Origin of the sequence: Steroidobacter sp., assembly GCF_036402275.1 — a bacterium.
Taxonomy (GTDB): domain Bacteria; phylum Pseudomonadota; class Gammaproteobacteria; order Steroidobacterales; family Steroidobacteraceae; genus Steroidobacter.
Window position 1 is genome coordinate 173,015 of record NZ_DASWTF010000053.1, and the last position, 57,671, is coordinate 230,685.

At 62.4% G+C, this 57,671-nt stretch carries 48 protein-coding genes (2 of these 48 running past the window's edge); 9 read left to right on the forward strand and 39 right to left on the reverse strand.

What is annotated here, in order from left to right:
* From VGD45_RS32565 to VGD45_RS32680, 24 genes are all read right to left on the reverse strand, one after another.
* A protein-coding gene (locus VGD45_RS32565) for a UDP-glucose/GDP-mannose dehydrogenase family protein (RefSeq protein WP_331159590.1) crosses the window boundary here: on the reverse strand, positions 1–695 show its 5' portion. The gene continues 640 nt to the left of window position 1, outside the view; the window shows 695 of its 1,335 coding nt (coding positions 1–695); it begins with the start codon at positions 693–695; its stop codon lies beyond the left edge, outside the window.
* Positions 696–1,205: 510 nt separating this feature from the next.
* On the reverse strand, positions 1,206–1,625 hold the full coding sequence (locus tag VGD45_RS32570) for a TA system VapC family ribonuclease toxin (protein ID WP_331159591.1): 420 nt from the start codon (positions 1,623–1,625) through the stop codon (positions 1,206–1,208).
* On the reverse strand, positions 1,600–1,845 hold the full coding sequence (locus tag VGD45_RS32575; protein ID WP_331159592.1) for a hypothetical protein: 246 nt from the start codon (positions 1,843–1,845) through the stop codon (positions 1,600–1,602). Before VGD45_RS32575 ends, VGD45_RS32570 begins: the two co-directional genes overlap by 26 nt.
* A 275-nt stretch (positions 1,846–2,120) precedes the next feature.
* Positions 2,121–4,085 carry a nucleoside-diphosphate sugar epimerase/dehydratase gene (locus tag VGD45_RS32580; protein WP_331159593.1) on the reverse strand — a complete coding sequence of 655 codons (1,965 nt, stop codon included), beginning with the start codon at positions 4,083–4,085 and terminating at the stop codon, positions 2,121–2,123.
* A gap of 132 nt (positions 4,086–4,217) precedes the next feature.
* Positions 4,218–5,336 (reverse strand): MraY family glycosyltransferase, encoded by a 1,119-nt coding sequence (locus VGD45_RS32585; RefSeq protein WP_331159594.1) that lies wholly within the window; start codon positions 5,334–5,336, stop codon positions 4,218–4,220.
* A 202-nt stretch (positions 5,337–5,538) separates the two neighbouring features.
* Complete coding sequence (locus tag VGD45_RS32590) at positions 5,539–6,879, reverse strand: hypothetical protein (protein WP_331159595.1); 1,341 nt, start codon at positions 6,877–6,879, stop codon at positions 5,539–5,541.
* Between the two features lie 238 nt (positions 6,880–7,117).
* Complete coding sequence (locus VGD45_RS32595; RefSeq protein ID WP_331159596.1) at positions 7,118–8,326, reverse strand: glycosyltransferase family 4 protein; 1,209 nt, start codon at positions 8,324–8,326, stop codon at positions 7,118–7,120.
* The gene (locus tag VGD45_RS32600) at positions 8,323–9,495 is read right to left on the reverse strand and encodes a glycosyltransferase (RefSeq protein ID WP_331159597.1); all 1,173 of its coding nucleotides are present in this window, start codon (positions 9,493–9,495) and stop codon (positions 8,323–8,325) included. Before VGD45_RS32600 ends, VGD45_RS32595 begins: the two co-directional genes overlap by 4 nt.
* Positions 9,485–11,467: an asparagine synthase (glutamine-hydrolyzing) gene (gene asnB / locus VGD45_RS32605; RefSeq protein WP_331159598.1), complete on the reverse strand. Its 1,983-nt coding sequence runs from the start codon at positions 11,465–11,467 to the stop codon at positions 9,485–9,487. The genes VGD45_RS32600 and asnB overlap by 11 nt, the downstream gene beginning before the upstream one ends.
* Before the next feature lie 12 nt (positions 11,468–11,479).
* Positions 11,480–12,301 (reverse strand): class I SAM-dependent methyltransferase, encoded by an 822-nt coding sequence (locus VGD45_RS32610; protein ID WP_331159599.1) that lies wholly within the window; start codon positions 12,299–12,301, stop codon positions 11,480–11,482.
* Between the two features lie 121 nt (positions 12,302–12,422).
* On the reverse strand, positions 12,423–13,541 hold the full coding sequence (locus tag VGD45_RS32615) for a glycosyltransferase family 4 protein (protein ID WP_331159600.1): 1,119 nt from the start codon (positions 13,539–13,541) through the stop codon (positions 12,423–12,425).
* Positions 13,542–13,565: 24 nt separating this feature from the next.
* On the reverse strand, positions 13,566–15,053 hold the full coding sequence (murJ, locus tag VGD45_RS32620; protein ID WP_331159601.1) for a murein biosynthesis integral membrane protein MurJ: 1,488 nt from the start codon (positions 15,051–15,053) through the stop codon (positions 13,566–13,568).
* Positions 15,054–15,066: 13 nt separating this feature from the next.
* The gene (locus tag VGD45_RS32625) at positions 15,067–16,155 is read right to left on the reverse strand and encodes a glycosyltransferase family 4 protein (RefSeq protein ID WP_331159602.1); all 1,089 of its coding nucleotides are present in this window, start codon (positions 16,153–16,155) and stop codon (positions 15,067–15,069) included.
* A 9-nt stretch (positions 16,156–16,164) separates the two neighbouring features.
* Positions 16,165–17,238, reverse strand: coding sequence for an EpsG family protein (locus VGD45_RS32630; RefSeq protein ID WP_331159603.1), 1,074 nt, complete (start codon positions 17,236–17,238; stop codon positions 16,165–16,167).
* 15 nt (positions 17,239–17,253) lie between these two features.
* Positions 17,254–18,114 (reverse strand): Wzz/FepE/Etk N-terminal domain-containing protein, encoded by an 861-nt coding sequence (locus VGD45_RS32635; RefSeq protein WP_331159604.1) that lies wholly within the window; start codon positions 18,112–18,114, stop codon positions 17,254–17,256.
* 71 nt (positions 18,115–18,185) lie between these two features.
* Positions 18,186–21,116: an SLBB domain-containing protein gene (locus VGD45_RS32640; RefSeq protein ID WP_331159605.1), complete on the reverse strand. Its 2,931-nt coding sequence runs from the start codon at positions 21,114–21,116 to the stop codon at positions 18,186–18,188.
* A gap of 247 nt (positions 21,117–21,363) precedes the next feature.
* The gene (pgi, locus tag VGD45_RS32645; protein WP_331159606.1) at positions 21,364–23,010 is read right to left on the reverse strand and encodes a glucose-6-phosphate isomerase; all 1,647 of its coding nucleotides are present in this window, start codon (positions 23,008–23,010) and stop codon (positions 21,364–21,366) included.
* 84 nt (positions 23,011–23,094) lie between these two features.
* On the reverse strand, positions 23,095–24,102 hold the full coding sequence (locus VGD45_RS32650) for an NAD-dependent epimerase (RefSeq protein WP_331159607.1): 1,008 nt from the start codon (positions 24,100–24,102) through the stop codon (positions 23,095–23,097).
* Between the two features lie 74 nt (positions 24,103–24,176).
* The gene (gene tviB / locus VGD45_RS32655) at positions 24,177–25,460 is read right to left on the reverse strand and encodes a Vi polysaccharide biosynthesis UDP-N-acetylglucosamine C-6 dehydrogenase TviB (protein WP_331159608.1); all 1,284 of its coding nucleotides are present in this window, start codon (positions 25,458–25,460) and stop codon (positions 24,177–24,179) included.
* 125 nt (positions 25,461–25,585) lie between these two features.
* Positions 25,586–27,085 (reverse strand): sodium/proton antiporter NhaB, encoded by a 1,500-nt coding sequence (nhaB, locus tag VGD45_RS32660; protein WP_331159609.1) that lies wholly within the window; start codon positions 27,083–27,085, stop codon positions 25,586–25,588.
* 12 nt (positions 27,086–27,097) lie between these two features.
* Positions 27,098–27,871, reverse strand: a complete 774-nt coding sequence (dnaQ, locus tag VGD45_RS32665) for a DNA polymerase III subunit epsilon (RefSeq protein WP_331159610.1) — start codon at positions 27,869–27,871, stop codon at positions 27,098–27,100.
* Positions 27,871–28,998, reverse strand: coding sequence for a DegT/DnrJ/EryC1/StrS family aminotransferase (locus VGD45_RS32670; protein ID WP_349263408.1), 1,128 nt, complete (start codon positions 28,996–28,998; stop codon positions 27,871–27,873). The genes dnaQ and VGD45_RS32670 overlap by 1 nt, the downstream gene beginning before the upstream one ends.
* Positions 28,999–29,090: 92 nt before the next feature.
* Positions 29,091–29,543, reverse strand: coding sequence for a ribonuclease HI (rnhA, locus tag VGD45_RS32675; protein WP_331159612.1), 453 nt, complete (start codon positions 29,541–29,543; stop codon positions 29,091–29,093).
* 11 nt (positions 29,544–29,554) lie between these two features.
* On the reverse strand, positions 29,555–30,307 hold the full coding sequence (locus tag VGD45_RS32680) for a class I SAM-dependent methyltransferase (protein ID WP_331159613.1): 753 nt from the start codon (positions 30,305–30,307) through the stop codon (positions 29,555–29,557).
* A gap of 218 nt (positions 30,308–30,525) precedes the next feature.
* Between VGD45_RS32680 and gloB the strand changes: the two genes are divergently transcribed.
* The 4 genes from gloB (at position 30,526) to VGD45_RS32700 (ending at position 34,863) form a co-directional block, all read left to right on the forward strand.
* Positions 30,526–31,302 carry a hydroxyacylglutathione hydrolase gene (gene gloB, locus VGD45_RS32685; RefSeq protein ID WP_331159614.1) on the forward strand — a complete coding sequence of 259 codons (777 nt, stop codon included), beginning with the start codon at positions 30,526–30,528 and terminating at the stop codon, positions 31,300–31,302.
* Between the two features lie 160 nt (positions 31,303–31,462).
* Positions 31,463–33,148, forward strand: a complete 1,686-nt coding sequence (locus tag VGD45_RS32690; protein WP_331159615.1) for a lytic transglycosylase — start codon at positions 31,463–31,465, stop codon at positions 33,146–33,148.
* Positions 33,149–33,326: 178 nt separating this feature from the next.
* Positions 33,327–34,115, forward strand: a complete 789-nt coding sequence (locus VGD45_RS32695) for an enoyl-ACP reductase (protein WP_331159616.1) — start codon at positions 33,327–33,329, stop codon at positions 34,113–34,115.
* Between the two features lie 118 nt (positions 34,116–34,233).
* The gene (locus VGD45_RS32700) at positions 34,234–34,863 is read left to right on the forward strand and encodes a hypothetical protein (RefSeq protein WP_331159617.1); all 630 of its coding nucleotides are present in this window, start codon (positions 34,234–34,236) and stop codon (positions 34,861–34,863) included.
* A gap of 3 nt (positions 34,864–34,866) precedes the next feature.
* On the opposite strand, the gene VGD45_RS32705 is transcribed toward VGD45_RS32700, so the two are convergent.
* The 7 genes from VGD45_RS32705 to VGD45_RS32735 all read right to left on the reverse strand — a co-directional run bounded on the left by VGD45_RS32705 (position 34,867) and on the right by VGD45_RS32735 (position 45,096).
* The gene (locus VGD45_RS32705) at positions 34,867–36,762 is read right to left on the reverse strand and encodes a SurA N-terminal domain-containing protein (RefSeq protein WP_331159618.1); all 1,896 of its coding nucleotides are present in this window, start codon (positions 36,760–36,762) and stop codon (positions 34,867–34,869) included.
* A gap of 120 nt (positions 36,763–36,882) precedes the next feature.
* Complete coding sequence (locus VGD45_RS32710; RefSeq protein ID WP_331159619.1) at positions 36,883–37,689, reverse strand: DNA-formamidopyrimidine glycosylase family protein; 807 nt, start codon at positions 37,687–37,689, stop codon at positions 36,883–36,885.
* A gap of 54 nt (positions 37,690–37,743) precedes the next feature.
* Positions 37,744–39,369: a glycoside hydrolase family 43 protein gene (locus VGD45_RS32715; protein WP_414717622.1), complete on the reverse strand. Its 1,626-nt coding sequence runs from the start codon at positions 39,367–39,369 to the stop codon at positions 37,744–37,746.
* Between the two features lie 222 nt (positions 39,370–39,591).
* On the reverse strand, positions 39,592–42,477 hold the full coding sequence (locus VGD45_RS32720) for a TonB-dependent receptor (protein ID WP_331159621.1): 2,886 nt from the start codon (positions 42,475–42,477) through the stop codon (positions 39,592–39,594).
* A gap of 101 nt (positions 42,478–42,578) precedes the next feature.
* Positions 42,579–44,207 carry a DUF5597 domain-containing protein gene (locus VGD45_RS32725; RefSeq protein WP_331159622.1) on the reverse strand — a complete coding sequence of 543 codons (1,629 nt, stop codon included), beginning with the start codon at positions 44,205–44,207 and terminating at the stop codon, positions 42,579–42,581.
* A 236-nt stretch (positions 44,208–44,443) separates the two neighbouring features.
* The gene (locus VGD45_RS32730; protein WP_331159623.1) at positions 44,444–44,719 is read right to left on the reverse strand and encodes a DUF2277 domain-containing protein; all 276 of its coding nucleotides are present in this window, start codon (positions 44,717–44,719) and stop codon (positions 44,444–44,446) included.
* Between the two features lie 23 nt (positions 44,720–44,742).
* Positions 44,743–45,096: a DUF1428 domain-containing protein gene (locus tag VGD45_RS32735; RefSeq protein ID WP_331159624.1), complete on the reverse strand. Its 354-nt coding sequence runs from the start codon at positions 45,094–45,096 to the stop codon at positions 44,743–44,745.
* 172 nt (positions 45,097–45,268) lie between these two features.
* On the opposite strand from VGD45_RS32735, the gene VGD45_RS32740 reads away from it, so the two are divergent.
* The 4 genes from VGD45_RS32740 (at position 45,269) to VGD45_RS32755 (ending at position 49,546) form a co-directional block, all read left to right on the forward strand.
* Positions 45,269–46,240 (forward strand): DUF3617 domain-containing protein, encoded by a 972-nt coding sequence (locus VGD45_RS32740; RefSeq protein WP_331159625.1) that lies wholly within the window; start codon positions 45,269–45,271, stop codon positions 46,238–46,240.
* Positions 46,241–46,298: 58 nt separating this feature from the next.
* Complete coding sequence (locus VGD45_RS32745; RefSeq protein WP_331159626.1) at positions 46,299–47,069, forward strand: hypothetical protein; 771 nt, start codon at positions 46,299–46,301, stop codon at positions 47,067–47,069.
* On the forward strand, positions 47,041–48,462 hold the full coding sequence (locus VGD45_RS32750; protein WP_331159627.1) for a tetratricopeptide repeat protein: 1,422 nt from the start codon (positions 47,041–47,043) through the stop codon (positions 48,460–48,462). The genes VGD45_RS32745 and VGD45_RS32750 overlap by 29 nt, the downstream gene beginning before the upstream one ends.
* Positions 48,463–48,535: 73 nt before the next feature.
* Positions 48,536–49,546 (forward strand): YihY/virulence factor BrkB family protein, encoded by a 1,011-nt coding sequence (locus tag VGD45_RS32755; protein WP_331159628.1) that lies wholly within the window; start codon positions 48,536–48,538, stop codon positions 49,544–49,546.
* On the opposite strand, the gene VGD45_RS32760 is transcribed toward VGD45_RS32755, so the two are convergent.
* From VGD45_RS32760 to VGD45_RS32780, 5 genes are read right to left on the reverse strand one after another with little or no spacing between them, the layout of a single operon-like run.
* Positions 49,533–49,883: a hypothetical protein gene (locus VGD45_RS32760; RefSeq protein WP_331159629.1), complete on the reverse strand. Its 351-nt coding sequence runs from the start codon at positions 49,881–49,883 to the stop codon at positions 49,533–49,535. The two genes, VGD45_RS32755 and VGD45_RS32760, sit on opposite strands and share 14 nt — an antisense overlap.
* An 8-nt stretch (positions 49,884–49,891) precedes the next feature.
* Entirely contained in the window at positions 49,892–52,414 is a 2,523-nt protein-coding gene (locus tag VGD45_RS32765) for a cbb3-type cytochrome c oxidase subunit I (RefSeq protein WP_331159630.1), read from the reverse strand.
* Positions 52,411–53,409 (reverse strand): cytochrome c oxidase subunit II, encoded by a 999-nt coding sequence (locus VGD45_RS32770; protein WP_331159631.1) that lies wholly within the window; start codon positions 53,407–53,409, stop codon positions 52,411–52,413. Before VGD45_RS32770 ends, VGD45_RS32765 begins: the two co-directional genes overlap by 4 nt.
* A 2-nt stretch (positions 53,410–53,411) precedes the next feature.
* Positions 53,412–53,801, reverse strand: coding sequence for a c-type cytochrome (locus VGD45_RS32775; RefSeq protein WP_331159632.1), 390 nt, complete (start codon positions 53,799–53,801; stop codon positions 53,412–53,414).
* The gene (locus VGD45_RS32780; RefSeq protein WP_331159633.1) at positions 53,794–54,609 is read right to left on the reverse strand and encodes a cytochrome c; all 816 of its coding nucleotides are present in this window, start codon (positions 54,607–54,609) and stop codon (positions 53,794–53,796) included. Before VGD45_RS32780 ends, VGD45_RS32775 begins: the two co-directional genes overlap by 8 nt.
* A gap of 117 nt (positions 54,610–54,726) precedes the next feature.
* Here VGD45_RS32780 and VGD45_RS32785 point away from each other — a divergent pair, with 117 nt between their 5' ends.
* Positions 54,727–55,713, forward strand: a complete 987-nt coding sequence (locus tag VGD45_RS32785) for an aldo/keto reductase (RefSeq protein ID WP_331159634.1) — start codon at positions 54,727–54,729, stop codon at positions 55,711–55,713.
* Between the two features lie 13 nt (positions 55,714–55,726).
* On the opposite strand, the gene gfa is transcribed toward VGD45_RS32785, so the two are convergent.
* The 3 genes in view from gfa to VGD45_RS32800 are tightly spaced (at most 32 nt apart) and all read right to left on the reverse strand, a layout consistent with a single transcriptional unit that may run on beyond the window.
* On the reverse strand, positions 55,727–56,302 hold the full coding sequence (gfa, locus tag VGD45_RS32790) for an S-(hydroxymethyl)glutathione synthase (RefSeq protein ID WP_331159635.1): 576 nt from the start codon (positions 56,300–56,302) through the stop codon (positions 55,727–55,729).
* Between the two features lie 32 nt (positions 56,303–56,334).
* On the reverse strand, positions 56,335–57,444 hold the full coding sequence (locus VGD45_RS32795; protein WP_331159636.1) for an S-(hydroxymethyl)glutathione dehydrogenase/class III alcohol dehydrogenase: 1,110 nt from the start codon (positions 57,442–57,444) through the stop codon (positions 56,335–56,337).
* Positions 57,441–57,671, reverse strand: partial view of a quinoprotein dehydrogenase-associated putative ABC transporter substrate-binding protein gene (locus VGD45_RS32800; protein ID WP_331159637.1) — the 3' end only. It continues 651 nt past the right edge of the window; only the last 231 of its 882 coding nucleotides appear in the window; its start codon lies beyond the right edge, outside the window; it ends in the stop codon at positions 57,441–57,443. Before VGD45_RS32800 ends, VGD45_RS32795 begins: the two co-directional genes overlap by 4 nt.

Consider the following 57,671-nt stretch of genomic DNA (forward strand, 5'->3'; position numbering starts at 1 on the left):
TCGGCGAGGTTCGCGAGCTCGTTCATGAAGCTGATCTTGGTCGCAAGCATGGCGTTGGCAGCGTACTTGGTCAGCTCCGAGGAGCGCACGTCCATCACGATCATGCGCTCGCGGTTGCGGGTGAAGGGATCGTATAGCGCCTTGAGCAACTCGGCGGTGCGCGGATTGTCGGTGCCCACCACGATGCGATCGGGCTTCATGAAGTCGTTGATCGCCGCGCCTTCCTTGAGGAATTCGGGATTGGACACCACGTCGAACTCGGCCTGCGCGCCGCGCGCCTGCAGGGTCGCGGCGATCTTGGCCTTGACCTTGTCGGCGGTGCCTACCGGCACCGTGGACTTGGTGACTACCACGCGATACTCGCCTATGTTTTTGCCGATGGTCTCGGCCACCGCCAGCACGTACTTCAGGTCGGCCGAGCCGTCCTCGTCGGGCGGCGTGCCCACCGCGATGAACTGGAACAGACCGTGTTTGACGCCTTCGACCGCGTCGGTGGTGAAATTCAGGCGGCCGGCGGCCAGATTCTTGCGTAACAGCTCGTCGAGGCCCGGCTCGTAGATGGGCGACTCGCCGCGTTTGAGCATCTCGACCTTGCGTTCATCCACATCCACACAGAGCACGTTGTTGCCGACCTCGGCCAGACAGGCCCCGGTGACGAGGCCCACATAACCGGAGCCGAAAATGGTCAAACGCATGGCGATAACTCGCTGGACTTAAAGGGAAAATGGCCCGCGAGCTTAGCGGACCCGGTGGGTAGGGTAAAGCAGTCGGCAACCAACTACAGCCCGCCCGCGATATTGCATAACTTGAAAATATTTCAGCAAATCTGCCTCGCTTGCGAGGGAGAAATGTGATGGTTGTCGCTTTATCTAGTAGGAACAGCAGCTTCGCCACGGACGACGAGGCTGTCCAAAGGAAGCGCGAGCCGTGCATGGAGCGCACGGGACGGCCGGGAACCGACAGGAAGTCGGGGATCGGCTCGCCTTTGCTACGGAACGAGCAGGCTCGCTACTCTTCCTGATGTCGCCCTCGCGCTGCTCCCACGGCACGAGACGACTCTCATAAGGAAGTGAGCACCAAGAACAGGATGAGGTCCGCGTGCGCACGGCGCCCTTGTGCCAGGGAGGTCAGGCCGGCGTGCAAAACGCATCACCCCACTCAGTCCGCCGCGGGGCGTGAATAACGACCCGCGGCGACTTCCATTCTCAGACCAGCACTGCGCTGTCGTATACGCGCGGTAGTTGCGTGTCCAACGTCGCCAGCCGCCCGCCATGGATCAGCGCGAGGGTGGCCAGATATCCGTCCGTCACCGAAAGATGCGTCGAGGTGTTCGGCATCGTGCGCCCGAACGCCTGATGGGCGTAGCCGTAGGTCGGCTCCGCCCAGAAGGAATGATCCGGCAGCGACGTGATCTCGCTCAGATAGCGTTGCGCCACCGACGGCGACACGTGATAGGGAAACGTGGCGTTCGAGGACACGCGGATAAAAGTCAACTGCGTGACTAGGCACGTCGCCCAGCCCTTCGCCCGCTCCTTCGCGAACCATTCCTGCACGCGCTCGTGCTCGGTGTGATTCGGCCAGGCCAGGGCGATCAGCACGTTAACGTCGAGCAAATAGCCCTTCATCGTGGACGATGGCCTCGACACGCTCGATGGTCAGCGCCTCGGCATGGGCGGGCACATCGAATACCGGGAAAGGGCTGGAGGGGTGACGCAGGTGCCGGTGGCCTTCCATGCCCTTGCGCGCCAGCTCCGAAATCACCAGCCCCGTGGTCTGCCCACGCGCGCGGGCAATCTCCTTCGCGGCGGCCAGCACCGCATCGTCGATGTCCAGCGTGGTTCGCATCGCCGTGCATGGTAGCGGTAGCCGGCGCCTGAAATCTCCGCGGCGGCGTCGGTAGTTTCCGAGTAAAGAAAGCCACGGGGCACATCCTGTGCCCCGTGGGTGAGCTCAGGGCGGAGTCGTTCCCTGAGGATCGTCCGGTGGGGAGGTGGGGAGGACCGGACTGCGGGCAATCCCTTGCCCTGGCAGACATCATGCCGCCGCTGCGAGGCCGCGAATCGCGGTTAACTGTGAGTTTCAGCCAGAAATCGGCTGATTCTGCGCGCGCGGCGCATGTTTCACTGGCCGGTTGGCGAATGCGGCAGCTTGGTTACGCGGGGCCGGCGATTTTCCAACGATGTGATGTTCGCCACTGCGCCGCGACCCAACGCTGCTCGACGACCCCAGATGCGATCATGAATCTCGCCGGTCGGCCGATACTCTGCGACGGTCTGCACCAGCAGTGCATGCGCCTGCTCGCAATCGAAACGGCCCAATGCCGAGGACAGATCGTCGAGCACCTGCTCCAGTTGCTGCCAGGGCACGCTGTGCTCCATGGCTCGCATGATCATCGAATGCTCGGTGCCGGTGACGTTACTGCCGATCAACAACTCTTCGAACAGCTTTTCGGCTGGGCGCAGGCCGATGTACTCGATGGCGATCTCGCCGTGCGGATTCTCCTCGTCGCGCACGGTGAAGCCCATCAGCTTGATCAAGCGCCTGGCGAGATCGGCGATTCGAACCGGCTTGCCCATGTCGAGCACGAAGACATCGCCGCCCTTCCCCATCGAGCCCGCCTGTAACACCAGCTGCGCCGCTTCCGGAATGGTCATGAAGTAGCGCATGACGTCGGGATGTGTGACTGTTACCGGCCCGCCGCGCGCGATCTGCTCGCGAAACAGCGGCACGACCGATCCCGAAGAGCCCAGCACGTTGCCAAAGCGAACCACGCAAAAGCGGGTATGTGGAGCGCGCGTCTGCAATCCTTGCAACACCAACTCGGCGAATCGTTTGGTCGCGCCCATCACGCTGGTGGGATTCACCGCCTTGTCGGTGGAGATCAGCACGAACGTTTCCACTCCCGTGTCCAGCGCCGCGGCAGCTGCATTCCAGGTGCCGAAAATGTTGTTATGAATGCCTTCGAGCACATTCTGCTGAACGATGGGCACGTGTTTGTAGGCGGCCGCGTGATAAATCGTGTGAACCGAATAGAGCTCCAGCACGTCTTTGAAGCGCTCGCGCTGATGCACGTTGCCCAGCAGGCCGACGAAGGAAGCGCTCAGATTTTCCACCGCAAGCTGGGCCTTCAGCTCGCGCTCGATGTTGTACAGCGCCAGCTCGGAGATTTCGAACAACAGCAGTTGCGCAGGCTCCAGACGCAGGATCTGCCGACACAACTCGGCGCCGATGGAGCCGCCCGCCCCCGTGACCATCACCACTTTGCCGCGAATACAGGCGTCCAGCAGTTGGTGATTGGGTGGCACCGGGTCACGTCCGAGCAGATCGCCCGGATGCACGTCGCGCACGTCGTCGATCATCGCGGTGCCCGAGACGATGTCGCTATGGTCCGGCACCGTCTGCACCATCAGACACAGCGGCTCGATGGCCTTGATGATTTCCTGGCGACGTTGCCGCGTCAACGAAGGTAACGCGAGCAGCACTGCGTTCACCCCTTCATTGTTGACCAGTTTGGGTAATACGGCGCGTGCGAACACTTCCAGACCGTGCACGATGCTCCCGTGCAACGCTGCGTTGTCGTCGATGAATCCGATCGGCTGATAGCGCCCGCTTTGAGACAAAGCGGCCGCAAGCAGTTGCCCTGCTTCACCGGCTCCGTAGATGACAACCCGTGGCGCGCCGGAATGCGCGCGACGATTAAGCAAGCTGCGCGCCACGTATCGAGTGCCCCCCACGTACAACAAGGCGAACGCCCAATAGATCGGCAACGCAGTGAGCGGCACGCTCAACCGCGGCGAGACGAGAGTGAGCATTGCCAGTAAGGCGACCGAAACGGTCACGCCGGTCAGCACCGCAAGCACGGCTTTGTGTCCGAGATAGCGCAGCGCCGCTCGGTACAGGCCCATTCGAAAGAAGATTGGCACGCTGGTCAGCAGCGATGCGAGATAAAGCCACTCGACGCCGCTGAAGGGCGGCTGCAAAGCGCCCGATACTAGGCTCAGCGCAATCCACAGCGCGAGCGGGATTCCCAGCCCATCCGCGGCGAGCATGATCAAACGCTTCTTGCGTCGAGACAGCGATCCCAAGCGCCCCCCTCCGTCGTGTCACACGCATCGGACCAGGTCGATGGTTGACGCCGTGGATTTCGAATCGGGTTCCGCTAGCCGTTTCCCGGCCAGCATGGGGCAGAGAATAAAAGAAACGTCGGACTCGATGTGTCAGCGCCGACGCTGTTTTTCCAATGACCAGTCAGCCGAACCGATCAATGGTTGTTCCTGGCCCGCTTCCAGGGTAGCAGCGCGGCGCCGGCCGGCGAACAGGCTGATGCCGAAGATCGCGTGATAGATCACGCCCGAGGCCAACCAGCCGACCAGCAAAACGCCGTCGGGTATGTGCCATTGATAGCCACCCACGCCGATCGCCGCAGTCACTGCCGAACCGACCAGCACGGTCTGCGCCACCTTGCGCGAGCTCAATCCCTTTCGACGCAGCACGTGATGCAGGTGATCCGAATCGCCGTGGAACGGCGACAGACCGTTGGACATACGCCGCACCATGCTGCTGAACAGGTCGAAGATCGGCAGCGCGAATATCCACAGCGCCACCACCGGGCTGAACACCCGCACCGGTTGCTGAGACAGATCGATCGCCAGCCAGGCGAGCAAAAAACCCAGCATGGTGCTGCCGGCGTCTCCCATGAACGCCCGCACGGTCTTGGTCCGATTCGAAGGCCAATTGAAAACCAGGAACCCGACCAGACAACCGATCACGCTCACGATCAGCGGGATCGGCGCCATATATCCGCTCAGGACGCAGGCGAACCCCATGAAGACCGATCCCATCAGCGCCTGGACGCCGGCGACGCCGTCGCTGCCGTCGAACATGTTGAAGGCGTTGATCGCGGTCAGCACGATGGTGATGGTGAACAGATCCGCGAACCAGCCGAGCTTGACGATGTCGCCGAAGAACACGTTGCCCAGATCGCTCACGACCACGTTCGCTCCGGCCACCATGAACAACGCCGAGCAGGTCTGACCGATGAAGCGCACCGGCGCCGGCAGGTCGAAGCGATCGTCGAGCACGCCGACGAACACCAGCACGGTCAACCCGGCCACCAGATACGAGAAGCCGGGAAACGCCTGATAACTGTACAAACCGCTGACCAGCAAGCCGGAGAACATGGCCAGGCCGCCGATGACTGGAATCTCGCCAATATGCTGTTTCCGGCCACCAGGCCGGTCGATCAAACCCACACTTCGCGCCAGCGGGCGCAGCGCCAGCATGCACAGAATCGTGACGAGCAGCGGCAGCAGCAATCCCACAATTTTCCCAGGCATGGTTCGTGATCCTTCAGCGGCTCGCTGCGCTTCCCATTGTTGTAGTTCGCACGGGAAAGGTTCTGCGGGGTTTAGACGTAACCAGCGAGCCAGCAATCTGGCCGGCATTGTAGCCTAGTCAATGCAAATTGAAATATGCCGCATGACACGCATGTCGCCATTTGGAAACATATGAATGTGAATTTTCAACAGGGAACCGCGCTCAAGCACGTGCGTCTCCACGGTCTGAAGTATCCGAGTTGGGACGCAGTCCGAACGCCTGCAACACGAACTCCGGAATTTCGGCAAGAGCAAAGGTAACGTCCGAGTCCCGAGCGAAGGTTCGCGCCGAATCGACGAAATAGCCGGTCCCGTTGTGCTCGCCGTTTTTCAAGGCGACGAACGCGACATCCTCGCTCGACAGCGCGTGGCGCTCGTCGCCGATGGTGAATGGCAACGTCGTCTGAATCTCTCGCGGATACGTCAGCATAACAAAGAGATCGCGTCCGCGATTGTCGACATCGAACAGGGGCGTCCCGTCCGCTGTTTTTGCCGCCTCGAGCTTGCATTGAGCGATGGCGGCCTGCTCCGGCGAGTCGCAAACGATCAGAAAATCGCGCGACATGCGCGGCTGTACCTCGGCGAAGGGCACGCCTACGCGCTGCAGGAATTCAGCGTGCCGCCGCAAGCGCCAATAATACGTCACTTGGCCGTGCGGCTCCTGGTGCAGTCCGGTCGCGATCATCAGCCGGGCGTCCGGAAACGCCTTCGACACCGCGCCCAGCACCCGGTCGTACGCCTCATACACTTCGCGCACCGGATCTTCGCCCGGTCGCAAATACCACTTCGGATTTCGATGCGGACCGCGGTAGCAATCCGCCGAGAACAGGTAATGATGTTGTATATGCGCCCCGGCGTTCAAAAACAGCGTGGCGAAGTGCGGGCGGGTGCGAGCGACTTCCTTGAGAAACACGTCCGCCAGCAACAGGTCGAGAAAAATAGCTTTGCGCCACGGCCGCGCCGACGCGGTCGAGGCCAATCGGAAATACCACGGATAACGCGCCGGATGGGCGTAGGAGACCAGCCCGAGCACCAGCTGCAGTAACGAACGAAAGGTCACTCGCGATTGCGCGTTGTCGTTGACAGCTTGCACGATCGCCTCGTACAGGCCCTTCAGCCGCGGTCTCGCCGTCACTTGCGTGGGGGTCCAGGGATCGGGAACGAAAAAGGCAGGCGCACGCAGCCGATGTTTGGCATTCATCGGGCTGATCGCGCCGACGCGAAGTCCCGCCTGTTCCAGCAGCTCCCAGATCTGCGGATAGTCGTGATTCACGATGTCGCCGAGACGGAACACCCCGTGCTCGGCTAGCGTGCGACCGGTATGCGCGGTGACCCACTGAATCCAAGGCTCCAGCTGTTCATATTGACTTTCGGAGCGTGTTTTCGCCCAGCCGTTGTGCTCGAGCAGCGCGGTCAGGTTCGGCAGCAGGCCCTGCTTGCAGTAGTACTCGATGCCTTCGAAATTGATCTCATTGAATTCGAGGAATAGCAGCTGTTTCGACATAGCCTCGTTACCAGCCGGAACCGGGTCCCGGAATCGGCAGAGTTTGATTGATGGGCGCAACGATGTCGATGTTCGCTGGACAGTTTCCGGTGCGTCGCTCGCCATGGAGCGAGGCAATCCCATCCGCTGGGAGGGTAGAACAACCAAGCTGGATCGCCGATGAACGGCTGCACAGAATGGCGCTTCGCCCAACAGCAGCGCTCGACGTGCAGGAACAGTTCCCGCGGCCCGGCGCGTTCTAACGCGTCGGCTCGAGGGCCTGCCGGTATAGCTGCAGCGTCTGCCGGAGGATGATCTTCAGATCGAATTCCTGCTCCGCTCTGCGCCGTCCGGCGCTGCCCAGGCGGCGACGCAGTTCCGAATCCTCGATCAGCCGCTGAAGCGCATCCGCCAGCGCCCTTTCGTCTCTAACGGGCACCAGAAGACCATTTTCTTCGTGCGTCACCACGTCTCTGCACCCCGGTACGTCCGTGGTAACGATTGCACGGGCCGCGGCGCACGCCTCCAGCAAAGCTTTTGGCATCCCTTCGCGGTAAGAAGGCAGGCAAACGATATTGGCGCGACCATACAACTGCGGCATGTCATCGACCTGCCCCAGCCACTCGATGGAGGTGCCCGACAGCAGCCGCTCCAGCGCCTCGGCGCTCAAGGCCGCAGGATTGTATGGATCGACCGGTCCGGCGAGCACGAAGCGCGCCTTGCAGCCGCGCTCGAGCAGTAGCTTCGCCGCCGCAATGAACTCGAGAACTCCCTTGTCCTTGAGAATCCGGGCCGGGAACACCACCAGCGGAACAGCCGTGCTCGGCTCGGGTGGTGCGGAGTAAATCTGCAAGTCCACTCCGGCGCCGCGAATGAGCATGACCTGTTGCCGATGAATCGCACCCTTGCTTTCGAGCAACCACGCATCGTCTTCGTTCTGTACGATCACTCGGATGTGGGGTCTGCGCAGTATCCAGCGATAGGCAGAGATCACCAGTGCTGCCAGCAGGCGACGCGACTTGCCGGTGAACACGTAACCCAGGCCGGAAATGGAATTTACGATGGCGCGGATACCCAGCAGGCGGGCCGCCAGCGTGCCGTACAGAACAGGTTTGACGGTCACATTGTGAACCAGCGCCGGTGCGACTTTGCGCATGCGCATGAGCAGTCGCAGGAAGTAGCCAAGATCGGCGAGCGGGTTGAGGCCGCCGCGATTGCCCGGCAAGTGATGCAGCACCAGTCCGGCGTCTTCGATGACGGCCGCCTCCTGCGGCGTGTGTACTTCTGTCAAGACATGAACGTCGTAGCCGGCAGCCCTCGCCGCCCTGGCCAGCGGCAGACGGTGCGAGATAAAAAACCAGCCGACATTCACCACGAACAACAACGTCGGCGGTTCGATCCCTGCGCGCGCCTGCTGCGAGGCTGAGGCAGCGCGTGGGCCGCTACGATCTTCGTCCTGATCCTTCATTCACGCGTTACACAGGTGAATAGCTCGTCGTAAGCAGAAATCATCTGCTGCAATGAAAACTTCTCGACGACGAGGGTACGGGCGGCGCTCGCCCTGGCGTGGCGCTCTTCGCTCGACCACGAAGCAGCTCGTTCGAGTGCGACGGCGAACGCACGTGGATCATCCGGAGGGACCACGCTGCCCGTCGTGCCGATGATCCTCGCAGCGTCGCCCACGTCCGTGGAGATACAGGGCACGCCGCTCGACATGGCTTCCGCAAGAACATTCGGAAAGCCTTCTCCACCGCTCGAGGTGAGACACAGCACGTCGAATGCATTCATCAGCCGGTGCACGTCCGAGCGCGGGCCCAGCAGCACGACCCGGCATTTACGTTTGAGCCGCTCGACATGCTCGGCCAGTGCCGCGTTCGAGGCATCGACGTCCTTGCCGGCCATGACGATGCAGACCTCGCGGGAGAAATTGGCCAACTCGGCCGCTTCCAACAACAGCGGGTGCGCCTTCATTCTGTGGAAGCGCGCCACATGCCCGAACACGACAGTGTCCCGCCCGATCCCAAGCTCAGCTCGCAGCAGGGCACGGGTCTGCGGGTCAGGAGCAAAGCGGTTGGTATCGACGCCGTTGCCAATCACGATCGAGCGCGGGCATGCGTATCCGTACTGCTCATGCTGCTGCCGCCCGGCCTCGGAGTTGTAAATGAGCTTGCGAGCCCGCCCGCTCCAGTACCCGAGCATCCGAATGATCGCACGCGTAGGCAACGGCCAGTTGGGGCTATCGTCGATCGTACAGCGGAAATTCCAGACCACCGGCACAGAGCGTCCCAGCGAACGGCCGACCACTTCTGCCAAGACGACGCCGTGATACATCCAACCGACGATGACGTCAGGAGAGAAACGTGCGCACTCCCGCAGCAACTGGAGAAAGCCCACACGAGAGTCCGCCGGCGCGCTGCCTCGCTGCACGTACACGAGCGGCACACCAGCCGCTCGCAAGCGGTCATCGATCCCGCCGCCGCCGCGAATCGCCGCGACCAGAATCCGTTGCCCCGACTCCATCGAGGCGCGCGCCACGTGAGCGAGCACGGTTTCAGCGCCGCCGACTTCGAGTCCAGTGATAACGTGAAGTATCGACCGATGCTGGCTGGTTGGAAACGACGAAGCCTCAGACGACATGTCGCATCCCGGCTTCCTCGGCCGGCGCCACCTGGCGTGTCGATTGGGCCTCCCACCACGCCTGGAACATGAGAACGTCCCACAGGTAGTACGCCCAGTTGCGACTGCCGTTCAAGTGCTCGCGCCACTTCTCGCGAATCGGCGCCGCGTGTAGAAAACCTTCACGCCGCAAACGTGTTTCGTCCAGCAGCGATTCGGCCCAGTCCCGCAACGGTCCGCGCAACCAGACATCGATCGGAATACCGAAGCCGGTCTTGGGCCGATCGGTCAAACTGCGAGGCACGTGACGGCTCAAGAGCTGTTTCATGAGCCACTTGCCTTCGCCATTGCGGACGCGCATGTGAAATGGCAGGGTCCAGGCGAATTCCATGACCCGATGGTCGAGCATGGGCACACGGGTTTCCAAGGAGACCGCCATCGCCGCGCGATCCACTTTGACCAGAATGTCGCTCGGCAGATAAGTCAGCAGGTCCCAATACATCATCTTCTCTTCGAAGACGAGGTCCGAAGGTTGCGCCATCAGATGTTGCAACCGGGACAGCGGCTCCTCGGCGCCGACCACGATCTCGCCGGGCCGCGGCCAGTGCGACACCAGCCCGTGGTAGACCTCCTCCGCCGTGCCGCCGATGAAATCGGCGAGCTTGTGCAACTTGTCGCCCATCTGCGCCGCACGCCAGCGTTTCGGGATCAGCGGTTTGACCCGATCGAGCGTCCTGGTCCAGGCAGCCGGCGATCGGCCGCGAATACCGCGTGCGATCAAACTCCGCAGCGGCCCCGGCACGCGGCTCAACGAATCCCAGAGATAACGCGCGAAAGCGTAACGGTTATAGCCGCCGAACAATTCATCGCCCGCATCGCCCGACAAGCTCACGGTCACATGCTGTCTGGCCAGCTCGGAAACCAGAAACGTCGGGATCTGCGAGGAATCGCCAAAGGGCTCGTCATAGATGAGCGGCATGCGAGGAATGGCTTGCATGGTCTGCTCGGGGGTGACGATCAACTCGGTATGGTCGGTGCCCAGATGTTTGGCGACCGCTTTCGCGTGCGGCGACTCGTCGTACGCGCCCTCGGCGAAGCCGATCGTGAAGGTGCGGATTGGCCGCGACGATCGCTTTTGCATGAGCGCGACGATCAGCGACGAATCGACGCCGCCTGACAGAAACGCGCCCAGCGGAACGTCCGCGACCATCTGCGCCGCGACCGCGTCACCGAGCACTCGTTCGAGCGCGTCTATCGCTTCGGCATCCGTGCCGCTGAACATCGTCGAGCGCGACGTGGATATCAGCTCTTCAGCGCTCCAGTAATGCACAGGCTCGCCGTGCTGCCCGTGCTCGTCGACTTCGAGCAGCGTGCCCGGCGTGAGCTTGTGTATTCCAGTGAAGATCGAGCGGGGATCGGGTACGTAGCAGAAACGCAAATAGAGAGTGAGCGACTCCCGGTCGATTCCGGCCTGGAATGCCGGATGAGCCTGCAGCGCCTTGATCTCGGAACCGAATAGGAACGCCTTGCCCTGTCGCCCGTAATACAGCGGTTTTTCTCCGGTCCGATCGCGCGCCAGCGTCAAGCGACGCCGCTGCCGGTCCCAGATCGCGAACGCAAACATGCCGACGCAACGCTTCAGCGCCGCCTCGATGCCCCACGCTTCGATGGCGGCGAGCAGTGTTTCGGTATCCGAGTGACCTCGCCAGGGCGGAGCGCCGGCGCCGAGACTGGCGCGCAGATCCAGATGGTTATAGATCTCGCCGTTGAACACGATCTCGTATCGACCGCCGACCGATCGCATCGGCTGATGCCCGGCCGGCGACAGGTCGAGGATCGACAGGCGGCGGTGCCCCAACCCCACGCCACTATCGCGGTCGGTCCAGTGCCCGGAGTCATCCGGTCCGCGATGCGCCAGCGCACCGGTCATGCGTCGGCACAGCGCCTCAAGATCACGCGCGTCGCGATCGATGAATCCTGCTATTCCGCACATGGATGTGGACCATCAAGCCCGAGTGTAGACGTACTCATCGCAGCCCGATCCAAACACACCCGAAGGCGTGCGTGGGTAGGCAAAGGAGCGTACTTCGCGCAACTGTAATTGCTGCATGAATCGAGCGACCTGCGCCGGAGAAATCGACTCGTACGGCCATCCGCCCATCCAGTCGTGCACGTCGTGATAGAAGTCCATGCCGCGATTGGAGCGGTAGTTGGCGACGTAATCCTTGAAGCTCGCCCCCTGCACCAGCTTACCCAGCCGGAACAGCGCCACATAAATCTTTTGCGCGAACTTCTGCGCTCCCTGACCCGCCTTGGTGTACCAGCGCTTCTCCATCTTCCAGAACCAGCACAGGCGCGTGTAGCGGTACAAAGCGAACACGAATATTCCGCCCGGCGCGACCAGCGAAGCAGCAGTGCGCACCGCTCGGTACATATCGCCCGTGTGGTGCAAGACGCCCCATGAGTAGACCACGTCGAATTGTCCCATCGACGCCGGATCCATATCGAACACCGAACGCTGCGCGACCCGCCATGATTTGCCGGGTGCATGAACTTCCAACATGCGCTGGGTGGTCGCGACGGAATCAGGATCGATGTCCAGCGAGAGCACTTCGGATGCGCCCAGGCGCAGCGCGGCGAGCGAATGCAGGCCCGAGCCGCAGCCGATGTCGAGAAAACGTTTGCCTGTGAGATCCCCACCGACCAGCCGGCGCAAACCCGCAACCGCCTCGTCAATCTGCGTCTCTGTGACCAGAGTCGCATAACTCGCCCAATTCTTGCCGAAGGCGAAGTGCGACTCCTGACTCAAAAGATCGGTCTCAGTCATAGTTGAGCAGTCCATCCCATACCAGATTTGAACGTATTCCCCTGCAGCCGGTGGTGGGTGCTCCAGGAATCCAGCCATTGTAACCGCTGCCGCGAAGCCACGTGCGAGTTCCGTTTGATACTCAGACAGGGGAGGAGCTCGCACGGCCCGAACCGCAGCGCTCGAAAATCTTTTGCCACTGGGCCAGCACGGCCGCTTCGGAGAAACGACTACGCACGGACTCGGCGGCCGCGCGGCCTAGTTCCAGGCGGCGCTCGGAATCCTGCGCCAGCGCTTTCATGGTCCGCGCCAGAGCATCGACATCCTGCGGGGGCACCAGCAGCGCAACGTCGCCCGCGGCCAGATCGCGAGGCCCCGAGGGACAGTCGAAGGCGACACACGGTAGTCCAAGCGCCATGGCCTCGAGCATCGCGTTCGGAAAGCCCTCGTAGGCCGACGAGAGTACAAACATCTGTGCCGAGGCCAACACAGCCCATGGCTGCGTCGTGGAACCACAAAGTTGCACCCGGCCATTCAGCCCGAGTTCATCAATCAACTGCTGCAGGCGGTGACGCAATGGACCCTCTCCCCAAATGGACAAGGTCCATGTTTGCTCCGTGGCGAAAGCCTTGGAGAATGCGTGGATCAGCAGATCGAACTGCTTCTGGCTGGTCAGCCGGCCCATGGCCGTCAGCTGGCCGCCTCCCGACGCGGCTGGCGCGGCTCTGGTGCTCGATGCATCCAGACTGGCCGGCAGCGGATTCGGAATCACGATCGTCGGCGGCGGTCGGACCAACAATGCGCGATATCTCATCGCGGCCTCGTTCGTTTGCACCACCAGCGCATCCGCGAACTGATACAACGCGCGGCGCGCGAGCCGCAGCACCCAAGACATTTCCACGCTTGCCGCCGGATCCACTCGCTCGGAAATGACCAGCGGGACGCGCACGCCCGCCAATGCCAACAAGGCCACGACGTTCACGTTGGTCAGAAAGGAAATGACGATCTCGGGCTCGAGCTCGCGAACCAGGCCGCGCAGCGCACGCAATTTGCCGATGAACCCGCCGGAGTTCATGCGATCGCTGAGCCACACGATCCGCACGCCGGGCTCGAGCGGATAAGCGCTGCGATGGTCGCCGAGAAACGTCGGCACGATCACCACTTCGGCGCCACTTCTGGCCCAGGCGTTGCCGAGCGTAGCCGCCACTCTTTCGGCGCCTCCCCCACCCAGAGAGCTCACCAGCAGCACTATCCTCCGCATACGCTCCTGCTTCTCACGAACACATCATCTCCTGAGCAACATCTGGACCGAGATTTTCAATGGCTCGGCATGCATGGCGAGCAGATTGGCTGCGCCGATGATCACGCCCTGGCCCGCGATGACGATGATTGCCGCGCTATCGCCCAACACGCGCGCCCACAGCACAGCCAGCAGATACGCAACCACATTCAGCACCACGGCGCGCAACGTGAACCCGCGCATGCTCGGCGAGAACAAAGATCCGAGCCGGCGGCCCGCTTTCCAGTGAAAGCCCGCCGTGACGACGAGGTACGCGATGGAGCTGCCGAAAGCGACTCCGACCACACCCAACGAGGGAAGTAACAACACCGTGAAGCCGACATTCCCCACCATCGACACCACCAGGAGCCTCGCGATGACCCACGGCTCCTGCAACGCCTGGAAATAACGCTGCAGAAATATTCCCCAGGTCGCTCCCAACAGTCCGCTCGTCAATCCCAGCCAAGTGAGCGCGACCAGATCCGTATCCTCGCTGCGGAATGCGCCTCGCTCCAGCAGAAAGGCCACCATCGAATGACCGCTCGCGGCAACGAACGCCATTGCTGCGAGAAAGAACACCACCGTCGCCGCGAAGACCCTTTCGAGCGTCGAGCGCAATTCGGCATGCCGGTTCTCCGCAATCAGGCGCGCAAAGTGCGGCAAGAGGACCACCGATACCGACATCACCACCGCCTGCACGACCGTGTTGTGCAAGCGGGTGGCGTATCCTAGCGCCGAGATTGCACCGGCGCCGGCGCGGCCCGAATACCACTGTATGAAGGCGAGCCCGAAGTTACCGCACACGGTGCTGATGAGCACGGGCGTGAGCAGAGGCAACGAACCCGGCAGAACGCTGCGCGGCGCGAGCATGGGTCGCACGTGGATTCCCAGCCGATGCAGAGCCCAGACGACCATTGCAGTCTGTGTGCACAGTCCCACGAGCAGCCCCCATGAGAGCGCATGCACACTATGCGGCCAGATCAGCAGCGCCGCCGCACTCACAACGATGTTCGCAAGCGGCGCGCTCGCCGCCACCAGGAACTTGCCCTCGGCATTCAATAGCAGCGCCATCCCGTCGGCCACGCAATTCAGCGGCGCGGTCCACATCAGCACGACGAAAGTCGTCTGCATGGCGACTCGCACCGAGGCGTCGATACCGCTGCCGAGCAATTGCTGGGCGGGCTGCTGTCCCAGGGTAAAAATCGCGGCGATGGCCGCCATCACCAGCGCCGTCCAGGTCAAAGCAACGTTGCGCCAGCGCGCCGCGGCCATCGCGTCATGCCGCGCCTTGGCGCTCACGTAAGCTGGAATGAACGTTGTCTGCAGGATTCCCGAGCTCAAGCCGATCAGGAACGCAGGGATGATGAGGCCGAGATAATAGGCGTCGAGGTCCGGACCCGCGCCGAAATGCGCCGCGACGATCAGCATCTTCGCGAAGCCGGCGAGTTGCATCAGGATGCCAAATACCACGACCGTTCGAGCGGCGTTCAACATTTGGTTTTCCCGGCTACGGACGCAGCAGGAGCCGCTCCCACTCGGCCGTCACCGACTCCAGCCGATAATTTCGTATCGCCTCGGATCCAGCTTCCGCCAGGCGCGATCTGAGCGCGCCGTCGTTCAATAATCGATTCAACGCTGCGGCCAGACCCGCCTCGTCGTCACAGGCGACCAGGACGCCATACTTGCCGTCGGCAAGCACTTCCCGCGGGCCACCGGGGCAGTCCGTTGAAATCACCGCGACCGAGTTCGCCAGCGCTTCCAGCAGTACGTTCGGAAAACCTTCGTACCGCGAGGAGAGGACGAAGACGGTGGCGCTTTGCATGAGCGCTGAGAGCGTGCGGACGGCGCCCGCAAAATGCACTCGGGTCTGCACACCCAGTTGCGCCGCCAATTGCCGCAGAGGCTCCGCTTCCGGGCCCTGTCCCGCGATCACCAGACGCACGTCCGCCTGCTCCGGCGCGATGGCAGCGAAGGAGCGGATCAATATATCGAATCCCTTTTGCGGCACCAGGCGCCCCGCGGCGAGGATGAAGCGCCCCTGCATGCGCAAGCTCGGGTCGGCAGTTTCGACCGCCGCCGTCACGGGATTGGGAATGACCGCCACTGGCGTGCGGCGCAGCCGTTCGCGGAACCAGGCCGCCGCCTGCTTGGTCTGCACCACTAATGCATCGGCGCGTGGATACACGATCGACCTCAGCAGGGTCCATAACTTTTCGCCGGCATGACTTTGCGGATCGATGCGTTCCGAAACGACGACTCGTGTCCGCAATCCGACACAGGCCAGGATCGCCAGCACATTCATGGTGGTCATGAACGACAACACCGCGTCCGGAGCAGCTTCGATGACCGCGCGGCGGATGGCCCGGACTCGGCCGGCGTTGGAGCGCAGCGCTTCATAGACAGATCGGGAGTCGCCCGCGACATTCAGCGCCACTCGTCGCACGCGACTGTCGACGGCAAAGAAATCGGCGCGTGCGTCGCAAAGGGTGAGCAGGCAAACGTCGTGGCCTCTGGCCGCCAGAGCGCCGGCCAGCAAGGACATCACACGCTCCGCTCCACCCGGGCCCAGGCTGGGGATCATCAGGAGCAACTTCATGGTTCTTGGTCAGCGTCCCAGCAAGATCGCGTAGACGCCGTCACTGTAGGACTTGCCCGTGAGATAAATGAGATAAAGGAACAGCAGTGCCGAGATCGCAAACGTCACATTGCTGTGTCGACGCTTGAGCAACGCGGGCAGTATCGGAATCAGCAGCAGCTGCGTCAGATAGCCGATGCGTCCGGCGCCGATCGGGAACATGAAAAAGCTGAAGATCGTGAAGCAGGTCGCCGCCACATGGACCAGCGCGAGGTTCGACAGCGTCCACGCCTGCGGATCCTCGTTCTCCTGCCTGGTCGTGGTCACAAGCCAATACAACGAAGGCAGAATGCACAGGATGCCGGCGAAAACGTAGTTGATCGAGGTCGCGTCCCCCTCCGTGGAGGAATACACCATGAGCCGCCGGCCGCCGAACATTTCGAACAGCATGCCGCCGAGGTACGCGCCTGCGAACGCGAGCGAGACCGAACAAGCCAGCGCGAGCAACGGCCGTTTCTTGAATAGCCAATGGATCACGCCGAAGACGAACGCCAACGCAAAGGTGGTATGAATCATCGCGGCGATCAGCGAGCCGAGCACCGGCCGGTTCATTCGCAGCGCTATATAGAGCACCACGCCGAGCCCGAATCCTTGCCGTATTTGCTCCAGCCCCGTAACCGCGAAACCCACTGGCAGCACGAGCCACAGAGCCAGGGCGAGGCTCGGTCCGTCGGTGCGTGCGGCAGCGAGGATCATCAGGCCGTTCAACACGCACACCGTGATGAATACCGCCGTGGTCGGATCCAGCACCAGTCCGAAGCCGGTGGTCCACAGACGCCAGAGCAGTTCCTCGCTGAACAGCTGCGTGATCGCGCCCCTGAGCAGCGACTCCTCCTCGAACATGGCCCGCACCCACTCCAGGCTGGCGGACTCGATGAAGTTGTCGATGTAATTCTGCTGATCCAGCAGGAAGCTGCGATCGAGCAGCGTCGATAACACGACGACCAGCAGCGCATACAGATAGAACAGCAGGCGGGAAGCGGGTACGTCCGATCCGACGCCGCCGTGTGGTAAACGCGGGTGCAGTGGCTGGAGCGCTTCCATCGTCAGCTACGAAGGCTAGCGCAGCCCCGAGGACCAGAAACCCCGCATCGTGCTCATGAAGTTCAGAGCCAGCACGACACAACAAGCAGCGAACAATCCGAACGGGATACTGACCAGCACCAGCAGCATGCGTCGTGGCGAGGTGAACCGGTGCTTATCGGGAACCGCGGCGGGATCGAGCACCGCGAAGGCGTAATCCGGCCGCGACTTCGCGAGCACCTTGCGATTGACCTGAACTTCAGTCAGCCGATAGATCGACTGTCGCAGCTCCAGCGTCTCGGTTTCCTCCAACTGTTCCTGCAGCGACTTCAGAGTGGCGTCAGATTCGTACAGCGCCCGCTGCCGCAACTGCTCGTTGGCTAGCTTCACCAGGCCATTGGCCCAGGCCACCGCCTGATAACGATCTTTCCAGTTGATGTCCAGGGTGATCATCTTGGTCTTGGTGTCCTGGTTCACCCGCCGCAGCCGCCGGTCGAAGAACTGCCAGGCATCGTCCATGGTGGGTTCGCGCTCGAGATCCTTGCGCCATTGTTTGGTGGCCGGATCCCACTGCTTGGCGAACAACACCGGCATCAAATTTTCTTGGACGATGAAACTCTCCGCCAGGGAGCGGCTCTTGAGCCAGGCCAGGGCTTCCTGTTCGTCGACCGGCGCCCCCAGGCCCATCAGGGCCGCCATGCCGCCAAATTGCCCGAGCAGCGATTGCAATCCTCCGGCGGGGCTTTCGCCCTGCCGTGGCATGAGCTTCACGGCAACGCGGTAACTCGGCGTCGCAAGAAATGCGTAGGCAATGATCGCCGCGGCCGACAAGACCGTGACCGCCAGGAACAGCCAGCGTCGCTGCCAGGCGAGCTGCGCCAGGCGCGCAATGCTCATTCCCGAGGGGCGGTCGCTGGCTGCGACGGACCCAGCAGTCTGCTCAAAAAAGCCTCGCGCACTCATACGGCTCAGTCACCGAAGGAATCGACGGCGGCGGCCGAGATCGCCAGGTTGTAGACGATCGAAGTCACCGCCTGCCAGAACGGCAGCGCGCGCATGCGCTCGGTGTCGAGCGGCGCGACGATGGTATCGCCGGTCTTGATGTCGACGCCACCACGGCTGAACCAGGAGCCGCCGGCGCTCGTCACGACGCTCCCATCCGCTCTGACGACATAGATGCGGTCATCGTCCGCGCGTTGGGTCAAGCCGCCGCTCATGGCCACGTAGTCATCGCGAGACAGGCCGCTTCGATACAAGTGCGAGGTTGCGCTCTGGACTTCACCGAGCACGGTGACTTCCTGCGTGATGCGCGGTATCAGCAGGCTGTCGCCATCCTTCAACACGATGTCGTCTTCCGATCCGGGCCGGGCGCTCTGGGCGCGTTGCAGATCGATGACGAGGCGGCCGACGGGCTGCGACTTGCGCAGATTGTTCAGCAGCGACTGCCCCACCGTGAACGCTTCACTGGGACTTCTGCCCTCCTGGGCCGCCGACAATGATAGCGACGCCAGATCCGACTCCATGCGCGTCGCGAGCGTATCGAGTTGCCGGCGTTCGCGCTCTTTCAGTTCCTCGCGCGTAAAGATCGTGCCTTCGACGAAGGCCAGATTGGTGGTGCCTCCGGCGCGCGCTAGCAGCGATCTGAGCGTCTCGCCGCGGTGAATCGGATAGCGGCCGGGGAATTTCACTTCGCCCTGAATGAGGACTTGCTCCTGCGCCGTCCACAACGGCACTTCCTTGATCACCAGATAATCGAACGGCCGCAGCGCCAGATTGGCGCTGGGATCGCCATCCAGCGCCTTGCGCAGGTCAATCTCGATCAATTCGGCTTGCCGCGATTCGCCATCGACCACCGTATATCGGGTCAGCTCCGCCTGTGCGCCGTAAGCGGCCTCATCGAGGCTGCCACCGGCGCGCAACAGATCGCTCAGTCGCATGCCTGGCTCGAGCGGATAGGTGCCCGGAATCTTGATCTTGCCGGCCACACTCACTTCCATGCTGGGTTCGTCGATCCGCGACTGCAGGCGCAGCTCGCGCATCAGCGGCTCGATGATCCGATCACGGCCCGATTCGCGATCGAATACGAATATTCGATCACGCGGCGCGAGCTCGAAATTCGCGGCGCTGCTGGGATTGGCCAAGGCCCGCTCCAGATCCGCGGAGAACACGCCGACGCGGCGATCCGACGGCAACTCCCGGCGCACCAGCAGATAGCGCTGATCGGCGTTCGGCTGCAGCTCATCCAGGCTCGGGACGAGATCCGACAGACGCATGCCGGGCGTGAACTGATATTCGCCGGCGCGATGCACGTGCCCGGCGAGCTCCACCGAATCATCGAGAATGGGGCGAATCGCCGGGACGCGCACGGTATCTCCGCTTTGCAGTGACGTGCCCCTGCCCTTGGCGTCGGCCAGGTTCACGTCGACCGTCACGCGCTGACGACGCTCGTTCATGCGTTCGATGGTCGCGATGGTCGGATCCGCTTCTGGCAGCAGTCCACCGCCGAGCTGCAGCAGCTCGGCCGCAGTCGTTTCGTCCTTCAGCTCGTAAATGGCGGGACGACGCACCTCGCCCGACAATCCCACCGTGGCGCCGATGGGGGGAATGAAAATCACATCGCCGGGCTGCAGCCGAACATCCGCGCTGGTATCGCCCTTCAACAGAAGGTCGTACAGGTCGAGCGTGGTCACGGTCCGGCCGCTGCGCTTCAATTGGATATTGCGCAACGAACCGATCTCCTTGACACCGCCGCTGACGAACAATGCGTTGGTGATGGTCGACAGACCGCTGACCGTGTACGACCCGGGCGTTTCGGCCTCGCCCAGCACGAACACGCGAATCGAGCGCAACTCGCCGATGCTGACGCTGGCCCGAGTCCCGATCATCTGCTCGACCACGCGCTCTTCCAGATCCGCACGCACCTCATCGAAGCGTCGGCCAGTGACGGTGATCGGACCCAGATCGGGGAAGTTGATGCGACCGTCGCGGCCCACCACCAGCGAATGGCGTCCTTTGTTATTGCCGATCAACTGCACCTGGATGATGTCGCCAGGGCCGACCACGTATTCAGCCGGCACCGGCACGTCGGTCGCCGGAGCAAAGGTCGACGGCGCGCCTGCAAACAAGTCATAACCGAAGGGCTTGAGGGCACGTACGCCCATGGGCTTCAGCGGCAAGCGGGTCACCAGCACGACGTACTCGCTCAGACGCAGCTCGGCGCTCAAGCGCTGGGTGGCCTCCTCCGCCGTCAGGCCGGCCAGAGGAATCGGCCCGAGCTCGGGCAGCGTGAGGTTGCCGGCTTTGTCGAGCTTATAAGGATTCCGGCGCAGCACCCGCGTGCGAAAATCCTCCAGGCGCACCAACTCCTCCGGCGTGCGCTCCAGCTTCTGCGGCGGTTCCGCTTGCAGGCCAGCCGTCTGGCCCGCGGCTTGCGGCAGCGCCGCCGCGCGGCCTGGTATGGTCGGCTGCGGCGCCGACAGCCGCTCGCGCCGCTCGCGTTCTTCGATTTCCGGTGCGGGCCGCTGAAACTGCCGGATTTCCAGAGTCAGCAGCAGCGTGTCTTCGCCTTTGAAGCGAGGCTCGCGCGGCATCCCGGTGAGAGGATCGATATCCTCCTCCTCATCGCGGTCGCCGCGAGGTCGCACGGTTTGCGGGAACTTCATCTGGCGGTCGGGACGGACTCCGCCGTTGGTGGTGGCGCCGCCCAGGGCGTCCATGCCGCCGCCGCGACCCAACGACTCGAGGATGGCTTGCTGCTGATCCGGAGGCAGCGTCTGGAACATCTCGATCTGTTCGGCGCTGGGAACTTGAGCGTTGGCTGGGAACACCACCAGCCCGACCACCAAGTGCGCGAGAACCGCCGTCAGCCAATAAACAACGGAGCAACTGAATCTAACCATCGGGGCCGCTTTCTGAATGTAATCCCTGGCGACGAGGGCCGGCAGTTTACACAGACCGTCCCGCAGATGCGACGGAAAAACATCCATTTTCAGCGGCAATTGCCGCCTGCGCGTTCAGCCTGGATACATCTGAGAGTGGCTGTGGCGAGCCCTGTCGCCAGGTCCACACAAGCTCATCGCGATGCGTGGCATCGCGCTGCCGGTTTATGACTTTCCGCGGCGAGTTCGCATCCCGCCACCGTTTGCATCAGCCCCGCCACTTCGCCACGTGTTCCAGCAGATTCTTCAAAGAGGGTTCAGCCGAGCCCGCGGCCTCGCTCGGCTTCTCCAGCGCCGGAGTGAGGGAATCCGCGAGTTTCTTACCCAGTTCCACGCCCCACTGATCGAAGGCGTTGATGCCCCAGATCACGCTCTGCGTGAACACCTTGTGCTCGTAGAGCGAGATCAGGCGGCCTAGGGTCTTGGGCCCCAGCCGAGGGAACAAAATAACCGTGCTCGGCCGATTGCCGGGATGCAGCTTGTGCGGGATGAGCCGTGCGATCTCGCTCTCACTCGTACCCTTGCCCGCGAGATCCTGGCGCACCTGCGCCTCGGTCTGGCCGAAGGCAAACGCCTGCGCTTGCGCGAAACAATTCGCCAGCGCGAGGTTCTGTTGTTGCTGGAACGGGCTGGACGCGTTCACTGGCGCGATGAAATCGAGCGCCACGCGCGCCGTGCCCTGATGTAACAACTGGAAGAACGAGTGCTGCGCGTTCGAGCCCGGCTCGCCCCACAGCACCGCGCCGCTGTCATGAGACAAAGCCTCGCCTGCCAGCGTGACGCTCTTGCCGTTGGATTCCATTTCCAGCTGCTGCAAGTACGCCGGGAAGCGATGCAGCCGTTGGTCATAAGGCAGCACCGCCAGCGAATCCAGGCCGAGGAAGTTGCGATTCCACACGCCGAGCAGGCCCATCAGCACGGGCAGATTGTTTTCGAACGGCGTGGTGCGGAAGTGCTCGTCCATCTCGTGACCGCCTTCGAGCATGAGCTCGAATTGATCCATGCCGAGCGCCAGCGCCACCGACAGACCGACCGCCGACCACACCGAATAACGTCCGCCCACCCAGTCCCACATGGTGAAGCGGTTCTGCGGCGGAATCAGGAACGCATCCATCGCTTTGCTGTTGGTGGATACAGCCGCGAAATGTCGCGCCGGTGCGCCCTCGCCCAGCCGGTCGACGATCCATTGCCGGGCGAGCTTGGCGTTGGTGAGCGTTTCCAAGGTCGAGAATGTTTTGGAACAAACGATGAACAAGGTGCGCGCCGCGTCGACTTTTTCCAGCACGTCGCCGAGCTGCACGCCGTCGATGTTGGACACGCAGTGCAAGCGCAGATTGCGGTTGCGGTACTTCGCGAGCGCCTCGGTCGCCATCACGATGCCGAGGTCCGAGCCGCCGATACCGATGTTGACGATGTCCGTGAAGGTCTTGCCAGTGTGGCCGTGAATGCGGCCGCCGTGAATGCCTTCGACGAAGCTGCGCATCTTCTGCAGGCTCGCGCGCACTTCCGGCATCACGTCCTGACCGTCGACGAGGATCGGCCGATCGGTGCGATTACGCAAAGCCGTGTGCAGCACCGCCCGGTTCTCGGTGGTGTTGATTTTTTCACCGCCGAACATCGCATCGATGCGATTGCGCAACCCACGGCCATTGGCGAGCGCGATCAGCAGACGCAGCGTTTCGGCGTCGACGCGCTGCCGGGAAAAATCTAGCAGCAGATTGAGCTCGGAGGTGCGCGAGAAATTGACCGCGCGCTGTGGATCGCTCGCGAACAGATCGCGCAGGTGTCGATCTCGCATGCTCGCAGCGTGAGATTCGAGCGCCTGCCACTCAGGCGTCGTGTTCGCTGGCGTCATGGGAAAGTCCTCCTGCGGTCGTTCTTCGGCACTGGGAATGGTGCCGGAGGCTACCTCACCGAGGACTCAGGGTGAAGCTTTTGGTTACTTGCCGTAGTAGCCGACGTACCACTCGATGAAGCGGCGCACGCCCTCTTCCACCGGCGTCGCCGGTTTGTAGCCCACGTCCTGCACCAGATCCGACACGTCGGCGTACGTGTCGGGGACGTCGCCCGCCTGCAGCGGCAGCAGGTTCTTCTGCGCCTTCTTGCCGAGGTTGGTCTCGATGCACTCGATGTACTTCATCAGCTCCACCGGCGCATTGTTGCCGATGTTGTACAGCCGGTACGGCGCCTTGCTGGTGCCCGGATCCGGTGCATCGCCGCTCCAGTCGGGATTCGGCTGCGCCACGCGATCCATGGCGCGCACCACGCCCTGCGCGATGTCGTCGACATAAGTGAAGTCGCGCCGATGATTGCCGTAGTTGAAAACATCGATGGGCTTGCCTGCCATGATGCTCTTCGTGAACAGGAACAGCGCCATGTCCGGCCGGCCCCACGGGCCGTACACCGTGAAGAAACGCAGCCCGGTCACGGGCAGCTGATACAGATGCGCGTAGGTGTGCGCCATCAGCTCGTTCGCTTTCTTGGTCGCGGCGTAGAACGACAAGGGATGATCCACGTTCTGATGTACCGAGAACGGCATCTTCGTATTCGCGCCATACACCGAGCTGGTCGAGGCATACACCAGATGCTCGACGGCGTTGTGCCGGCAGCCTTCGAGAATGTTCGCAAAGCCCACCACGTTGCTGTCGATGTAGGCCAACGGATTCTGAATCGAGTAACGCACGCCTGCCTGCGCGGCGAGATGAATGGCTCGCTGAAATTTCTCTTGTTTGAACAGCGCGGCCATCCCTTCGCGGTCCGCCACGTCCATTTTCACGAACCGGAAGTTCGGCGACTTCTGCAGGATCGCGAGCCGCGCCTGCTTCAACGATACGTCGTAGTAATCGTTGAGATTGTCGAGACCCACGACCTCATCGCCGCGCGCCAGCAGAATCTGAGCGGTGTGAAAACCGATGAAGCCGGCGGCTCCGGTAAGAAGCAGTTTCATAGGATGCTTTGACCGAAAAATTGATGTCGCAAAGTCTACGCCGCAAGCCGGCGACTGCCCAGAGACGAGACAGATCAGAGCCGGCCGTCGACCTCGTCCGCCTCGAACACGTACTTGATGTCATACAGCACATGCGGCTTCTTGGCGAACGAGCGGATCTGGTCGATGCCCATTTCGCGAAACTGCTTGTGCGCCACGGCCAGCACGACCGCGTCGTACTTGCCCGGCGTCGGCTTACGGATCGGCTTGATGCCGTACTCGTGCTCGCACTCCTCCGCATCGATCCAGGGATCGAACACATCGACCTTCGCGCCGTACTTCTTGAGCTCGGCCACGACGTCGGCGACCTTGGAGTTGCGCAGATCGGGGCAGTTTTCCTTGAACGTCAGGCCCATCACCAGGATGCGCGAGCCGTTCACGTGGATGCGCTTCTTGATCATGAGCTGCGCAATCCGCTCCGCGACGTAGATCGCCATGTTGTCATTGATGCGACGGCCCGCCAGGATCATTTCGGGGTGATAGCCGATCTCCTGCGCCTTGTGCGTCAGGTAATACGGATCGACGCCGATGCAATGGCCGCCGACCAGGCCGGGACGGAACGGCAGGAAGTTCCACTTGGTTCCCGCCGCTTCCAGCACTTCCTCGGTGTCGATGCCGAGGCGGTTGAAAATCAGCGCCAGCTCGTTGATCAGCGCGATGTTCACGTCACGCTGCGTGTTCTCGATCACCTTGGCCGCTTCGGCCACGCGGATGCTCGATGCTTTGTGCGTGCCCGCCTTGACGATGCTGCCGTAGAGCGCGTCGACGAAGTCGGCCACTTCGGGCGTCGAGCCGGAGGTGATTTTCTTGATGGTCGTGAGCCGGTGCTGCTTGTCGCCCGGGTTGATGCGCTCGGGGCTGTAGCCGGCGAAGAAGTCCTTGTTGAACGTCAAGCCGGACACGCGCTCCAGAATTGGCACGGCCACCTCTTCGGTGCAGCCTGGATACACGGTGGACTCGAACACCACGATGTCGCCCTTTTTCAATACCTGACCGATCAGTTCGCTGGCGCGCTCGATGGGCGTGAGGTCCGGACGCTTGTAGCCGTCGATGGGCGTTGGCACGGTGACGATGAAGACCTGGCAGCCGCGCAGATCCTTCAAATTGGTGGTGTAGGTCAGCCGCTTGGCGGCCTTGAGCTCGGCGGACTCCACTTCCAGGGTGCTGTCCTTGCCTTTCTTCAGCTCGGCGACGCGCGCCGCCTTGATGTCGAACCCGACGGTGTGGAACGACTTGCCGAACTCCACCGCCAGCGGCAGCCCGACGTAGCCCAGACCGATCACGCCGAGCTTGCATTCGCGCAGACTGAATTGAGACATAAGTGTGCGTGTTCGAACTTATGGGGGGTTGATCGCAAAGGGCGCAAGAATGCCATAGAACCGGCGTCGAGATAGAGACATGGGTCTAAAGGGCAGCGCGATTCGCAGAGCTGTCGGAATCCTTGTCAGAGCACGTAAAGGACCGCCCAGAGACCGCTTAGCGTCAATGTGACGGTGTATGGCAACGCCATCCATACCATCCTGCCGTACGACAGCCGGATCAGCGGCGCCACCGCCGAAGTCAGCAGGAACAATAGCGCCGCCTGGCCGTTAGGCGTGGCTATGCTGGGAATGTTGGTGCCGGTATTGATGGCCACCGCGAGCCGGCCGAATTCCTGCGCAGTGATCGCTCCTTCCAGCACCGCGGCCTTCACTTCCGTGATGTAGATCGTGGCCACGAACACGTTATCGCTGACCGCGGACAACACGCCGCTCGCCAGATAAAACAGCGCCGCCCGCACATCTCCCGACTGATGCAACGCCCAGCTCACCACCGGCTCGAACAGGTGCTGGTCGTGGATCTGCGCCACGATCACGAAGAACACCACGATCAGGGCCGTGAAAGGCAGCGCGGCCTCGAACGCCTTGCCGATGCGCTGCTCCTCGGTCACGCCGGTGAACGCCGTTGCCAACACGATCACCAGCAGGCCGACCAGCCCCACTTCGGCCAGATGGAACGCCAGCGCGAGGATCAGGATCACGGCCGTGATCGCTTGCACCACCAGGATGGCGACATCGCGGGGCGTGCGACGCGCTTGCTGCTCGCGATCGTATGACTCGAGCACGTGATGAACCGCGTCAGGCAGCCGCGTGCCATAACCGAACCACTTCATTTGCTCGATCACCAGGCAGGTGACGATGCCGACGACGAAGACCGGCAGCGCCACCGGCGCCACCTGCAAAAAGAACTCCATGAAGTTCCAGTCGGCCTGCTCCGCGATCAACACGTTTTGCGGCTGACCCACAGGCGTCGTGACGCCGCCGAGCACGGTCCCTGCACCGGCGTGCATCAGCAAGCCGCGTAACACAGCGCGAAACGCATCGAGGTCGGAGCGATGCAACTCGCCGACATGTTCATCCGCCGAGCTGTCATGCGGATCGAGTTGTGTCTTGCCCGAGGCGACCTTGTGATAAACCTCGTAGAAACCCATAGCCACGGTGATCACGACCGCGAGCACGGTGAGCGCATCGAGAAACGCCGCGAGCACCGCCGGCACCAGGCAGAACAGAAATGCCAGCAGCAGATTCGAACGCACCTTCAGCAGCAGCTTGGTGAAACAGAACACCAGCATTTCCTTCAAAAAGAAAATGCCGGCCACCATGAAAATCAGCAGCAGGATGATGGGGAACGCCGTGAGCGTATGTTGATAGACCGAATCCGGATGTGTGAGTCCCAGCAATACGGCCTGCACTGCGAGCAAGCCGCCTGGCTGCAACGGATAACACTTCAGCGCCATGGCCAGCGTGAAAATGAACTCGAGCAGGATGAGCCATGCGGCCACGGTCGCCCCGTGCGCTCCGCCCAGCAGCATGACCAGGGGATTGAGCACGAGAAAGCCGAGGATAGTGAGCTTGTACCAGCGTGGCGCGTGACCGAGAAAGAGATGCTGATACGCTTGCAGCATGGGCGATGTTTACTAAGCCATCGCTGGAACCGCGCCCGCCGCTATTGGCGCCGGGGCTGGAGGCATTTCCGGCAGCGCCAGTTGTTTCCAAAGCGTCTTGCCGCCGCTGCTCTTGTCGATGGTGGTCAGCATGCGCTCGTGCGCCGCGAGCTCTTCTTCGCTCGCTCGCACGACTCGCAGCAGGCCACGCGGACGAACGACCGCCGCCACGGGCTCGAACGCGACATCGGTGCTGGCTTCGGTCGTCTCGCCGAGAATCAGCGCCGTCTGGCCGCCGGTCATCGCCAGATAGACTTCGAGCAGGATCTGCGCGTCGAGCAAGGCGCCGTGCAACTCGCGATGTGAGTTGTCGATGCCGTAGCGTTTGCACAGCGCGTCGAGGCTGTTGCGCTGACCGGGATGCATCTGGCGCGCGAGCGGCAACGTGTCGATGACGTTGCAGATCTTACGGGTCTGGCGCAGCGGGCCCGGCAGCCGCTTCAACTCTGCATCGAGGAAAGCCAGGTCGAACGCCGCGTTGTGAATGATCAGCTCGGCGCCGCTGATGAACTCGATGAGCTCATCGGCGATGTCCGCGAAGCGCGGCTGCTGCGCGAGAAACTCGTTGGTGAGGCCGTGCACCTGGATGGCGCCGCGATCGACCTCGCGATCCGGCCGCAGATAGCGATGAAAGGTGCGACCGGACTTGCGCCGGTTGACCATTTCGACGCAGCCGATTTCGATGATGCGATGGCCCTGCTCGGGCTCGAGGCCGGTGGTTTCGGTATCGAGGATGATCTGACGCATCAGCCGCCCAGCACCGAGTCCTTGAGGGCCTGCACGACTTGCGCCTGCTGCGCTTCGGTGAGGTACGGATGCATGGGCAGGCTGATGACGCGATTACCCGCGGCTTCAGAAATCGGGAAGCTGCCGACGCCCTGGCCGAGATTCGCGAACACCGGCTGCAAGTGCAGCGGCACCGGGTAATGCACGGCGGTGGGAACACCGCGCGCCTTCATGCCCTGCTCGACCTTGGCGCGATCCGCCACTTCGACCGTGTATTGGGCATAAACGCTGGTGCAATCGGGGGCCACGTAAGGCGTGACGACTTTGCGGGCCGGATCGCTTTCCCTGGCGAAGGCTTCGTCGATCATGGCCGAGTAGCGGGCGCCGATCCTGATGCGCGACTCCACTTCCTCGGGGAAGATTTCCATCTTCGCCAGCAGCACCGCGGCTTGCAGCGTATCGAGACGTCCGTTGATGCCGAGACGCGGATGATGGTAGCGACGATCCTGACCGTGCACGCGAATCTCGCGCATGAGCTTCGCCAGATTGTCGTCGTCCGTGAACAGCGCGCCGCCGTCGCCGTACGCACCGAGCGGTTTGGACGGAAAGAACGAAGTGGAGCCCACTTCCGAGACCGCGCACGAGCGCTTGCCCTTGTACATCGCACCGAAGCTTTGCGCGGCGTCCTCGATCACCGGAATGCGATGCTTGCGCGCGATCGCGTTGATCGCATCCATGTCGGCGCATTGACCGTACAGCGCCACCGGCATGATGGCTTTGGTCCGAGGCGTGATCGCTTTTTCGATCAGCTTCGGATCCATGTTGTAAGTGCGGGCATCGATGTCGACGAACACCGGCTTGGCGCCGGCCAGCGCGATCATTTCGCCCGTGGCGATGAACGTGAACGGCGAGGTGATGACTTCATCGCCAGGGCCGATGCCGTAGGCCATGAGCGCGATCAGCAATGTATCCGTGCCGCTGGAAGCGCCGATGCAATGTTTGGCGCCGACATACGCGGCCAGCTTGTTCTCCAGCTCGACAGTCTCCGCGCCCAGAATGTACTGCCCGTGCTCGAGCACCGCCCGGATGCGCGCATTGACCGAGTCCTGCACGCGGCGGTACTGGGTTTTGAGATCGATGAAATCCATGGAGTGACCCGATGATGATCGCAAGCTGGCGCGCATGATAGCTCATGCGACGGCGCTTGCTGATCGGGCAATGCCGATCGAGCGCGCGCGACTCAGGCGACCGGCTGGCGCACCATCATTTCGTCGATCGCGGCATTCGCCAACTGATCGGCGCGCTCGTTCCCCGGAACGCCAGCGTGTCCCTTGACCCAGTGCCATTCGATCTTGTGCCGCGCGATTTCGCGCTCCAGCGCTTGCCACAGATCGACGTTTTTCACGGGCTTCTTGTCGGCCGTGCGCCAGTCGCGCAATTTCCATTGCGGCAGCCATTCGAGAATGCCTTTGCGCACGTACTGAGAGTCGGTGTACAGCACCACGTCGCAGCTGCGCTTCAAAGCAGCGAGTGCCTGAATCGCCGCGGTCAGCTCCATGCGATTGTTGGTGGTCAGGGCTTCGGCGCCCTTGAGCTCTTTTTCATGGTCGCCGGAGCGCAGGATCGCGCCCCACCCGCCCGGCCCCGGATTACCGCGGCAGGCGCCATCGGTGTAGATCTCGACTGCAGCCATTTAGTAGAACGTCAGGTGCGACGCGTCGCGTTACGCGGTGTTGTTGGTTCGATGAGGCCGCCCACGACTTTGGGGCGCAGCCGCCAGCGCGGGCGAATCGGAGTCAGCGTGTACACGCGCTTGCGAGCCTTGAGCAGGTAGCCACCGGCAAACATCGGCCAGAGGTAATTGCCGGTGCGTTCGAAAAAGCGTTGCGAGGACGGCGAACTGGCGTTGAACGGCAGACCGAACAGATAGCGGCGCGCGTCGACGACCTCGAAGCCGAGCAACTTGAGCCAGTCACGCAGGCGGCCTTCGCTGATCAAGCGCTCGGTGCCGGGCGGGAAACCGCTCTTGGCGAACCAGTGCCGCACACCCCAGCTCGAAAACGGCCGGAAGCCGAACACGATCAGATGCCCCTCGCCCGACAGGATACGACCCACCTCGCGCAGGATCTCATGCGGCTCGGGCTCGTACTCCAGCGTGTGCGGTAATAAAACGGCATCGACCGAGTCCGACTGAATGGCGAGCGCATCGGTGCGCGAACGAATCGCCGATGCAACGCCGGCGCGACGACCACCGTGCCACGCGAGCACCGATTTGCGCTGAGTGCGCGCTTCGGACAGCAGGCCATCGTCATCGCCCCACTGCCCGATCTGCAGAAGCTGCCAGCCGAACACCTGCGCCAGGGCCTCGCTCGCGAGCTTGCGCTCGAGCGCATACACCCGCTGGCCGAGCGGCGAGCGCAGCCAGTCGTGCAGGTCCAGGGCAGAAGGTTCGGGCATAACGGAAGGATAACGGATCGGAACGGCCAACGGTTCGCTACGAAGCGCGCGCGTGAAGCGGACTTGCGTCGCAATCCGCGCGATCAGTGTGGCCGGATGTCGGTGCCAATGGAACCAGCTGCTCCGAGCGTCGTTTGAATCATGAATTAAACGCTTGCCGCTCAGCCACATGGCATGTTTAATACCCGCAGGTAAGTGTCCTGGGGTCGGTCAACAATATGCTTCAAGTGACCCCGGTTCGGGCATTTACTGACAATTACATCTGGCTGATCCACTCGCCTCGCGATCCTGCGCGCGTCGTCGCTGTCGATCCGGGCGATGCCAAACCCGTCGAGCGCACGCTCGCCGACCGCAATCTCACGCTGGCCGGACTGCTGATTACGCACCATCACGCCGATCATGTCGGTGGCGTGAGCGAGTTGCTGCGAAACAGAGACATTCCGGTCTTCGGACCCGCCAACGAAACCGTACCCGGCAATCCACAGCGATTGCGGGAAGGCGACGACGCCCGCTTCCCGGAGCTCGGCCTCGAATTCGAAGTCCTCGACGTTCCTGGCCACACGGCCGGCCACATTGCATACGTGGGCCACGGCGCCGTGTTCTGTGGCGACACGCTTTTCAGCGGCGGCTGCGGCCGCCTGTTCGAGGGAACGGCGGAACAAATGCATGCGTCGCTGTCCAAGCTTGCGGCCCTGCCTGCCGAAACTTTGGTGTACTGCGCTCACGAGTACACCCTCAGCAATTTGAAATTCGGCCTGGCGGTGACGCCGGACAACCAGGCGGCGGCGAGCTACCTGGCGCGTTGCCAGGAATTGCGGGCCCGGGATGAGGCAACGATTCCATCCGACATCAGGCGGGAGAGGAATGTGAACCCTTTCCTGCGCTGTGACGACGAGAGTGTGAAACAGGCCGCTGAAGCCCATGCGGGCCGCGGGTTACAGAGTGAACCTGAAGTCTTCGCTGTCATCCGCCGTTGGAAAGACAGCTTTCGGTAAGTGACGTTTTAACGTTCGACTAACAGGCGCCCCGGTTGAAGCCTTGGAGCGCCGGAGTGTACGGGAGTCGCCCGCCGGCTCGGTGAATCCGAGTATCAAGGGCTGACCTTTGGTTAATTCAACGCCTGCCCGACCGGGGCGAGGCAGGTGGAGGGATGTGATGTTTCAGTGGCGACCAGCGACCGCGCTGCCTGCAATTTTTGCAACGACCTTGGCGGTCCTCACGGCCGGCTGTAACCACACTCCCGCCTCGGAAGACACCGAAGCCGAAGAAGATCCGGTCGAAATGGTCGAGCTGGATCCTTCCATCACCAAGCTCGACGAAGCCGCCATCGGCGTGTCCGGTCCCGAACAGATCGAAGAAGCCATCGAAGCCCTGGATGCTCAGACCGGTCATCGCCTGGTTCGCGAGCTTGGCCAGGACGGCGCGCCCGTCCCCGAGGGGGGCGACCTGTTCGAACGCATCCGCAAGGGCTACACGCTCTCCGACGTCGATCACCCCTCGGTCGACATGGAGCTGCGCTGGTTCGTCAAACATCCCGATTACCTGGATCGCACCTTCAAGCGTGGCGAGCGCTATCTGCATCACATCGTCGGCGAGCTCGAAGCCCGCAACATGCCGCTCGAGCTGGCGCTGTTGCCGGTGGTCGAGAGCGCCTTCAATCCCGTCGCCTATTCGCGGGCCCGCGCGTCCGGCCTGTGGCAGTTCATTTCCGAAACCGGCCGTCGTTACGGCCTGAAACAGAATTGGTACTACGACGGACGTCGTGACGTCGTCGCCTCCACCAACGCGGCGCTCGACTATCTGCAATTCCTCGCCGAAGAGTTCGACGGCGACTGGCTGCTCGCCGTCGCCGCGTATAACTGCGGCGAAGCCCGCGTTGCCCGCGAGCTGGAAAAGAATCGCCGAGCTGGCAAGCCCACCGATTATTTCAGCCTGAGTCTGCCGCGTGAAACGCGCGCCTATGTGCCGAAGCTGCTGGCCATGCGTCGCATCGTCGGCGATCCGACCGCCCAGGGTCTGGCCTTCTCGCCGATTCCCAACGCGCCCTATTTCGTGAAAGTGGATGTCGGCGGTCAGCTCGATCTGCACGTCGCCGCCGAGCTCGCCGACCTGTCGAAGGAAGAGCTGCTGGCGCTGAACCCGGCCTTCAACCACTGGGTCACCGATCCCGACGGTCCGCATCAGATCCTGGTGCCGATCGATCGTCATGAGCGCTTCCAGGCCGGCATCGCCGCCCTGCCGCCCGAAGAGCGCGTGCGCATCGTTTACCACCGCGTGCGCCGGGGCGACACGCTCGGCGCCATCGCCGACAAGTACGGCATTTCTGTCGCCGCGCTCAAGACAGCGAACAAGATCCGCGGCAGCATGATTCATCCCGGTCAAGACCTGCTGATCGCGGCCGCTCCCAAAGGCATGAAGCTGCCGAGCGAAGCCGAGATCGCCTCGCTCGTGGAAGAAGAAAAGCCGGTGCGTCGCCGGGGGTCGTCGGACAAGCACGTGGTTCGCCGTGGCGAGACGCTCTGGAGCATCGCGCGCCGGCACGGTGTGAGCATGGAGAGCCTCGCTCACAGCAACGGCGTCGCCCGCAATGGCACGCTGTCCATCGGCCAGGTGCTGTCGATTCCAGGCACCGCCCAGCTCGCTTCCACCGACAGCAGTTCGGTGTCGCGCTCCACCACTTACGTGGTTCGCCGCGGCGATTCGCTGTCGACCATCGCCACCAAATTCCGCGTGCGCCTGACCGACCTGCTCGGCTGGAACAACCTGACCAAGCGCAGCGTGATCAAGCCCGGCCAGCGCCTGGTGATGTACCTCGAAGACCGGCGTCGCGCCGGCATTTGACGCTGTCCGAGCGTTCCGGCTCCGGCATAGAAAAAAATAAAAATCTTCTTCCCCCTCCCGTAAACGGAGGGGGCCAGGGGGTGGGTCTTCCGGCGGCCCGCGCCTGCGGACCGCCCGTCCCGCCAAGTTCCGAACGATCCGTTAGACTACGCACCAGTTTTTTTCACTGGAGCGGTTCATGGCATTTCTCGCAGGCAAGCGCGCCCTCATCATCGGACTGGCGACCGAGCGGTCCATCGCGTACGGCATTGCTCAGGCCATGAAGCGTGAAGGCGCGGAACTGGCGTTCAGCTACCAGGAGCGTTTCAAGGACCGCGTCGAGGCCATGGGCAAGGAATTCGGCGCTGCCGCCGTGTTCGAGATGGATGTGGCTAGCGACGACAGCATCAACGCTGGCTTCGAAGCCCTGAAGAAGAGCTGGGACAAGCTCGACATCATCGTGCATGCCGTGGCCTTCGCGCCTTCGGATGCGATTCGCGGCGGCTTCGTCGAATCCACGACGCGCGAGAATTTCCGCATCGCCCATGACATCTCCAGCTACAGCCTCACGGCCGTGGTGAAGGCGGCCGAGCCGATGCTCGAAGGCCGCGCGGGCTCCATCCTCACGCTCACCTATCTGGGCGCGGTCCGCTCGCTGCCGAGCTACAACGTGATGGGTCTCGCCAAGGCCAGCCTCGAGGCAGGCGTGCGTTTCCTCGCAGCCGATCTCGGCCCGAAGGGCATCCGCGTCAACGGCATCTCTGCCGGTCCGATCAAGACGCTCGCCGCCGCCGGCATCGGCGGCTTCCGCAAGATGCTGAGCCACGTCGCTTCGATCGCGCCGCTGCGCCGTAACGTCACCATCGAAGACGTCGGCAACACCGCCGCGTTCCTCGCCTCCGACCTGTCCGCGGGCATCACCGGCGAAATCATTTACGTCGACGCCGGCTTCAGCACCGTCGGCATGTCCTTCCCCGAGGGCGATTGATCCAACCCCCATGCAGAAGCACTTACCATGGATGGTTGTCCTGCTCTGCGGAGGGTTGGCGGCCTGCAACTACCACTCTTCGCGGAGCACGCGCAGTCCCGTCGAATACGACGTGCTCGTGGCTGAACAGCTCCAGGGAATCCCGGACGACCCGGTTGTCGAGGACCACGAAGTGCGGCGGATTCTGAGCCGCGACGCCGGACCCATGCTCGATGCGCTCAACGAGTTGAGCACGAAGCGGCCGGATCATTCCGCGTTGCCCGTGCTGATTGCAGCGTGGGAAGGAAATCGGAACCGGGAGCCGAATCTCAACTGGGACGAGATGTATCGCGAGGACGTGCGCTTCGCGTTAGCTTACGAGCTGACGCGAGCCCACGTGAAAGGCGCCGGTGGCATCCCGGTCGAGAGCATCGCCGACTTCGCGCGCGGCCGCCTCAACGATGCCTCCAATCCTGTTGAGATGGAGCAGCCGATCTATCTGCTCGCGCTCGCCGGCGAGGACAACGACATCGCGCGAGTTCAGAAGCTGCTAGAGACCAACCCGTCGCCTGTGTTCTTCTTTCATGGCGTCACAGCGTTGGGATCGAGCTGTTCGCCGCTCGCCGCCAGCGCGCTCGACTCTATCGCACAGAAGGTGCCACAAGATTTCGAGGCGTCGCTCCTGAAACAGCAGCGCAATAAGACCGCGGCGTTTCGTGCGAAGTGGTGTGACGCACGCGACGCCGCTGATGAGTCGTCTTCAATCTGACGGTTATTCGAAGACCTTCTCGTTGCGAACGATGTCGGCGTTGCGCTGGGCCTCTTCGACGTAGGCAGTCAGCTCTTCCCCACCCACGCGACGCTCGGTTTGACGGCGACGTGTGGCGCGCTCGGTTTCCGGCTCTGACTTCGCCTCGCCGCTGCGAATCTGCGTGACCGCGAGTACGGCATAGTTGCCATCGTCAGTGGTCACACCGGCCACGAACGGCTTCGCTTCGGAGATCTCGGACTTCGGCGCTTGGAACGCCGAACGCAGCACCGCCGGCGGAGCGATCGAATCATCACGCGTGACGAATCGCTTGCCGACCGGCTTCACTCCCGCCGCGCTCAACGAATCCCAGCTCTCGCCCTTCTGCAACCGGGCAACCGCATCTGCGCCCTTCGCTGCCGCCGCTTCACGCGCCTGCTGAGCGCGAAGCTGCGATTCGATGGCCGCACGAACTTCGGCCAGCGGGCGCGGCTCCGCCGGCTTGTGAGCGACGACGCGCAACACCACGGCCTTGTCGTCGCCGACCGGAATCAGCGGGCTGTTCTGCCGCCGCTCCAGCACATCTTCACTGAACGCGGCATCGACCACGCCCTGGTCGGCGCCGAACTCGCCACCGCCTTCACGGGTGAAGCCCTTGATCTCCTTCACCTGCAGGTTCATCGACTTCGCCACCGAGTCGAGCTCGGTCAGCGCCGCGAAGGCGGCGTCGGCCATCTTCTGCGAGTCGTCATAGAACGCGGTCTGCGCGCGGTCCTTGCGATATTCCGCTTCGACCTCGGCGCGCGCTTCTTCGAAGCTCTGCAGATGACCCTTTTCGATCTTCTCCAGCTTGAGCACGTGATAGCCGAACTGCGTCTTCACCGGGCCGCGCACTTCGCCAGGCTGCATGCTGAACAAGGCGTCCTCGAATGGGCCGACGAACATGCCTTTCTGCGCGAGGCCCAGATCGCCGCCCTGCTGAGCCGAGCCCGGGTCCTTGGAGTTTTCCTTGGCGAGCTGCGCGAAATCCGCGCCGCCCTTGGCCTTGTCGGTGAGCTCTTGCGCCTTCTTCTGCGCGGCCGCGTCGTCCAGCCCGTCAGTGGCCGTGATCAGGATGTGACGACCCTGGCGACGCTCGGGCGACTCGAAGCGCTCCTTGACGCCGTCGTAGTACTCCTTCAGCGCCTGCTCGCTCACGTCGACCTTCGATTCGGCCTCCGCTCGCGTCATTTCGATGTACTGCAGATCGACCGTCTCGGGCAGCAGGAAATCCTTGCTGTTCTGCTCGTAGTACTTCTGGATCTGCTCGTCGGTGACCTGCACCGACGCCAGGAACTCGTTGGCCGGAATGAGCGCGTAGTCGATTTCGCGCTGCTGCTTTTCCAGCGCGTAGCGCCGATCCAGCTCGTAGGGAACGGTGAACGACGACTCGATCACGCCCGTCTGCAACTGCTCGAGCAGCAGCTCGGCTTGCAGGTCGGCCTCGAAGCGGGCCTCGGTCGTGCCACTGGAGCGCAGCAGGCCGTTATAGCGGTCCTGCGAGAACTTGCCGTCGACCTGGAACTGCGGGATTTCCATCACGCGCTTGGCGAGCGCCTCGTCGCTGACCTTGTAGCCCAGGTCGTTGGCGCGCTGGGTGAGCAGCGTCTGCTGAATGAACTGATCGAGCAGCGCGGTCTGCTGGGCCTTGGCCATTTCCGGCGGCAGCTCGTTACGCAGCATCTGCTGCAATTGAGACTGGCGCTGCTGCCAGGCCCGGCGCACCGTCTCGGCCGGAATACGCTCGCCATCCACCTTGGCGGCGAAGTTCGCCGACGCGGACTGGAAGTCGATGCCCCAGAACACGAACACGATGGCGATGGCGCCCAGAAAAAATCCGGCGACCCAGCCGGTGATCTTGTCGCGGATGGTTTGCAGCATGTGTAGCGGGATTAGTCCCTAAATAATTGATTCCCAACGACTTGCCTGGCGCGCCATGCGGCCGAGGGCGCGCGATAGTAACAAACCCGGGGCCCCGCTGGCACGTGCGGCGGCCGGGCTCTATTTGTAGGCGCCTGAGCGCCGCCCCCGAGCGGGCTGGCGTCTGGCGCGAGCGGCCCGCTTGGCGGGCGGCGAATAGCGGATCTGACACCGCTCGCAATAGAAAGTGCGCCGGTCGGTCATGCCCAGGTACGCGCGGTGGAGCTTGATCTCACAGCGCGGGCACACGCCCTTGTTGTGGACCAGCCAGTGCTTCCTCAGCACGAAGGCCCGCTTCCATTCCAGGAACTGGAAGCTGTAGCGCCTGGCCTCCTCCACCATCTGCCGCAGTTTCGCAGGCGGCAGCGCGCCGAGCTTGGAGCAGGGATGCACGCGGATGCGATACAGCACTTCGTTCTTGATGATGTTGCCCACGCCGGCGAATACCGTCTGATCCAGCAAGGCGTCGCAGACCAGCGTCTCCGGCATCGCGCGCAGCTTCTTGCGAGCGGCGCCGGCGTTCCAGGTATTCGACATCACGTCTGCCGTCCAATCGTACGTCCCGTCGAGGTCGCCCTCGAGATAGCGCACGGAGCAAGCGTAGAAGTTCAGCTCCTGACCGCGAGCGAACCGCAGTCCGAGGCGAATGGGTTTGTCCGGCTTGCGCTCGTTGATGCAGTAACGGCCGAACATCAGCAGATGAATGCGAACGGTGAATTCGCCGAGCTCGATCAGGAAATGTTTGCCCCAGGTGCGCAGCGAGACGACGCGCTGGCCGACGATGCGCGACTTGTCGATCTTCGAGTTGCCTTCCGCGGCAAGCACTCGCTTGCCTTGGAAGATCTGCGCCTGCTCGCGCAGGATGATCAGCGAAGGTCCTTCGGGCATGGCTCATCGATTAATCGATGGAGCCATGCAAGGTTCCGTGCCTGCGGAGTATCGCTATTCGAGGCGTGCGTGCGGGCCGACTGTCGCGCCGACGAAGCCGCCGGCGACTTCGGTGCTCAGAATCGTGCCGTCATCGTTTTCCAGGAGTGGCTGCCATCCCGCCGCGTCGTAATAGAACGAGTAATTTCGTCCCTGCCCCGTGATCTTGAGCTTCAGGTCGGCATTCGCCGGCGGCTTCAGCGTCTTGGCCGCGACTTGTTTCAGAGTCTTGTCCGTCTTCTTTTCCAGAAAGATTTGTAACGACTCGCCGGCGCGGCGCGCTCCCAGGAAGTACCAGTAACCGCTGTTTTGAAACGCCGCGATTCCTGCTGCCACGCCCGTCTCTTTGGGCAGGCGTACCGCCGTGCTGGCTTCGAAAGCGAGATGTTGCTGACGACGCCCCAGATAGGCGGGATTGCCGCTGCCATCCAAACGTTCGTTGGTGGGGGTGATCCGTAATCGACCGCGCTCGGCTGAGAAATCGAACCATTGTTGCTTCGGTGAACGCACCTGCAGCCAACCGCCGTTCAAGGTGAGCTCGTTGAAGTCGTCGCGCCAGGTGAAGTTGCCACTCAGCGGCACGGCGTCCCGATGTATGTTCGGCAGCTTGGGCGCGGCAGCGACATAAGGAATGGGCTTGCCGTGCTCGAGGATCACGGGCCAACCGTCCTTCCACGTCACCGGCAACAGAAATGTCTCGCGGCCAGTGTTGTAGTTCACCGCGTCGTAGGGACGCGAAGCAAGAAACGTCGCCCACCAGGTCCCATCGGGTGCTTCCACCAGGTCGGCATGACCCGCGTTCGTGATGGGATTGGCGCGATCCTTGGCCAGGTCACGCTGCGTCAGAATCGGATTGTTCTCATACGGCGTGTACGGCCCCCACACCGACTTCGAGCGCAGAATCACTTGAGAGTGATTGACGCTGGTGCCACCCTCGGCGCACGAGAGGTAGTACCACTCGCCGCGTTTGAAAACATGCGGCCCTTCGATCCAGATGGGCTGCTTGGAAATATCCACGCCGCCGTTCAACACGACGCGCCGAGGCCCCACGAGCTTCATGCGCTTCAGATCGAGCTCTTGCATCCAGATCGCGCGATGGCCTTCGTAGCGCGGCTGCTCGTCGGGCGGTCCGTTGTTGAGTACATACGCCCTGCCGTCCGCGTCCACGAACAGCGAGGGATCGATGCCGTCGATCTCCGGCAGCCAGATCGGATCCGACCACGGACCGGCCGGGTTCTTGGCGGTCGAAATGAAATTGCCGCCGCTGTCCACCAGCGTGTTCAATACATAGAACACACCGTCGTGATAATGGATGGCCGGCGCGAACACGCCGCGAGAAATAGTCAATCCCTGAAAACGTAACTGCTCGGGGCGATCGAGCACGTGTCCGAGCAGACGCCAGTGCACCAAGTCACTGCTCTCGAACACGGGAATGCCGGGGAAATAGGCGAACGTGGAGTTCACCAGATAAAACTTATCGCCCGCCCGTGTGACGCTGGGGTCGGGATAGAACCCGGCGAGAATGGGATTGCGATAGCTGCCGGGCGGCAGCGGAGCGTCGAACACCGCGTCCTTGCCGGTGTATTCGAACCAATCGAACGAAACCGTCGGCTCGCTGTGAACGATCCACGGCGCCAACATCAGCGCCGCGATCAGAAACTGTTTCCAAATCAGCTTACGCATCAGCGCCCCCGAACCTACGCCCGGCTGCCCGGGTACAAGGATGTACCCCGCCGCCGCAGGCGGCGGCGAGAGGCAAAAGTCGCGCCTTTTGCCGACTCGCGCTCGGGTCGTGGCAGGATGCCGAATCCCGAGCACATAAAACAGGGCGCCTGGAATACTCCAGGCGCCCCTATTACATCATCAGAACGAAGCGCGCAGTCCGAGCAACACCTGACGACCCGGGTAATACACCGAGTACGGCGAGTTGTCGAAGCCGAACAGAGTGCGGATCGGCTCGTTGGTCAGATTCAGCGCATCCAACGTCACCCGCATGCCCTCGTTCAGGAACGGCAGCAGATAGCTCGCTGACAAATCGAGCTGACCGCGGTCGTCGGCACGCAGCGGCACCTGGATGTTGTTCTGCGGCTTATTGGCCGCGATGAACTCGTCGTTCCACACGTAATTCACGCTGACCGACCAGCCGTAATTTTCGTAGAACGCCTGCAGGTTGTACGTGCTGCGCGGAATGCCGGCGGGCGGCTCGTCGTCCGAGGAAACATCGATCCGCGTCGCGTTGGCCGAGAAGCCGAGGCCTTCGAGCACGATGTCCAGCGGCTGCACCCAGGTGAGCTCGACGCCGTCCAGCGACAGCTCGTTGAGGTTGACCGGCCGGTTGACGTTGACCAGCGCGTTCGGGCCGCCGCGAGGATCCATCGCCGCGCGCTGCGTATCGGTGAGGTCGCTATACGCGAGTCCCAGCTCCGAGAACGGCACGGTGGTCTGCCGCATCGCTGTGAAGCCTTCGATTTCCTTGCGGAACAACGCGACGCCGATGTAGCCCAGACCGCCAGTGTAGAACTCGCCACCCAGGTCGAAGTTGGTGGAGTAGTACGGCTCCAGGTCCGGGTTGCCGACCGTGGCCACCTGTCCGGACGGATCGCTGAAGGTCGTGCCTGGCAGAATCTGGCCCGCATCCGCGCGCGTCATGCTACGAGACACCGAGCCACGCAGCTTCAGCTGGTCGGTCAGATCGTAAGCCGCGTTCAACGACGGCAGGAAGTCGTCGTATGAGCTATCCAACGTCTGATCGATGATGCCCGAGGCGACTTGCACCGGGCTGGTCACTTCCTGATCGGTGTTGAAATAGCGCACGCCGGCATTCACGCGCAGATCGCGATCCGCCACGACGAACAGGCGATTCGCCTCGAGATACACACCCGCGGTCTCTTCGGCGATATCGCCGGTAGCGCCGCCGGTCACCGCGCCGATCGCCTCAGGCGCCGTGTCACGGTAGTAGGCGTAGTTCGTGGCGCGCTCGAGCGCCGCCAGCTGAGTCATGATGAAACGGCTGTAGCCCACGCTGCCGCTGGCGAGGTGTCCGAAGTCGTTCGTATCCATCGGACGCAGGTACTGCGCCACTTGCGAGTTCGGAATCAGACCCGTGAGGCCGTTACACTGCGTGCCGCACACTGCCTGCTGGAACGCCGCGCTGTTGTCATAGGCTCGAATGGTGCGCTCGGCTTTGTCGTAGGCCACGCCGACTTTGAAATTGTTGTCGTCGTCGCCGATGATCGTGTCGAGGTGCGCGCCTTGCGTTTCGGTCTCGCGCTTCACGTTCTGCACGTTCACGCGATACCACTGCCAACCCAGGTTGGGATCGTTCAGATCCACATTGGTGGTGATGATCGGCTGATCGCTGCCGCCGTTACGCAGATACACTTCCACGCCCGACTCGCGCGGCGTCTGGAAGTCGAACTGCGGCTGCTCGCGGAAGAACTCGCTGTGGCTGTAGTTCACCTGTGCGTTCACGCGCACGTTGTCGGCGACCTGCCACTCCATGCTCGGGTTGATGTTATAGAAGTCGGTGGTCTGGTCGAACACGTCGTTCTCGAGGAAGAAGCTCGAGTTCGCGAACGTGCCTTCGGTCACCACGTTGTTCGAATCCACGGTCAGGTCGATGGGGACCATGCCGCCCGTCGACACCGGTGAAGTGCCGGGGCCGGAGTTACGCACGTACCAGTTCATTTTCAAACTCTGATAGTCGCGATTCGACTCGGCGTACATGGTGTCGAGCGCGAACTTCAGCGAATCGGTGGGCCGATATTCCATCGACACCAGGCCCGATACGCGCTCACGATCGCCGATGGTGTAGATGTTGCGACCGAGACGCGGGATCAGCGCATTCTTGAGCACGTCGAGCGGAACGCCGGAGGTGGCGGCGAGATCGACCGGAGTGCCGGGAACGTAACCGCGCACGTTGTTCGGCATGGTGTCGGCATAGAAGAAACCGTTGCCGCTGCTCGAGCCCGGGTCATTGGTCTGCCTGCTGAGATTGCCGTCGGTGTAGCCGATTGACTCGAAGCCGTCGATGCGCGTCTTGGTCTTCACCGCGGACACGCCGACCAGGACGCCGAAGGTGTCGCCCCAAGTGTTGCTGGCGACGATGGCGCCGCGCGGGCTCACTTCTTCATTGCTATCGGTGTACTGGCTCTGGCCGATCACCGTGAGGTGCGCGCCCTCGCGGTCGAACGGCCGCGCATTGCGCAGGTTCACCGTGCCGGCGATGCCGCCTTCCAGCGTGGAAGCGACGGGCGACTTCGCGAGATCCAGCCGGGTGAACAATTCCGACGGGAAGAAGTCGAGGTCGACTTCGCGGTTGGCGCTGCCGCCGTTGGTGCCGCCGTCGGAAGCCACGGAGATCTGCGAGCCGTTCAACAGAACCTTCGAGAAGCTCGGCCCAAGGCCGCGAATCGAAACCTGCACGCCTTCGCCGTTGATGTCGCGGCTCAGCCGCACGCCGGGCATGCGATTCAAAGTTTCGGCGAGGTTGGTCGCCGGCAGCTTGCCGATGTCTTCGGCGAAGATCGAGTCGCCGAATGCCACGGCGTCTCGCTTGCTCTCAGTGGCGCTCTGCAAGCTGCCACGGATACCGGTCACCACGATTTCTTCGAGTTCAGCGCCGGTGGACGCGGTGCTCTGCGCCTCCTGCGGCTGCTCCTGCGCGAATACGCTCGCCGACGCCAGTCCTAAGACAGTCGCGGACGGAATCAACACCGCGCGCAGAATGTGTCGCCTGATCAAACTCATATCCCCTCTCCTCACAGCACTCGGTGCTGAATCAAAGTCGTCATCGACGGTGGTACCGCTATCAATTCGCGTCCAATAAACTGCCGCTCGCGGCGGCCTGCTCACCGATAGCGATAGAAACGAACCCGCTGAATCTGGAATTTGCCGGGCGCCAGTCGCACGTGACGCCCCTGATGGGTCTGGTCGCCATTCAGCAGGCGGGCCGGAACCCAGCGTCCCTGCGCGTCGAATGCGCCTTCCCAGGCTTGCTCGATGCCCGCAAGCGGCGGGCCCGCGCCCACCGGTTTCACGGTCACCGTAATTCCCTGCCCCGCGATCAAATATTCCTCGGGGCCGGTCTGAATGATGAGTCCGCCGTGCGTCGCCGTGCGCTGCTCCGCTTCGGGCAGCCATGGGTCGATGAACGACACGATGAAACGATAGTTGCCGATGTCTTCGGTGACCGGCAGATCGATGACGGTTTCGTCTTCTAGCACGCGCGGTTTGAAGCCGGACATCCGGCCGAGCCCCTGCGCGGAAAGAATTGCCGGGCTGAGTTGCCTCAGCACGGCATAGGCATCTGCCAGGGGGTTGGGTAACGGTTCGCTGATGGATTCGATGGAAAACGGACTGAAGCCGATCGCGTCCAGCTTGCCGAACGCATAGAACGCGTTGGCGGGCGCTTCGGGCTTGTCGGAATTGTTCGCTTCTGGAATGAACAGCGCGTTGTCGGCGCGGTAAAAGCGCGCGGCGAGCTCGACGAAGTTCGGAAAATAAATATCGGGCGCGAGGAAATCGAGCGACGGCGCGCCCGCCTTCCAGACATCCAGCAGGTGCGGCAGCGGGCCGCCGCTCGGATATTCGCCAGGCGCCTTGCCTGGACGATTGAGCGCGGCGTTTACATACATCGGCAGCGGATAAACCGCTTTGCCGGCGGTAGTGAGCGCCTCGACGAAACGGGAGTAATGCCAGGCGGTGAATGCCTCCGCGGCGGCATCGCCTTCGCCGAAGATTTCCGTCCAGCTCCCTTCGCTCTTGCCGCCCTGCTCGGCCCACAACTTGTGCAGGCCGGTCCGATGGTCGCGCGTGGCGCCGAGATGCTTAATCAGCTCAGCCGGCACGCGTTCGGCAAACAAACGATTGGCCTCGGCGCCGTATTCACGCGCCACCGGCAACATGCCGATTTCGTTCTCGACTTGCACCATGAGGATGGTGTTCTGCTGAGCATCGACGGCTTTAATGCGGCCCATGAGAGCAGCGAACGCGCGGGCATCGGCATCGCGTGTCGCCGTCGAGAATGCCGAGAGTATTTCCGTGCTCTGCCCGTTCGGCAGTTGCACGCGTGGAAACCTGGCCTGGTCGCGCTTCACCCATGCAGGCACATAGGTGGACATGCTGTTCTTCCATGCGCCGAACCACAGCAGCACGAGCTTCATGTCGTGCTTGCGCGCATCCTTGATCAGCTGATCCAGCGAATCCCAAACGAACGTGCCTTCGACCGGCTCGATCAGTTCCCACGACACCGGCGCGAGCACGGTGTTGAGATTCATTTGTTTGAGCTTGGGCCAGTACGGCGCCATGTACGCGGCGCTGGTGGCGCTGGAATTACCGAGCTCGCCTCCCAGCAGTAGCATGGGTTGATCCTTCACGATCAGGCGCATCGTCGTGCCCTGCCGCTCCAGTCGAGGCGGCGCGGCGGATGCGGTCGTTGACAGGAGCAACGCGGCGAGCACGGTCATAACAGAGGTCATGACGCGGGCCTGGAGCTTCCATGACAAGCGGCCTGATAGCGCTAACAGACGCGGCTGTAAAAAAACGCGCCGCGCGCGCTGGACACTCACCATGAACCCCCTTGGACACTCAACACACGATCTTGTACGACTTAACTATTGTTCTATGACCGTCGAGGGGTTGTCAAACCTGCGCGACAGAACGTCGCATGAAACATCGTCCAGTTAGACGCCGGTCACGTTTTTTCGCGGGCCTGTCAGGCTTTTGCACCGAACCTGACAGCGTTGCGAGCACGCAACCGCTGGGCTTCGACCTCGCGATTCCTGGGTTCCGCGCTCGTGGTCATGGAGTGAATCAAGGTGCGCGCGGCGGCGGCCACCTCCTCCACCGCGCGCTCGAAGGCCGCCTCGTTGGCTTTGGACGGAATCGTGAAGCCGCTCAGCTTGCGCACGAACTGCAGTGACGCGTCATGGATCTCGTCGTCCGTCGCCGGTGGCTCGAAATTGAACAACGTCTTGATGTTGCGACACATGAGCGCTCCGCCCTGCGGTCCGATTACAGCTGCAAAAACGACTCGAACCCGCCGAAGATCATGCGCTTGCCGTCGATCGGCATGTCGTCGAACATCGCCTTGATCCGCGAATCGGCCATGACTTTCTCATTAATTGCGTCGCGCTGCTGGCGCGATTCATAAGTGATCCAGGAAAAGATCACGGTCTCCTCCGGCGTCACCTGCACGGCGCGCGGAAAGGACGTGAGCTCGCCATAGGGCACGTCGTCGGCAACGCATTCGACGTAACTCAACGCGCCATAACTCTTCCACACCTCGCCCGCGATGCGCGCCTTCTCCTTATAAAGCGCCAGCTTGTCCTTGGCCACGGGAATCACGAAACCATCGACGTACGGCATGTGGGCTCTCCTGTCAGTGACACTCGTCCCAAGGACGGCCGGGCCGGTCCGGATCCGACATCGGGCGCAGAAATTCATGGGTACTGAAAAGTCAACTGCCTTGACGTGACATAGACGCACAAAAGCGGCGCGTGCGAGCCTGCTCGGAGAACTCTAAACCTGGCGGGAACCCATGAAACACGTATGCAAGTTGCTGTGGCTCGGCTGCGTCGGCGCCTCTCTGGCGCACGCCCAAGCGCCGGTCGAAGGCGAGAAGTGGCGCATCACCAGTTCCATGCAAATGGCCGGCATGTCCATGCCGGGCATGTCCTCGGAAATCTGCAAACAGCCGGGCGAGGACACCGCGCCCATCAAGACCGACGACAACTGCCAGATTTATGACATGAAGCGCGAAGGCAACGTGCAGAGCTTCAAGATGCGCTGTACGGGCAAGGACGCGATGGAAGGCTCGGCGCAGTTCACTTACCTGGGCAGCGATCGCTACCAGGGCAAGATGGAAATGACCGCGCAGGGCGAGACCATGGTCATGAACTACGAAGGTCAGAAGCTCGGCCGCTGCGACGGCGGCGAAATGAACCTGCAGGCCAAGAAAATGATCGCCGACGGCGAGCGCCAGCAGAAACTGGCCGAGCAGCAGCAGATCGAAGCCTGTCACAAAGAAGCCGCGAAGGCCGAGAGCCCCGGCTTTCTCAGCATGTGCAAAGACCCGGCCGATCAACGCACCTACTGCGAGGCGATCCGCACGCACGATAAGTTCAAGCGGCTCGACGAACAGGAACAACAGAACGCCAAGTGGGCGCAGCACGATCCCAACAATCTCAACGCACGCCCGCTGACCAACTCGGCGCGCATCTGCGGCTTCGCGATCGACAAAGAACGCGACGGCCTGTGCACCACCGCCGAGCAGAACGGCAAGCTGGATTTCATCGCGAGCCAATGCCCGACTCTGGCGGCCGGCATCGCGGCCGCGCAGTGCGCCGGTCGTCGTTACACGGCGATTGCCGATCGGTATCGCGGTTTCTGCTCGGAGTACGCCAGCAATCAGTCGCAGGCCGAACAGCAGCAGGCGGAAACGCCGATGGACAAGACCAAAGGTTTGTTCAACAAAGGCAAGAAGGCGCTGGGTGGCCTGTTCACCAATTAATGACAGCTCGCGCCGAGCATGGAGGCAACGACTCGCCTCCGTGGTCGGCGCGTTGTTTTTGTCCGTCTCTGTTCCGCTTCACGCGGACGTGCTGGATCCGTATCCGCACGCCGCGCGCAGCTATCTCCTCATGCGCGATCAGCAAGTCCTTTGGCAGCGCGCGCCCGATCTGCAATTGCAACCCGCCTCGCTCGCCAAGTTGCTCACGGCGCTCGTGGTTCTCGAATCTGACTGGAAGGCCGATCGCTGGCTCACCGTGAGCAAGTACGCGGCGAGCGTGCCGCCATCGCGACTCGGCTTGCAGGCCGGCGAACAAATCACCGCCGGCGCGGCGTTGGCTGCAATGCTGATCCGCTCCGCCAACGATGCGTGTCGCGTTCTGGTCGAAGGATTCAGCGCCAATCTCACACCGTTCACGACGCGCATGAAGGCGCGTGCGGTGCAGTTGGGAATGACGGACTCGAACTTCGTCGATCCCTGCGGCTTCGACGCGGACGGCCAGCACAGCACGGTCACGGATTTGTTGAAGCTCGCGCAAGCGGCCCGATCCGTCCCGCTGATCGCGCACTTGACCGCTTTGTCAGAAGCACAGTTGATCACGCGCGCCGGGCGCACCATCAAGTTCAACAGCACCAATGCCCTGCTCGGACGTCTGGAAGGCGCGCAAGGATTGAAAACCGGCAACACCTCGCAGGCGGGCCAATGTTTGATCGCTTATGCCCGCCGGCAGAATCACGAAGTCTGGCTGGTGATGCTGGGTGGAACCCAGCGCTGGTGGCTGGCGCATGGAATGATCGACGATGCATTCGATGCAGCTCGCGCCCACTGAGCAGCGCACTTCGAATGCAGCGTTGTTGACGACGCTGGCGCCGGTGTTGCCAGCCGTGGCCATCCTGCTGTTGTGGTGGCCGTCACTCTCAGCGAGCTTCCAGTTCGATGACTGGAACGTCATCGTCAACGAGCCGCGAGTACATTCGCTCGCCGCATGGTGGCAGTCCATGCCCGGCATCCGGCCGCTGCTGAAGCTGAGTTACGCGCTCAATATGACGATAGACGCGGGGCCGACGGGATTCCGCGTCGTCAACATTCTCATTCACGCACTGAGCGCGACGCTCGTGTGGTCATTGCTCCGCACCCGTGGGATCCGTGCCGGGCTGGCCGAGGTCGACGCGTCGGGCGCCGCGTTGATAGCAGCGCTGGTGTTCGCCCTGCATCCGGCGCAGACCGAGGCCGTCACGTACATCTCCGGTCGCTCCAGCGCGCTTGCCGGATGTTTCTGCCTGCTCAGTCTTTACTGCTGGGTCCGGAGCGAACAAACGGAGCGCGCTGCGTGGCTCGCCGCATGCTGTATCTGTTTCGGCCTTGCTGCCGCGACCAAAGAAACAGCGCTGATATTGCCGCTCGCGCTGCTGCTCTACTCCGCCGACCGTCCTTGGGCGCTCACAGTGAAACGACTGACGCCGCTGCTGTTGCTCATGGTGTTGATGTTTTGTGTTGCGCTCAGTTTGCCAACGTACCGGCGTTTGCTCGCGGTCAGTCTGGACACCCGAACCATCGGCGAGAATGTTCTGACGCAATCGCAGGCGGTGTTGTATCTGGCCGGCCAGCTGATACGGATCGCCAACAGCAACGTGGATCCGCAGCTGCCGGTGGTCACATCCTTGAACTGGCCGAGCGTGGCACTTTGTCTGGCGTGGCTGAGCATCCTCGGCATCGCGTCGTCGAACGTGCGTCGGGCCCCGGTGAGCGCCTTCGCCGTGCTGTGGTTTCTGCTGTGGCTGGCGCCGACCAACTCCCTGCTGCCGCGCCTCGACGTGGCCAACGACCGGCAGTTGTATCTCGCGCTGATGGGACCGGCCTGGTGGCTGGCAGCGCGACTGACTTCCTGGCAGCGGCATCGGCCCGCGTTGCTATTAGTCGCCGTAGGAATATTGCTCGCGGCGCTGAGCTGGGCAACCTATCAACGCAACCGCGTGTACCAAACAGAGATCGCCTTCTGGCAGGACGCCGCCGAACGCGATCCCGACAACTCCCGCGCCGCGAACAATCTCGGTATGGCGTACGCGGTCGATTGTCGATTCAATGAGGCGGCAAAGGAATTCCAACGCGCCAGCACATTGAGTCCGGACGACTACGTCTCCCGAATCAATCTGATTCTGCTGCACAAAGGCCAGCTGCCTGGCGTCGACGCGCAGCGATGCGCCGCCACCACGAGCCGCTGAGCATCGCGGGAACATCCCGCGATTTGCCGCGTCATTGCTGAGTCCACAACGTGAGCAGCGACTCGGTGTTGCCATGCCTGTGTCAGTCAATCCCGCGGATGTCGCGGACACCGAAGCGGATCGAGGCCGTCTTGCACATCGTCCCCGCGACATTGCCTGGCGTGGCTGGTGGGATGTGTTCTGGCGCGTGAAGGATCAGTTGGATGCCGACAATGTGTCCATCGTCGCCGGCGGTCTCGCGTTATTCGGCCTGATGGCGCTCTTTCCCAGTCTGGCGGCCGCCGTGGCGATCTACGGCATCATCGCCTCGCCCGAGGCGATCGCGGCGCAGATCCAGACTTTCGCCGCCCTGCTGCCCGCCGGCACGGTGGAAATCCTGCAGAACCAGCTGTATCAGCTGGTCAGTCAACGCAACGAAACACTCAGCATCGGCGTCATCGCAGGTATTCTGGTGGCGATCTGGAGCGCGCGCAAAGGCATGGTGGCGCTCATCACGGCCATGAACGTGGCCTATAACGAGCACGATCATCGCTCGTTCCTGATGCGCATGCTGATCTCTTTCGGCTTTACCTTAGGCGGCGTGCTTGGCTTCCTGCTGTTGGTCGCCATCGGCGTCGCGGTGCCGATCGTGCTGGCATTCTTCCCGTTCGGCAACGCGACCGAGTGGGTGCTGCTCACGGTGCGGTGGGCCTTGCTGTGGGTAATGGCCGTGTTCGCCTTCTCGGTTCTATACCGCTTCGCTCCGCATCGAACGCATCCGCGCTGGGAGTGGGTCAATGCCGGCTCGATCATCGCGGCTACGCTGTGGTTGATCGGCAGCGCGCTGTTCGCTCTCTACGTTCGCAACTTCAATTCCTTCGGCGAGGCGTACGGCGCGATCGGCGGCGTGGTCGTGATGTTGATGTGGTTTTACGTGTCCTCGTATGTCGTCATTCTCGGCGCGGAGATCAACTCGGAGCTCGAGCGCCAGACCGTGAACGACACGACCGTCGGCCCCGGAATGCCGATGGGCAGGCGAGGCGCATACTCGGCGGATACGGTCGGACCGCGTGGGTGGCAGTGGAAGCGCGCTAGCAAACGTTGAGCCTGACGACCAAAGCCGGCATGATCAACAGCACGAGCGCCACCAGCGCCAGCGCGCCGCCCGCCCATGCGACAAAACCAATGAAGCGCGTGTGCTCATCGCTCTCGCGACGTTGCATCAGATAACCTCGCCGCACGATCGCCACTGTGATCGCTCCCGCGAGCGACGACGCCAGCACGGTCGTCAACGGCACGACAGGTAAACCGAGCAAGCTCGCATCGTCAAAGCCACGAGCGCACGCCAGCGCGGCGAACACATAGACGAACACGAAATCCGCCATCCACACCAGCAAGCCGCCAGCCACTAGAAATGTCGTTGCCGTGAACCGGTGTTGCATGACGGATCTCACATCGCCAGTCGGGGTGAGCTCATCACGAGCAGCGCGAGCACGCCCTGCGCCGCGCAGTAGTACCACATGATGCGCGTGTTATCGAAAACGACCCGACGCACCGGATCGATCATGCCGAGCCACAACCGGACCAGCGTGAAGCCGGCCATCAGAGTCAGCAGCACGGCATGCAAGCCCTGCCACGCGACCGTCGTATACGCCGTCGAAGCGTAGCCATGTAACTGCGGCTGCAAATTGGTCTCGAGCAGCGCATGGAGGCTCAGCCCAAACGCGATCCAGACACCCGCCAGCGCCGCCGTCAGCGTGAGACCCACCGCTCCCATTCGTTTCTGAGGCAACATTCGATTGGAAACATACATGGCTGCGACGGAAACCGCCCAGGCCAGCGCCGCCGCGACCGAGCTGCCGATCAGCGGCAGTTCGAGACTCTCGGGCGGAAATCCTGAAAGCGTGACCGTCCACAGATAGAAGAACGTGAATATCAAACACGCGAAGATGCTGCCGTCCACGAGCATCAGCACCACCATGGACCACCACGAGTGTGAGTTGCTCCCCGTCATGTAGTCGGGCAGGCTCAGCCCGCCGCCGATGTCGAACAGCTTGCCCGAAGGCGCCGGGTCGCTTTGCCACAGCCACATCAGAATGCTGACCAAAGCGACAATCGCCCCGAGGACTGCGATCACCATCCATTTCACCGTCAGCGCCAGAAAGAACACGGCCGTACCCACACCCGCGAGCACGGGCAACCAGCTCGATCCCGGCAGGCGCAGCACATACTGGGGCCGCGCATCGATCGGACTGGTGACAATGGTCTCGCGCACACCGGTCGCCGTTCCCGGAAGATAGTGCTGACCGGCGTCGACCTCTTCCGGTAACGATGGATTGGCCCATAGTGGATCGCGGTTCGTCACGAAGGGAATGCTGCGAATGGCATATTCATCCTGCGGCAGCCATTCGAGCGACCCCGCTCTCCAGGGATTGGTATTCACTTTGCCCGCCGGCCGGAAGTGCAACAGCAGATCCAGCAGCACGATGCCAATGCCGGCCGCGAACACGAACGCGCCCACGGTCGACAACAGGTTGTAGATCTCCAGGCCATAGCCATCCGCATACGTCCAGACGCGGCGAGGCATGCCGAGCAGTCCGGCAATGTGCATAGGAAAGAAAGTGAGATTCACGCCGATGAACATGATGGTGCACGCCCACGTCCCCATTCGCTCCGACAGTTGTCGCCCGCTGATCAAGGGCGCCCAGTAGTAAATGCCCGCGAACACAGGAAACAACATCCCCCCAATCAGGACGTAGTGCAGATGAGCGACGACGAAATACGTGTCGTGCGCCTGCCAGTCGTAAGGCACGACGGCGAGCATCACGCCCGTGAGGCCACCGAGCACGAACACCCCGAAGAAGCCCAGCAGAAAATACGTCGGCGTTGTCCGTTGCACATTGCCGCGCCAGAGCGTCGCGATCCATGAAAACACCTGCAACCCAGCGGGTATCGCCACGGCCATGCTGGCCGCCGAAAAGAAGCTCAGCGACAGGTGCGGCATGCCGGTCGCGAACATGTGATGTACCCACAGCGCGAAGGAAATGGTGCCGGTGGCGAGCATCGCGACCACGATCCATCGATAGCCGATCAGCGGCGTCTGCGCCATGGTGGCCACCATCATCGAGACCAGCCCTGCCGCCGGCAGGAAGATGATGTAGACGTCGGGATGACCGAACAGCCAGAACAGGTGCTGCCACAACAGCGGATCGCCGCCCTTCTCCGCCAGAAAGAACGGCCAGTGGAACGCCCGCTCCAGTTCCAGCAACGCCGTGGCCAGGATGACCGGAGGAAAGCCGAAGATGATCATCGCGCCCACGATCAGCATCGCCCACAAATAGATGGGCATCTTGTCGAGCGTCATGCCTGGCGGCCGCGTTCGCAGGATGCCGACCACGATCTCGATGGCCCCGGCAATCGCCGAGATCTCGATGAAGCCGATGCCGAGCAGCCAGAAGTCCGTGCGCAGTCCCGGCGAGAATTCGTAGCTGGTGAGCGGCGGATACATGAACCAGCCGCCGTCGGGCGCAAGGTCGAAGAAAATGGTGGTGAAGAACACCAGCCCGCCGACGAAGTAGGCCCAGAACGCATACGCCGACAGTCGCGGGAATGGCAGATCGCGTGCGCCCTGCATCGCCGGCAGTAGCAGAATGCCAATGGCTTCGATCACCGGCACGGCGAATAAAAACATCATCACCGAGCCGTGCATGGTGAACAGCTGGTTGTACAGGTCGTAATCGACCAGATCGTTGCCCGGCACGACCAGCTGCGTCCTCATGATCAAGGCGAGGATGCCCCCGAGCACGAGGAACAACAGCGCCGCGCCGATGTACCAAAGCCCGATCGCCGTGTTGTTCACCTGGGTGAGCACACGCCAGCCACGCGGTCGCTTCCAAACTGCTTGCAGACGCTCGAACTCACCTGCGGGGCGAGGCAATGTGTTCGGCAGTTCGTCCGGTGGGCGGCTGCTCACTCGAGACTCCCTAACCACGCGGACAACGCTCGCAGCTCCACGCCGGAATACGCGAGACTCGATGGCATCTTGTTGCCGGGCTTCACGTCCTGCGCGCCGGCGATCCACCCCGCCATGGTGCCGATGTGATTATTCAAGGTGCCGGCGGCGAGCGACTTGCGGCTCCCGACGTGAGTGAGGTCCGGCCCGGATGTGCCCTCGGCGGGTGTGCCACGAATGGTGTGGCATTCGTGGCATTCGCCGCGAAAGAACGCGTCGTAGCCGGTTTTTAGAAAGGGATCGGTCGGCTCGTTCGCAGGGCGCGCTTGACTCGCGAGCCAGGCATCGAAATCGGTCGTCTCCTGAGTAACTACATACAACGCCATCAACGCGTGCTGTCCTCCACAGTATTCGGCACAGAGCGCACGAAAGGTTCCTTCTTCACTGGTCTGCAGCCGCAAACGCGTCGTGCGCCCCGGAATCATGTCGACTTTGCCGGCCAGCGACGGCGCCCAGAAGCTGTGAATCACATCCGTGGTCGAGAGCACGAGCTCCACGGCCCGATCGGTGGGCATCCGGATTTCGTTTGCCAGAATAACCTCTTGTCGTCCAGGTTGTTCGTAGCGCACTTCCCACCACCACTGCTTGCCGACGACATGAACTCTCAGCAGGCCATCCGCAGGCGTGCGTTCGCGAGCGTCGCCTATCCCGAAGCATTCGAGAAAAAGTTGGAGTGCGTTGCTCGAACCGATGGCGTTCAAGCCGTTGCCAACGGCGAGCGAATACATCAGCAGCACCGTCAACGTGACGATGGGAAACGCCAGGCCGCCGCCCAGTATCCAACCCCGTGCGTTGATCGCTCTCGCCTTGGCGAACACGCCGTAGATGGCGAGCGCCATGACGACCACGAAGATGATTGCGCCACCGACATACAGCGCCGTTCCTAGTTGGTCGATCAATGCCGCGCCGCTGTCCGAGGCGGGATGCAGGACCGATGCAGAATGAGACGACTCCATGCTCAGTCGGACTCATATAGATAGGCGGCCATGTCTCGTGCTTCCTTATCGGACATGGCAATCGCCGGCATGGCGGTCTGCGGAGCCATGGCGGGCGCGTCAGCGATCCAACGCACCAGCACCTCGGGTTCGTTTGGGAATTTGCCGGCCACGTAGGAGCGGCGGGAATAGTTGTCCAGTGCGGGCCCTGTCTTGCCAATTGCGTCGGGCACTCCAGGGATCACGTGACACACGCCGCACTCATAGCGCGCCAGCGCCTCACGTCCTTGGTCTGGATCTCCGCCAATGATACGGGGCTCATAGTCGCGGCCGGGTATGCAGGCAACGAGCCACGACGATGTGAGCAGCAATCCAATGAATCGAAACATCCGCCCGGCCATGACGCTACTCATCCATGGTCATCAGGTAACGCGCCATGTGTTGGGCGTGCGGCTCGATCACGTCGAGATCGGGCATCATGGTGTGAGCGCTGATCTCCTGTGGAGCGACGATCCAGCGCACCAGGTTGTCGTGCGTGTTGGGAAGTACGCCGGCGATGTATCTGCGCTCACGCCATTTCTCCAGCGACGGTCCGATGTGAGTCTTCGGGCCGACCATGCCGCCGATGATGTGGCAGTTGTCGCAGGCGTACTGCCGGAACATGACTTGCGTGGTTTCGCGGCTGTAACTTGGCGCCGTCGTCGGCGCTGGGCAGGATTCTGCTGTTGCCGATGTGTCCAGCTTGCGATGCTCCTCTTTGGTCAGGAACGGCATGGCTTTCAAATACGCAACCGTGGACCACAGTCCGTCTGTGGAGATGCGGAACTCCCATGCGGGCATGCCAGACATGCGCACACCTTTAGCAGTCACGTAAAACAGATGCGCTTCGGGCCAATCGCGTGCTGACTCGGAGAGGCTGCTCGGTGACGGCAGCTGCCCTCGCCCCAGCGGATCGCGCGCCACGCCCGGCGCTCCGTGACACTGCTGGCAATATTGGCGATAACAGGCATATCCAACTTTTACATTCGCGACGCGATCCAGATCGGGCACGACGATCTTGTCCGCGTATCGGGCGACCGAAAAACGCAAGCCCTGCTCGAGGATGCGATAGGTGATGCCGAAGTGCTGCTTGGTCGCTGCGGTGCTGTACGCGCCGGACAGCAAAATCACTGCGCCCGCGCCAGCGCCGATGAGAACCAGGGCGACTGCGCCGATGGTCATGAACAGAGCTTTATGGCGATGGGCGATTCCCGTTCGCACGGCGGGCGATCTCGGTAGACTGTACCTGTCCCTAATTTGCCGATACTCGACCAAGTTCCGATGAAGGAGATCATGACCATGCAGACCCGCCCCTTCGGCCGCACTGGCTGGGACGTATCGGATATCGGCTTCGGCGCCTGGGCCATCGGCGGCTCGTGGGGCGACGTCGAAGAGAATCAGGCGCGCGACGCCTTGCGTGCGGCGCTGGAAGCAGGAACGACTTTCATCGATACCGCCGACGTGTACGGCGATGGCCGCTCCGAACGCATCATCCGCGACGTGCTCAAAGATTGGCGCGGCCCCCGCCCCATCGTCGCGACCAAAGCCGGGCGGAGACTGTCACCCCATGTTGCCGACGGCTACACGCGAGCGAATCTCGAAGCCTTCGTCGATCGCAGCCTGAAGAATCTGGGCGGCGAGACGTTGGACCTCGTGCAACTGCATTGTCCGCCGACGGAGGTTTACTACCGACCCGAAGTGTTCGCAGCGCTGGATGCGCTGGTCGCCGCGGGCAAGATTCGCCACTACGGCGTATCTGTTGAAAAAGTCGAAGAGGCGCTGAAGGCGATCGAATATCCCGGCGTGGTCTCGGTGCAGATCATCTACAACATCTTTCGCCAGCGGCCCGCGGAGTTGTTCTTCAGAGAAGCCAAGGCACGCAACGTCGCAGTAATCGCTCGCGTGCCGTTGGCCAGTGGCTTGCTGACGGGCAAATTGAATCGCAACTCGAAGTTCGCCGAAGACGACCATCGAGCGTTCAATCGCCACGGCGAAGCCTTCGATGTCGGCGAGACATTCTCGGGCGTGCCGTACGACGTGGCGCTCGATGCAGTCGAAGCGATTCGCCCGCTCGTGCCCGCGGGCGTCTCGATGGCGGCCTTCGCGCTGCGCTGGATCCTGATGTCAGACGCGGTGTCGGTCGTCATTCCCGGCGCCAAGTCGCGCGAGCAGGCGCAGGCGAACGTGGTCGCAAGTCAGCTTGCGCCATTGCCCCAGGAGTCAATGCGGGCGCTGCGCTCGATTTACGAGCGGCAGATCGCCCGCCACGTTCACCATCGCTGGTAGCGCTGCTGCTGGGTCACGCTGCCAGCACGCCTTTCGCCTTCGCCGTGTGAGTCGCGATCAGATCCATCAACGCCGGCGACAGACAGTCGTAGGTCGGCAAGCCGAGCTCCTGCAACCGCGAACGGACCGCGCCCATGTTCTCGGGCTTGGCGCCCGATTCGATGATGGACGATACGAACGCCGCGAACTCGGGCGCCGCCCAACCCTTGTCGGAGGACAGTTCGGTATGGACGAAGTCGAATCCATAGAACGGATGGTTCTTGTTTTCGATGCGCCCATACATGTGCACGCCGCAGCCGGTGCAGGCATAGCGCTGAATGGCCGCCGACTCATCGACGATCTTCAGCTTCTGCGCGTTGGCCGTGACTTTGAGCTTGTCGCGCGGAATCACCGCGACCATCGAGAACAACGCGCCCTCGGGCTTCCAGCACTTGGTACAGCCGCACACGTGATTGAAGGCGACGTCGCCCTCGAGCTTGACGGTCACCTGATTGTCCTTGCATCTACAGGTCAGCGTGCCACCCGCGAAGCCGCTCTTGCCGGGCTGGACGCCGTTGTCCACCGATGGATGAATTTTTAAAGCTGCCATGATCGTTCTCCAATTCGTTGTTGCTCGACTGCTCAGAAGATCGCGACGCTCCTGATCGACTCGCCCTTGTGCATCAGGTCGAACGCGTCGTTGATGCGCTCGATGGGCATCTGGTGCGTGATCAGCTCGTCGATTTTGATCTTGCCCTCCATGTACCAGTCGACGATCTTCGGCACGTCGGTGCGGCCCCGCGCGCCGCCGAACGCCGTGCCTTTCCAGACGCGTCCCGTCACCAGCTGGAACGGCCGGGTCCTGATTTCCTGGCCCGCGCCCGCCACGCCGATGATCACCGAAACACCCCAGCCGCGATGACAGCACTCCAGCGCCTGGCGCATCAGATCCACGTTGCCCACGCATTCGAAGCTGTAATCAGCGCCGCCATCGGTGACATTCACCAGGTGCGCCACCAGATCGCCGCCGACTTCCTTGGGATTCACGAAATGCGTCATGCCGAAGGCTTCGGCGAGCTTGACGCGTCCGGGATTGATGTCGACGCCGACGATCTTGTTCGCGCCCGCCAGCCGCGCGCCCTGGATGACGTTGAGGCCGATGCCGCCGAGACCGAACACGACCACGTTGGCGCCCGGTTCGACTTTGGCGGTATTGATCACCGCGCCGATGCCGGTGGTGACGCCGCAGCCGATGTAACAGACCTTGTCGAACGGCGCGTCCTCGCGGATCTTCGCGAGCGCGATTTCCGGCATGACCGTGAAGTTGGCGAAGGTCGAGCACCCCATATAGTGATGCACCATCTCTTTGCCGATGGAAAAACGGCTGGTGCCGTCGGGCATCACGCCTTTACCCTGCGTGGCGCGAATCGCCGTGCACAGATTGGTCTTGCGCGACAGGCACGATTTGCACTGGCGACACTCCGGCGTGTACAGCGGAATCACGTGATCGCCCTTGCGCAGCGTCGTCACGCCCGGACCGACATCGACCACCACTCCCGCGCCTTCGTGTCCGAAGATCGCTGGGAACAAACCTTCCGGATCGGCGCCGGAGCGGGTGAACTCGTCGGTGTGACAAATGCCCGTGGCTTTGATCTCCACCAGGACTTCGCCGGCGCGTGGTCCGTCGAGATCGACGGTGGTGACTTCGAGGGGCTTACCGGCCGCGTAGCCAACGGCAGCTTTGACTTTCATGGACCATTCTCCCGGCGGGTTTGCTTGATCTTGCCGCTCGCATCGAGCAGCGGAATTCGATAACTCGTCAGGATCTCGTCGATCCTGGCCTGGTGTTCGCCGATCCAGGTGTCCAGCACGCCCTGCCATTCCTTTTCGCCGAAGCGCACGCCCATGGCGATCTCGTAGGTGAACTTGATCTGTGGATCGGGCAGGAACGGCACGGCCTGCCACTGTGCCTGTTCTGA

Excerpts from the sequence above, each read along its gene's own strand:
- VGD45_RS32590 (WP_331159595.1), bottom strand. The coding sequence starts at position 6,879 with ATGTCGAAACAGCTGCTATTCCTCGAATTCAATGAGATCAATTTCGAA.
- VGD45_RS32705 (WP_331159618.1), bottom strand. The coding sequence starts at position 36,762 with ATGCTGCAAACCATCCGCGACAAGATCACCGGCTGGGTCGCCGGATTT.
- VGD45_RS32735 (WP_331159624.1), bottom strand. The coding sequence starts at position 45,096 with ATGCCGTACGTCGATGGTTTCGTGATTCCCGTGGCCAAGGACAAGCTG.
- VGD45_RS32570 (WP_331159591.1), bottom strand. The coding sequence starts at position 1,625 with ATGAAGGGCTATTTGCTCGACGTTAACGTGCTGATCGCCCTGGCCTGG.
- VGD45_RS32650 (WP_331159607.1), bottom strand. The coding sequence starts at position 24,102 with ATGAAACTGCTTCTTACCGGAGCCGCCGGCTTCATCGGTTTTCACACC.
- gfa (WP_331159635.1), bottom strand. The coding sequence starts at position 56,302 with ATGGCAGCTTTAAAAATTCATCCATCGGTGGACAACGGCGTCCAGCCC.
- VGD45_RS32615 (WP_331159600.1), bottom strand. The coding sequence starts at position 13,541 with ATGCGGAGGATAGTGCTGCTGGTGAGCTCTCTGGGTGGGGGAGGCGCC.
- VGD45_RS32635 (WP_331159604.1), bottom strand. The coding sequence starts at position 18,114 with ATGAGCATTGCGCGCCTGGCGCAGCTCGCCTGGCAGCGACGCTGGCTG.
- VGD45_RS32600 (WP_331159597.1), bottom strand. The coding sequence starts at position 9,495 with ATGTCGTCTGAGGCTTCGTCGTTTCCAACCAGCCAGCATCGGTCGATA.
- asnB (WP_331159598.1), bottom strand. The coding sequence starts at position 11,467 with ATGTGCGGAATAGCAGGATTCATCGATCGCGACGCGCGTGATCTTGAG.
- VGD45_RS32585 (WP_331159594.1), bottom strand. The coding sequence starts at position 5,336 with ATGCCTGGGAAAATTGTGGGATTGCTGCTGCCGCTGCTCGTCACGATT.
- VGD45_RS32715 (WP_414717622.1), bottom strand. The coding sequence starts at position 39,369 with ATGTTGGCGCCGTGGATCGTTCACAGCGAGCCGACGGTTTCGTTCGAT.
- VGD45_RS32595 (WP_331159596.1), bottom strand. The coding sequence starts at position 8,326 with ATGAAGGATCAGGACGAAGATCGTAGCGGCCCACGCGCTGCCTCAGCC.
- VGD45_RS32625 (WP_331159602.1), bottom strand. The coding sequence starts at position 16,155 with ATGAAGTTGCTCCTGATGATCCCCAGCCTGGGCCCGGGTGGAGCGGAG.
- VGD45_RS32695 (WP_331159616.1), top strand. The coding sequence starts at position 33,327 with ATGGCATTTCTCGCAGGCAAGCGCGCCCTCATCATCGGACTGGCGACC.
- VGD45_RS32785 (WP_331159634.1), top strand. The coding sequence starts at position 54,727 with ATGCAGACCCGCCCCTTCGGCCGCACTGGCTGGGACGTATCGGATATC.
- VGD45_RS32730 (WP_331159623.1), bottom strand. The coding sequence starts at position 44,719 with ATGTGTCGCAACATCAAGACGTTGTTCAATTTCGAGCCACCGGCGACG.
- murJ (WP_331159601.1), bottom strand. The coding sequence starts at position 15,053 with ATGTTGAACGCCGCTCGAACGGTCGTGGTATTTGGCATCCTGATGCAA.
- VGD45_RS32670 (WP_349263408.1), bottom strand. The coding sequence starts at position 28,998 with ATGGATTTCATCGATCTCAAAACCCAGTACCGCCGCGTGCAGGACTCG.
- VGD45_RS32755 (WP_331159628.1), top strand. The coding sequence starts at position 48,536 with ATGCCTGTGTCAGTCAATCCCGCGGATGTCGCGGACACCGAAGCGGAT.
- VGD45_RS32680 (WP_331159613.1), bottom strand. The coding sequence starts at position 30,307 with ATGCCCGAACCTTCTGCCCTGGACCTGCACGACTGGCTGCGCTCGCCG.
- dnaQ (WP_331159610.1), bottom strand. The coding sequence starts at position 27,871 with ATGCGTCAGATCATCCTCGATACCGAAACCACCGGCCTCGAGCCCGAG.
- VGD45_RS32720 (WP_331159621.1), bottom strand. The coding sequence starts at position 42,477 with ATGAGTTTGATCAGGCGACACATTCTGCGCGCGGTGTTGATTCCGTCC.
- VGD45_RS32740 (WP_331159625.1), top strand. The coding sequence starts at position 45,269 with ATGAAACACGTATGCAAGTTGCTGTGGCTCGGCTGCGTCGGCGCCTCT.
- nhaB (WP_331159609.1), bottom strand. The coding sequence starts at position 27,085 with ATGCTGCAAGCGTATCAGCATCTCTTTCTCGGTCACGCGCCACGCTGG.
- gloB (WP_331159614.1), top strand. The coding sequence starts at position 30,526 with ATGCTTCAAGTGACCCCGGTTCGGGCATTTACTGACAATTACATCTGG.
- VGD45_RS32630 (WP_331159603.1), bottom strand. The coding sequence starts at position 17,238 with ATGGAAGCGCTCCAGCCACTGCACCCGCGTTTACCACACGGCGGCGTC.
- VGD45_RS32780 (WP_331159633.1), bottom strand. The coding sequence starts at position 54,609 with ATGACCATCGGCGCAGTCGCCCTGGTTCTCATCGGCGCTGGCGCGGGC.
- VGD45_RS32775 (WP_331159632.1), bottom strand. The coding sequence starts at position 53,801 with ATGAGTAGCGTCATGGCCGGGCGGATGTTTCGATTCATTGGATTGCTG.
- tviB (WP_331159608.1), bottom strand. The coding sequence starts at position 25,460 with ATGTCTCAATTCAGTCTGCGCGAATGCAAGCTCGGCGTGATCGGTCTG.
- VGD45_RS32575 (WP_331159592.1), bottom strand. The coding sequence starts at position 1,845 with ATGCGAACCACGCTGGACATCGACGATGCGGTGCTGGCCGCCGCGAAG.
- VGD45_RS32795 (WP_331159636.1), bottom strand. The coding sequence starts at position 57,444 with ATGAAAGTCAAAGCTGCCGTTGGCTACGCGGCCGGTAAGCCCCTCGAA.
- VGD45_RS32760 (WP_331159629.1), bottom strand. The coding sequence starts at position 49,883 with ATGCAACACCGGTTCACGGCAACGACATTTCTAGTGGCTGGCGGCTTG.
- VGD45_RS32710 (WP_331159619.1), bottom strand. The coding sequence starts at position 37,689 with ATGCCCGAAGGACCTTCGCTGATCATCCTGCGCGAGCAGGCGCAGATC.
- pgi (WP_331159606.1), bottom strand. The coding sequence starts at position 23,010 with ATGACGCCAGCGAACACGACGCCTGAGTGGCAGGCGCTCGAATCTCAC.
- VGD45_RS32750 (WP_331159627.1), top strand. The coding sequence starts at position 47,041 with ATGCATTCGATGCAGCTCGCGCCCACTGAGCAGCGCACTTCGAATGCA.
- rnhA (WP_331159612.1), bottom strand. The coding sequence starts at position 29,543 with ATGGCTGCAGTCGAGATCTACACCGATGGCGCCTGCCGCGGTAATCCG.
- VGD45_RS32770 (WP_331159631.1), bottom strand. The coding sequence starts at position 53,409 with ATGGAGTCGTCTCATTCTGCATCGGTCCTGCATCCCGCCTCGGACAGC.
- VGD45_RS32640 (WP_331159605.1), bottom strand. The coding sequence starts at position 21,116 with ATGGTTAGATTCAGTTGCTCCGTTGTTTATTGGCTGACGGCGGTTCTC.
- VGD45_RS32610 (WP_331159599.1), bottom strand. The coding sequence starts at position 12,301 with ATGACTGAGACCGATCTTTTGAGTCAGGAGTCGCACTTCGCCTTCGGC.
- VGD45_RS32725 (WP_331159622.1), bottom strand. The coding sequence starts at position 44,207 with ATGACCTCTGTTATGACCGTGCTCGCCGCGTTGCTCCTGTCAACGACC.
- VGD45_RS32690 (WP_331159615.1), top strand. The coding sequence starts at position 31,463 with ATGTTTCAGTGGCGACCAGCGACCGCGCTGCCTGCAATTTTTGCAACG.